Below are 56730 nucleotides of genomic sequence, written 5' to 3'. Positions count from 1 at the left end.
TTGTTACATTTAGATGACATTGCGATTTACGGTTTATCGTTTTTCACGCGCTATTATCCAGCTGTCATTAAGAAACGTTACAATCTAACGGATGAAGATTTAACGTTGAAAGGGTCCGATTTACTCATTAAAATCACGAAAAATCTCGGATTAAACGATCAATATGACCGAGCGAGCGAGCGTGTCGTTCTAGATATTCGTCAAGGAAAATTAGGAAGTTACACTCTCGATCGTTACGAAGAGGAAAGTGGTGAAGGCCATGACGAAGCCTGAATCGATTGCACGGATTAAAGAAACATTGCAGGCGATCACAAATAAAGAAGATCCGTATATACAAAGTCTTCGAGCCGATACTCGTCAAGGTGTGCAAAAATTAGTAGTCCAATTTGATAAAAAATGGGAGAAATTCGTACAACTTCAAGAAAAATATGAGGAAATGTTGGCATTTGAAAAATCGGCGTATCTTCAAGGTTACCAAGCGATTGCGGGGATTGATGAAGTCGGAAGAGGCCCGTTAGCTGGTCCAGTTGTATCAGCGGCAGTTATTTTACCAAAAGACTGTATCATCTTAGGTTTAAATGATTCAAAGCAACTCAGCGCCCAAAAGCGCGAAGCATTAGTGATTGAAATTAAACAAAAAGCTCTGGCAATCGGTATTGGAGTGGTAGAAGCGCCAGAAATTGATCAAATCAATATTTATCAAGCAAGTAAAAAAGCAATGGTTGAGGCAGTTGACGCGTTAGAAATGGCACCTGATTTTCTGTTAATCGATGCGATGCAATTACCAATCGCACTTCCACAGGAAAAGATTATTAAAGGTGATGCGCGCTCAGTCTCGATTGCGGCAGCGAGTATTATTGCGAAAGTCTACCGTGACGAATTGATGGCAACATATGATCAGTTATATCCGGGCTACGGTTTTGCGAATAATGCAGGTTATGGCACGAAAGAACATTTGCTAGGCCTTGAAAAACATGGCATTACTCCGATTCATCGCTTGAGTTTTTCGCCTGTTTCAGCGATGCTCTAAAAAAATGTACCTTCTTTTTGCGAATCTATTTTAAAAATAGAGCAGAAAGAAGGTTTTTTTGTGGACGAAGTGGAAGAATTATTATATAAGTTAATTTACTGTGAAGGATTAGGGATTGTTGGGAAGTGGCGTTTACTCCATTTTGCGATGAAATTTGAATATACCGATTTTAACATCGATGAAGTGATCAAAATTACCAATACGTCAGGAAATAAAGGCGCACTAAAGGAAAGTTGGCAAAGGCTAACGACTGAATGGTTACAAGAAAAACGCAATAGGCAAAAAAGTGTTTCATTTTTTTCAGAGCGCTATCCAGAAAGTCTAAAAAATATTGCTCAGCCTCCTTTAGCGCTCTTTTATGAAGGGAATATTGACTTTTTAGAATATCCTTCGATTGCGATGGTCGGTGCGCGCTTGGCGACGCCTTATGCGAGTCAGGTACTCTATCAATTAATTCCTAAACTCGTCTTAGAAAATCTTGTCATTGTCAGTGGCTTAGCAAAAGGCGTCGATCGTTTAAGTCATGAACTCGCCATTTTAGCTGGCGGCAAAACGATTGGAGTCATTGGTTGTGGACTCGATCGCTGTTATCCAAAAGAAGTCAGCGACCTATTCCAAGAAATGAAACAAAAACAGTTAGTGTTGAGCGAATATCCCTTAGGCACACCGATCAAAAAACATCATTTTCCGATGCGCAATCGTATTATTGCAGGGTTAACCCAAGGAACCTGTGTGATTGAAGCCAAAGAGCGGAGCGGCTCGTTAATTACCGCACAACTTGCCTTAGACAACGGCAAAGAAGTCTTTGCGATTCCGGGAGAAATCCTTAGCGGTCAATCAAGTGGTTGTCATCGACTTATTCAAGATGGGGCAAAATGTGTCTATCGAATGGAAGATATTTTAGAAGAATTACCTCAATATCGCTTGGATTTCTTAAAACCTTAAATTTCGCTTCTTGACAAAATATTCTCTTACAGATATGATAAGCTACGATTTGTTGTTATTGAACGAATGAGCTATTATATAGTAGGAATTTGTTTTGAAAGGAGCCAAAATGAACGATGGCCTATAAATATTTAGTGATTGTAGAATCACCTGCAAAAGCCAAAACGATTGAAAAGTACTTAGGAAAAAATTATAAAGTGGTGGCGAGTGTGGGGCATGTTCGCGATCTTCCGAAAAGTAAAATGGGTATTGATGTCGAAAATAATTACGAGCCCCATTATATTTCGATCCGAGGAAAAGGCGATGTGATTAAAAGTCTGCGCTCAGCTGCTAAAAAAGCTGAAAAAGTCTTCCTCGCAAGTGACCCGGATAGAGAAGGAGAAGCCATTGCTTGGCATCTGTCATTTTTACTCGGTTTAAACTTAGAAGATAAAAACCGCGTCGTCTTTAATGAAATTACAAAAGACGCCGTAAAAGCGGCCTTTAAAGAACCACGCTCAATTGATGTCGATTTAGTGGATGCGCAACAAGCACGTCGAATCCTTGACCGCTTAGTAGGGTATTCGATTAGTCCAATCTTATGGCGTAAAGTCAAAAAAGGTCTTAGTGCCGGACGGGTTCAATCGATTGCGCTAAAAATGATTATGGACCGCGAACAAGAAATTCGTGATTTTAAGCCAGAAGAATATTGGAGCTTAGATGGCAATTTCCAAAAAGAACGTAAAAAATTTAAAGCGAGTTTCTGGGGTGTGGATGGTAAGAAGAAGAAATTACCGAATGCAGCTAGCGTAAAAGAAGTCACAGATCGCATTTCAAGTAAAGACTTTGAGATTACGAAAGTTGAAAAGAAAGAAAGAATGCGGCAAGCAGCGGCACCTTTTACAACAAGTAGTTTGCAACAAGAAGCAGCGCGTAAATTGAATTTTAGAACACGGAAAACGATGATGGTTGCGCAACAATTGTACGAAGGTATTGCGTTAGGAAAACAAGGGACGGTCGGTCTGATTACCTATATGCGTACCGATTCCAAACGTTTATCCGATACGGCTAAAGTCGAAATTGCAGAGCTAGTGGAAACGACGTATGGCAGTGAATACATTTCGCGTAAAGTTAAAGCGCAGAAGAAGGCAGCCGGTTCTCAGGATGCCCATGAAGCGATTCGTCCAACAAGTGTTTTACGAACACCAGAAGAAATGGAGAAATTCCTAGACAAAGATCAATTAAAACTATATCGTTTAATTTGGTCACGTACCGTAGCGAGTCAAATGACGCCGGCCGTGTTTGATACGATGAAAGTCACGCTTGAACAAAATGGTGTTCGTTTCATCGCTAATGGATCTAAAATTAAGTTTAAAGGATTCATGCAAGTATATATTGAAAGTAACGATGATGGTAAAGAAGAAAAAGATAATATTTTACCGGATTTAGCTGTTGGAGAAACCGTTACGTCCGTTGATATTGAGCAAAAACAACACTTTACACAACCACCTGCTCGATTTAGTGAAGCGACGTTGATTAAAACGTTAGAAGAAAACGGGGTAGGAAGACCCTCTACTTATGCACCAACTCTTGAGACGATTCAAAGACGCTACTATGTAAAATTAGCGCAAAAACGTTTTGAACCGACAGAATTAGGAGAGATTGTCAATGCCATTATTGTTGATTTCTTTCCACAAATTATTGATATTCACTTTACGGCTGAAATGGAACGTGATTTAGATAAAATCGCAGAAGGGCAAGAAGAGTGGAAAAAGGTCGTCGATCATTTTTATCGTCCTTTTGAAAAAGAATTGGCGAAAGCTGAAGAAAATATCGAAAAAATTCAAATTAAGGATGAGCCAGCTGGTTTTGACTGTGATTTGTGTGGGCAACCAATGGTCATCAAATTAGGCCGTTATGGGAAGTTTTATGCGTGTAGTAATTTCCCTGAGTGTCGCAACACCAAAGCGATTGTAAAAGAAATTGGTGTTACGTGTCCGGCATGCCATGAAGGCCAAATTATTGAGCGAAAATCAAAGAAAAATCGTTTATTCTACGGTTGTAATCGATACCCAGAATGTGAATTTGTTTCGTGGGATAAACCAATCGGCCGAAATTGTCCGAAATGTGATCATTACCTCGTTGAGAAGAAGGTCAAAGGTGGGAAACAAATCATCTGTTCAAATGGGGATTATGAGGAAGCTGTACAAAAATAAAAAATAAGAGACAATGCCTGTTTTTTGGGAATGAACGTTATATCGGTTGATTCTCTTAAGACAGCCTGGCTTTTTCGATAAAGGAGAAATTTATGAAACATGTAAATGTAATTGGTGCAGGTCTTGCCGGAAGTGAAGCCGCTTGGCAAATTGCGCAAGCAGGGATTGAAGTCCATCTTTATGAAATGCGTCCAGTAAAAATGACAGACGCGCATCATACAGAAGATTTTGCGGAATTAGTGTGTTCAAACTCGTTACGTGGCAATAGTCTTGCCAATGCAGTCGGAGTATTAAAAGAAGAAATGCGTCGATTAAATTCAGTCGTCATTACTTCGGCCGATGAGACGGCTGTGCCTGCTGGCGGCGCGCTTGCTGTGGATCGTCATGCTTTTTCAGGAATGGTCACTAAAAAAGTGAAGGAACATCCATTAGTGACGGTCTTTTCAGAAGAAGTCACAACGATTCCTGAAGGCGTAACGATTGTGGCAACGGGCCCATTAACTTCAGAACCTTTAGCAGAAGCAATCAAAGAGTTTAATGGTTCCAATGGATTTTATTTTTATGATGCAGCAGCGCCAATTATCGACAAATCAACAATCGATATGGATAAGGTGTATCTGAAATCACGCTATGACAAAGGGGAAGCAGCTTATTTAAACTGCCCGATGAATAAAGAAGAATTTGAAGCGTTTCGTGATGCGCTGTTAGCAGCAGAGGTTGCGCCATTAAAAGAATTCGAGCAAGAAAAATTCTTTGAAGGTTGTATGCCGATTGAAGTGATGGCAGCTCGAGGACCCAAAACGATGCTCTTTGGACCCATGAAACCAGTTGGCTTAGAAGATCCTAAAACGGGTAAACGTCCGTATGCGGTGATTCAGTTACGTCAAGATAACGCGGTTGCAAGCTTGTATAATATCGTTGGATTTCAAACACATTTAAAATGGGGAGAGCAAAAACGTGTTTTCCAAATGATTCCTGGTTTAGAAAATGCGGAGATTGTTCGTTATGGGGTCATGCATCGCAATAGTTTTATGAACTCACCAGAATTATTAGAACAAACGTATCAATCAAAAAAACGTTCTGATTTGTTCTTTGCGGGTCAAATGACTGGCGTCGAAGGCTACGTTGAAAGCGCAGCGAGTGGTCTATTAGCAGGTCGCAATGCAGTGCGTTTAATCAAAGGGGAAGAATTAATTACGTTACCACGTGAAACGGCGATGGGAAGTTTAGCCTATTATATTACACATGCGTCTGGGAAAAATTTCCAACCGATGAATGTCAATTTCGGCTTATTCCCAGAAATGCCTGAACGGATTAAAGATAAAAAAACACGTTATGAAGCGATTGCGAACCGAGCGCTTGAAGCATTAGAAAAAGAAATAGAACACGGATTATAAAAATAACCAATACGATACGTCCTGGGTCTGAGAATCTTCTTGGTCCTCGGACGTATCTTTGTGTTTGAATTCGGCTAATACTTGTTTCTTTTTCAAGCCTGCGTTATGATTTGATTAGAACAATTGAAAGGGATGAATAAGTGATGGGAAGTCAAGTAACAACCGAAATTGAATCATTGTTTCAAGAATTGATGAACCAATCAGGATGGATTCAAGTCATTATTTGGTTACTGATTCTCATTAGTATACTCATTGTAGGCTACTTGTTGCTTAGTTTGCTATTTTTTCCTTTGATGTATCTGTTTAACCGCTTAACAGACAAAAATCAAAGCAATCCTCTTTCCAAAGAAGAGTTATTAATAGGAGAACTAACAGAGAAAATTACTGGCTTTTCGACAGGGGAAGTAATGGCCATTGATGGCATGAGTGCTCGTTCGCTTTATCCTGCTCAGTTGTATCGAGAAACGGAACAAGAAAGTGGCTTGTTATTACCAAAAGGAACAAAAGTATTAATTGTCGGTTTTAATGATCAAGGGATTGCTTTAGTGGTTGAAAAGAAGAGCATTTAGAAAGGAAGAAAAGGGTATGTCAATTGTTTTTGGTTTATTCGAGAGTATCATTTTTTGGGCAGTGCTTGCAGTCGTAATCGTTTTAATTTTTTTAATGGCGCGTTATCGTATTGGAAAGCCTGATGAAGCGTTAATCGTCACCGGTTCATTTTTAGGAAAAGAAGGAATCAAGATTTTAAAAAATAGTGGGACATTTGTGATTCCCATTGTCCAAAATGCGCATAAGTTAAGTTTATTGACGCATAAATTAGAAATTGGGACCCCAGAAGTCTATACCGAACAAGGTGTTCCAATACTAGCGAGTGCAACGGTTTTAGTCAAAGTAGGCAATAGCGTGGAGTCGATTAAAACAGCTGCGGAGCAATATTTAGGGAAATCGACTTCTGAACTTGAAGATGAAGCAAGAGAAGTACTAGAGGGACACTTACGTGCGATTTTAGGAACGATGACGGTCGAAGCAATCTATAAAAATCGTGATGACTTTGCTGAACAAGTTCAACAAGTGGCATCGACTGATTTAAGCAAAATGGGATTAGAAATTGTTTCATTTACGATTAAAGATGTGAGTGATCCAAATGGCTACTTAGATGCCTTAGGTCGTCCGCAAATTGCGGAAGTTAAAAAGAATGCAGAAATTGCTGAGTCAAACGCCTTAAGAGAAACCCGAATTAAACAAGCGGCTAATGAGCAGTTAGCCCAACAAGAAGAAATTCAACGAAGAACAGAAATCGCGGAAGCTAATAAAGAGATGGCGTTAAAACAAGCTCACTACAAACAGGAACAAGAAGTAGCGGTTGCGCAAGCAGAGCAAGTCGCAACGGGCGAACAAATGAAGGTCCAATTAATCGAACAAGAAAAAAATATTGAAATTCAAGCGAAACAAGCTGAATTAGCAGAGAAAGAATTGACTGCAACACTAAGAAAACGGGCAGAAGCAGATAAGTACGTAGTGGAACAACAAGCATTAGCGGATAAAGCACGTGAAATTGCCAAAGCCGAAGCCGATGCCGCAAAAGTTCGCTTAGCAACACAAGCGGAAGCCGAACGAATTGAAAAAATTGGGTTAGCCGAAGCCGAAAAAATTACTAAAATCGGACAAGCGGAAGCCGAGTCACGAGAAAAAATGGCATTAGCACTTCAAAAACTAAATGAAGCTGGTATTTTAATTGAATTCATTAAAGTGTTGCCTGCTATTGCGAAAGAAGTCAATGCTCCGATTAGTAACATTGAGAAAATGGTTAGTTTTGGCGGTGCAAGTGACATCCATCAAATGGGTGAAGCAGGACTAGCACGAACCTTTGATACGATTAAAGAAACGACTGGTTTAGATTTAGTCAATTTGATTAATGAATCGATGGCTGTTAGACAAGGGAATAAAGAAGTCGTCGCCGCAATTGATGGGACCCGACCAATTGAACCAATTGAACGTGTTCACGAAATATAAGACAGCGTAAGATTTACTAAAATAAGAGTAAAGTTAAAAAAGAAGGACAATTGTTCTTCTTTTTTTTGATGTCGCTATTGATGACTTTTGTTTGAAAATATTGTGGTAAATTTTAGTATGAAAAGCCGTTTTAACTAGTGGGCTTCTAGTAATCAAAAATTCTGCAAGAAAGTTCTAAAAAAATTTCAGCTGTTTATTGTCATGATCGTCTGCAGATCATTCAGTAAAGGTTATTAGTCAAGTTGCAATAGGTTCATCATAATCATTCTCTTCCAAAAAAGTCATTTTTGAAGATTTTATTCAATAAAAATTCTAAAAATCTTCTTTATTATCCCTTACGATAGAGTTGATTTAATAAAAATCGAACCGCTTTCAAACGCTAGGCTAAGCAATTTCGAGAAAATTAATCTAAAAAAATTATGTGATTTTAAATCGAAATTCGACACTAAATCGTAGGTCTGTTAATCAGATTGTCACACTATTGTTAATTTTGTGTACAATTCTGACAATGTATACTATAAACCTTCTAGGCACTGATATATCAATGTTTAGAAGGTCTCTTTTTTACTATAAAATCAAAAAGTAGCATAAAAGTAGCATAATACGAATAGCTTTAATTTCTCTCGCTTTCGTTCAGTTTCTCCAATAAGTTTTCTTCCATCTTCTGAGTCACGTGAGTATAGATTTTAAGAGTGGTGCTAGGGTTCGCATGTCCTACACGAGTCATGATTGATTTGATTGGCAAGCCCAGTTCTGACAACTTAGAAATATGAGTGTGGCGAAAAATATGAGTCGACAATGATTTGTTCAGTTTTCCTTTTGCTTTGAGACTTTCCGATACCACACCTAACATATGGTTAACGGTTGTCAGAGATAATGGCAAACCGTAAATGTCACAATAGATAAAACCTCGTTCGTCATAGTTGTCGCTGAGTGCTTGATTATAAGCATTTTCCTTTTGCCACTTATCAATAATTTCTATCGACCGATTGGACAAAGAAATGGTTCGATTGGAGGTTTCATTTTTAGGAGAACTCAGTTGAATATTTTTTGAATTGCCGCGATGCAAAATCGTTTCATCAATGCGTAGTTGATTTCCATCGATATCATCGTTTTTAAGCGCCGCTAACTCACCGTAACGTAAACCTGTCAATGTCATCAGTTCCATGCCCTCAGCGTACCTAAAACGCCTTTTAGGGATACCTTTCATGGTTCTTATCTCTTCTAATATCAAATCGATTTCATTTTGTTCTAGATATTTTTCTGTGTTACTCTCATTTTGCTGACTTTTTTTCTTTGGAAGACTGACTTCTTTCATGACATTTTTATCTACAGCTCCAATCCGTTCACCGTATTTAAAAATATTACTTAACAACGTCCTCAAAGTATTGGTATAGTTTCGAGAGTACCCTTGAGCATAGTAAAAGTCATCAAGCTTGCTTTGGATATATTGGGCACTCATATTACGTACCAGCGCATTCTTGTCGATTAACTTGATCACGACAAGGTAGGTCCTTTCCGCAACGTAGTATGTTTGTATTTTTACAGTATTTTTATATATAGGGAGCCATTTTTGGTAGAGCTCTTCAAACGTCATATCGATTTGCATTCTTCTTACTATTTTTTCGTCAACTTTTTTATCAAGCATCGATTGTGCTTGTTTCTTTGCCTGGTTGGACTTGCTATTGAGCGTAACCGATACATACTTGTATTTCTCAGTCAACGGATCAATGTATCGTTCATTGTATTTATATTTTCCATTTGGTAATTTTTCCATCCACATGTTGTTTCACTCCTATTATTTGTTATAATAGGACATAGCTAAATAAGGCTATGCCTATTTAGTTCGTATTAACACGCTCTCTGTCCGCCAAGATTGAGGAGCGTGTTTTTTTATTTATTTAATAATTCTATTACTTTTTGTTTTCTTAGTTTTAAATCTCTTAAAGAAGTAGCGACTGAAGGTTTACCTGTAAAAAAATCGATTCCTTGATTAATTATATCAAGCTCAGATTCATAATCCTTTTTCTTCCTATACGCAATCGCCAACCGTTTATATACAGCTGGGTATTGATTTCCTAGTTCTATTGATTGTTTAAAAAGATGAATGCTTTTATCAACTTTTCCTTCTTTGTACATTTTCATAGCATAATCAAACTTATGCAAAGAGTGTTCAGAAGCTTCAGGAATATCGACTTCTTGTAAAATTTTTAAAATGTCATCATATTCAATATTTGGATTTTGATTCAAATTAACACCGAATTCTTTGCTAGCAAATTCATCTAACGAAGTACCAAAAACTTCATTGTATTCTTTATCAATGGTTTTAGTTTCATTGGGCGCTTTTCTTCGAAAAAAATTTAATATTCCCATAGAAAACCCTCATTTCTGTTATAATAATAAGTCTAGAAAGGCTTTTGTTTGAATGCATCACTCAAACTTTCGACGGGGAGAGGGATGTGTTTTTCATTATTCTAAACCTCAATTAAATACGAGGAGTCTGTTTGGGTCAGTAGAGCTTTAATTCCTTGATACCAACCTAAAAACATTGGGACAGATGTCCAGGAGAAAAGAAGATACCATAAACCTTTGCTATACTGTTTGGCATAAAACCAGTGGATTCCAAAAACACCGAAGAAAATTGCTAGAAAAGAAAAAACAAACTTATTTACTTTTGTTTTAGAATAATAAATAGATTTATTGGTATTACTGTTATTGTTTGATTCTCCAGATATTTCAGAAAGAAACTCATCGTATTCCGTATTTGGCATTAACAATCCCACCTTCATTATTTTTTAGTAAATTAAGTGAAAGCATCACAAACCAAGTATTTGTGCTTTCTTGGCATTAAATTCTTCTTGAGTAATAATTCCCTGATCTAATAGATTTTTAAAAGCTAAAATTTGTTCAGCATCTGTAGGACCTGCAGTTTGCGTTGTAGCTGGGGATTGATGCATTCTTAATTGGGTTTTTTCGATGAATGTTTTGAGCGATTGTATTTGATCCCAGTACTTGTTGGCGAACATAACTGTATTCTCATCTTGTGTAGCAGCACTTAAACCACCTCGACTTTCATTACCGCCAAGAACAGAAAACTGAATATAACCATTTGTCATTCCCGGTTTTTTTAATTGAACTGCTGTGATGTTACGGATGGGAATAGTCTTATCACCTTTAATGCCTTGGTTCAAATAATTTAAAAGACCTTTACGCGTGATGGTGATAGTCTCAGGTGTCACGCTAATAACAGTGTGACCTGGACTTTTGATAATAATCTCGTTAGCCATTTTTTTAGCCCCATTTCTTTGTTATAATATATTTAATCGGTTTCAGAAATGAAACTATACTTTTAAGCTAAGCGATGCCGCAAACATTGCTTAGCTTATTTTTTTGTCTAAAATTAAGAGGTTATCCGTCATAAAAATAAACAACTTATCTTTGTATCGATGATTCATACCGTATTTCGCATGATAATGATTCAATGTGTCGCGCAGCAAGTCATGCGTTACTGCTAAATATTCAGCGCATTCATAAATAGAGGTACAACCATAATCGCGACACTCGATCAGATCGTCTAACGTGATAATCATTTCGATTGAATACCTACGTGCTTTTAACTCTTGTTTGCGATTATCAATTTCTTCGTAGTTAATAATATTACCAACGCTTGTTTTAAAGTGAGCATATTCTTCTGACAAAATCTCTCGCTTTTTATTTTGAGTGAGAGAAGAGTCAATGAAAATCATTCCATCAAAGTAGTTACCTTCAAAACCTAAGGGACTAAGAGGTAACTCTATCACTGGTAATTCCTGTGATATTTTATCTAATAGTAGTTCGTATTTATTCAAAAAAACACCTACTTATTTTTATTTAAGTAATCTTCTTTGGCTTTGCTTAAATATGCTTTTAAACCATCGATTTCTTCTTCGGTAAATTTTCGTGTGGGATCAACTAAATGTGCAGCTAGATCATCTTCAACATAATCATCTCGTTTAGGCAATTCAACAATTTTATTTTTTAATTGTTCTTCAAGTTGTTTTTGTGCAAAAGAATTTACCTTTATTTTTCTAGAATTATCCAGTTGAGCGAATAAGTTCATATGATCGTTGTCAATTGAACTATTCTGGTTAGATAAGTCGGTATTCATTAAATCAGAGATGGAAACTTTAAAAATTTCTGAAATATCATTAAGAACACCAATTCGAGGAGTATATTTACCTTTTTCCCACTCGCTAATAGTCGAAGAACTTTTTTTACCAAGTCTTTCAGCTAGTTCAATTTGTTCCATATTGTGTGATTCTCTTAAATATCTTAAATTTTGTGCAAACATGTTTTCACCTCCGACATTTGTTAAAAATATTATACCACCATTTCGGATAAAGTGAAATAGATTTCACGAAAGTTATTTCGGAAAAACTGAATTAAAACTTGACTTCGGAAATTCCGAAATGTATACTAAGGGTGAAATAGATAGGAGGGATGAAATTGAGTGGTAATAAATCAACACTATATGATTTGAGACGTTCAAAACGAATGACTCAAAAAGAGTTGGCTGAGCAGACTGGACTGACGGAACGGACTATCATCACTTATGAAATGGATATCAAAAAATTTAGAAAAGCAAAGTATGAAACGGTTGAAAATATAGCGAAAATCTTAGGTGTTAGTATAGACCAAATTTTTTTGTCTGACGTTTCGGAAATTCCGAAATAAGGAGAGGAGGTGGGATAGGTGAATATTTCTGAAGCAACAAAAAAGGCGATAAAGGATACCAAAGAAAAAGAAAAGGAGTGATTTAAATGGGACGTCCTGAAAGCAATGTTATCGAAGTCGGTCGAGTAGTGCCAGTAGAACAACTTTGGGCGAGTAAGTCCGAAGCTCGTGTAATGTTTGGTTACAAAAATCACGAGGCAGTATTCAATCGTTTGTGGTCAACTTTTAAGAACCACAAGGATTATAGAGAAGGTTATATATCACCAACCTACGGTGTGCCAATTGTTCAAATTAATAAATTTGAAGAGTTCTTGCGTTGGAAGAATGATAACAAATTTATAGGAGAGAAGGCATGAAGCGTAAAACGATAGGATTGTACTTAGTCTTGCTAATAGGCTTATCCACAATTAACTGGCGTGGTGCCATTGGGATTGTAGTTCTGATATTGCTGTACGATTGGTTATTTGAGCTTGAGGATGATCAGGAGCAAGAAGAGAATCAGCGGTACTATCATTATTTACAAGAGTGGGAAGCCGAAAAAAGACGGGATGAAAAATTTAAACAATTCATGGAAGAGGAGTGATGAGAAATGAGTACATTTTTATATGGAAGAACATACGTAGTAGAGCGTACAGCAACCAGTATTACTGCTTTTGAAATTATGAGTAGAGGCGAAGATTTTATACATGCTTATATTCGTAAATACACACCAGAATCAAACGATATTGAATCGCTCTCAGTTAGCCTTCATGTTTCTCGGGATGAAGGTGAATGGATACTTTATAAAAATCCTGTTCACGCATCTGATGCGGTTTATGAAGGGGAGTTGTACATCTTCACGAAAGAAGGATTAAAAGAATACGATGCCCAGTTAGAACAAACAAAGGATTGATTCCGTGCAACTATCACTTTTTGAATCTTATGGTGCTTTAGAATTTAACGGCACCATACTAAAAAAGGATTGGTCCTATGAATTTAAACCAGGTACCAAAGATATCGTTATTAATAACCATCAGTTGCTAACGAAAGAAGAGTTGTTGCTACTCGTTAGCAAGTCGATTAAATCAAGAAGAGCAGTTTACGGATATAACATTTACTACACAGATTCAGATGGCGTTAACAAAGATTTATTTATCAGATTCATAAACAAGAAAACAAAAGCAAAAGAATCGGTTTCGGAATTTATCGAAAAACATTTTGATAATTTGGCAGATAGGGAAGCTAGATGAAAGGAGGTTGACGATGATGAAATATAGAAAGAAATCAGTAGTCATTGAGGCGATGCAGTTTGATGCAGAAGAATGGATTTACAAAAGAAAAGAAGCTTACCCCATGGTTGAATCGGTACCAGCTATATCAGGGAGTACCCTTGGAGCATATTTCAGCTATCAACCGGTCATCCGTACATTAGAAGGTGATATGACTGTATCGCATGGTGATTATATTATCAAAGGTGTACAAGGTGAATTTTATCCATGCAAACCAATATTTTTTGAAGCGACTTATGAATTGGTGCCCGATCAGATATAAATTAAAGGAGTGATTTCATGAGCGTTATCCCTATTGTTTCAAAAATGAGCCACGAAATACAAATGGCCGATGATGTTTTATTTAACCTTCCTTATCCACTTCCTAAATCAAGCGGTAATCATAACCCTATAGAATCTCGAAATAATTGGAAGAAAAAACAAAAAAAGGCGTTAGTTAATTTTTTATCGAGTAAAAAATAAGGAGTGAACATCATGGAAAACAGTAACCGAAATGATGCACTAAAATTTTTCGAAAGCATGACGGTTGAAGAGCAAAAACAAGCGATTATTTACCTTCAGAAAGTAATTAATAAACCGCACGATTGCAATCGAAAAGAAGCACAGGAGGGGGAATCAAATGAAAAAAGTCCTACTTAACAAAGTTCTACTTCTGTTTCGTGACATGTCCCAAAAATTGAATGCGTGTCAACATGAATACGAAATCATTGCCCACATCGGCGGAGACGCCCAAGCTAATGCGCTAAAGTGCAAAGTGTGCGGTAAGCAAAAAGTTGAGTGCGATGGCATTCTTGGTTATATTCCGTTTGACGAAATCGTGAAGCGAGGTAGCAAGTAGTTGTCTGAAAGGCGGTGATTATATGATGCCAAAAAATTGGATACCAGGATACAAAGGGAAATACTTTGCTACTATTGAAGGTCAAATTTTTAGAGTTTACAAGAATGGAAGAACAAGAGAATTAAAAGGATATAAAAAAAGAAACGTCTGGTGCGTGAAATTAACGGATGAACAGTCCAATACGAAAGAATTGATGTTTCAGCGAGTGATCTGGGAGACTTTCAAAGGTCCAATCCCACCAGGTTATCTAGTAACGCGTAAGACGCCTCTTTTAAACAAGAATAATCTTCACAATTTAAGACTCAGAACAAAAGAACAAAGCGGAAAACGCACAGGTCCGAAATCGAGAAGTATGCCAGTCGTCTTAATGGATGATGATGGCGGAATTATTGATTCGTGGCCAAGCGCTCGCAAGGCTGCCAAAGATTTATTTGTTAGTTATCAAACGGTCATGGATGTCTGCAACGGAAAAGTAAAAAAGCCGGTAATCAGCGTTCGATGGCAAAAAGAAAATGACATGGGCTATCAAAGGTTGCCAGGAGAATTCGCAAACATCCAATACAAGTGAGGAGGGATTCGATGAATAACTTAATAAAAATCACAACAAATGATAACGATGAACAGTTAGTGAGCGGACGTGAGTTGCATGAGTTTTTAGAGGTGGGAACGAAATATGAAGATTGGTTTCCAAGAATGACTGAATACGGATTTGAAGAAAACAATGATTTTCATGCTCTCAAAATTGAGAACATGGCAAGAGGGCGAATTTACTTCAAAACAGATCACGCATTAAAACTAGACATGGCCAAAGAAATCTCGATGATCCAACGTACCGAAAAAGGGAAACAAGCGCGTCAATATTTTCTGCAAGTCGAGAAAGCGTGGAACAATCCAGAAATGGTTGTCCAACGAGCGTTACAAATTCAAACTCGGAAAGTAGAGCAGTTAAAAATTGAAAACGAAGCGATGAAGCCCAAAGCGATTTTCGCTGATGCCGTTTCAGCAAGTCATACCTCAATTTTAGTAGGAGAATTAGCGAAGTTACTCAAACAAAACGGTGTCAATATGGGCGCGAATAGACTTTTCGATTGGCTACGAGACAACGGATTCCTAATTCGAAGAAAAGGAACTGACTGGAATATGCCCACTCAATATTCGATGGACTTGGGATTGTTTGAAATTAAAGAAACAACAATAGCGAGAAGCGATGGAGGTATCAGTATCTCAAAGACGGCTAAAGTCACTGGAAAAGGGCAGCAATATTTTATTAATAAGTTTTTAGGATGAAAGGCAGTGAAGGAATGGATAAGGAATATCAAAGAGGATTTATTGTAACTGGTGACAAACCGTATATGACCGAAGAATGGCGATTTCAAAAAAATCAAAGTAACAATAAAAAAATTGTCTTTTATGGATACGATGCCAATCTTTGTCCGATGTCAGCTATGTCGACTTGGCCAGAAACAAAATGGAAGAAAAAAGTAATTAATATCGCTCTAAAACTTACGAAAGATTTTAAAGGCGAAGTATGGCTAGACGATGTTCGTATAAAAAACAAAAAAGACTGATCAGCCGGCAAGCAATCAGTCCATCGAGAAGTAAATGTAAGTTAATTATAACATATTTTTAAGGAGGAGAAACATGAAAAATAAAATCAACGTCCAATTATCCGAAATTGATAACGGCGGACTACAACAACGCTTTGAAAACGAACTAGCAAGAGTGATCGAAAATATCATTGATCCTAACACTGATCCAGACAAAAAACGCAAGATTCAAATCAACATCGAGGTTGTACCAAAAGGAAATCGCGATGATGTCGCACTTGCGATGGAAGTAAAATCAACGCTATTACCACGTAGAAAAGTTTATGCAGATGTATTAATCGATACAGATGGAGAGGGTGTATATGCGAATGAATTACGAAGCGGTGTGCGAGGTCAAACATACTTTGATCCGACTGATTCCACCTTAAAAACGGATGAGGGCGAACCAATAGAGAAAATCGAAGAAAAAGAATTAGAGAAAAGCGAACCAAGCGAAAAAGAATCAACGGTTAAAAATAAAATTCATAGTTTTAGGCAAAAAGCGTAATGGAGGAATAAATAATGTCAGAAAATATTAAAGCAGCAATTGAGTACGGTGTTGAGTTATCAAAAAAACAAGAAGTCATCCACGTAATTGATGGCAAGACTTACTACGACGAACGTCGAGCGGATTTACGTGAGTTAGAACCAACGAAATTAGCGAGTGCGCTGAGAGTCAGTACGTTAAGTGGTCTTGTTGGATATTTAGAGAGTCGTTTTGATACCAACAATCCGCAAGTGAATTATCAAGTATTAATTAATGTCGAATCAGCAACGCATGTGAAAGTATACTCTCCTTTAAATCAAGATAAAAAAAGAGAATCATTAATCGAATCATCTGCGGTGTTAGATAAGTTTCCGTTTGGCCAGTTCGTAGACTCAGAGAATTTCATCATTCAAATTCAGTCATTTTTCCAACGGACTCGTGAAGCGGAAAACATCATTAGACTAGCAAGTGGCATCAAAATCGAAGGTGGCGCTGATCTACGAGATAACGGAATCTCTCAAACAGTGACTGTGCGAGAAGGCGCTAACGTTGAAAGTGTCGAAGTGCCGAATCCAATTGATCTACAACCTTTCCGGACATTTTTAGAAGTGGATCAACCTACTAGCGCTTTTGTTTTTAGAATAGATAAAGCTGGGCGTTGTGCATTATTCGAAGCGGATGGCGGAATTTGGAAGAACGAAGCGATGGAAAACATCAAAGAATATTTAGAAGAAAAGTTATCAGAAGAAATCACGACAGGCTATGTGACAGTGATTGCTTAATTAATTAATTGAATAGATTAGAGGTGTGTGTTGCTCATGCGCCTTTAATTTTTTTGAAATTTTTAGGTAGAAAAGAACAATAAAAAAAAGCACATCTGCCAGGATGCGCTAAGTGGTTGGAGCAATACATTTATAAATTAATTATATCATACTCCAACACATTTTAGTAGTTTAACGTTGATTTAGCAACGTTTATCGGACTTGTAATCAGTATTAACTTAAGGACGTAATGTGAAGAATGTGGATGGTGGAAGAACATGACGATGATTAATAGAGCAAATAGATATTACTGCAATGATTATCAAGAAGTGGCCATAGTACCAATTATCGCTGAAGAAGCGAAGAGAGGGAAAAAGGGAGTAGCCAATAAAGATGAGTATCTAACTAGACCAGAACAACGACTTGTAAACGACAGAAATACCTATCGATGGATGAGGATCGCATTACAGGGGAATTTTGGCAAAGGAGACTACCATTTTGTACTCACATTTAAATCAGGGGAACTTCCACCTCCAGAAAAAGCAGAAGAAGCGAAGAAAGTCCTATCGAGTGTTTTTTTAAGAAAATGCAGAGAGAAGTACAAAGCAATCAATCAACCGTTTAAATATATCTGGGTGATGGAATACGAACTAACCGAAGAGGATGATTATCTCAAGAGAGTCCATTTCCACATCATCATCAATAGCGTTCCTGGCATTTCGAGGGATGACATTGAGGATTGCTGGGCAAAAGGCAAAGGAAAAAGTAAAAAGATACTCGGAGCGGTCCATACGAAAAGGCTAATCTCTTTTAACGGAGCAGGGCTTGAGGCGTTAGCAAAGTATTTGTCAAAAGGCATGCGATGGGTAAAAGGGAAGAAAGTTTGGAACAGCAGTAGGAACCTCGTGAAAATTAAAAAGAAAAAGCGTGATCGAATCTTTAGTAACAAACAAATGGAAAAGATGGCCTTGTCTAACGATCAGGGCGCAGAAATCATTGCTAAGAAATATCCGAACTATGACATTGTCGAAATAGAATTTAAGCACAATGAGTATAAAGGGTGGCACTTGTATCTCAAGATGTGGAAGAAGGAGCGAGCAGGATGAAATATTATTTAGTCGCGTGTTTTGATTCAAGCGATGCAATCAACACGATGCAACAAACATATCTCAAAATGAAAATTGATTTTGGAGAAAAGCCATTGTCATTCAACAAGAAACAAAAAAGCATTATTGGAGAGAGATTCAAAATATTCTTTTTAACGACGCAACAAATCGAAGTAGATGGTTATCAATTTGACGGGGTAATAAGAAATCGGCAATTCATCCGAAAAGCCAATAATACAGCAAGAAAAAACTACGCGATACATCTGGAAACAACAAAAGCGATAAACGGCGTCAATAATAGAGATGGCATTTTGAGAATGTATGTGGAAGGAGGAAGGTAATTGAAGTATCCATCGAATATGCAAAATAAAGCAAACAATAATCAAGGAAAGATTTTTGAAAAGCTGATTGAACTGGGGTGTCAAAAATACGCTCGAGCGAATAAAGCATTCATCGAAAAAATACCGGAAGATTTTCATCCTCAAAAAATCGATAAAACAAACGGTAAAGCAACAGGCTATTACAAAGCAAAAGCGCAACCAGATTTCCAAGGGACGTTACACGGTGGGAGGAGTATTTGTTTTGAAGCAAAATACACTAGTGCTGATCGCATAAAAAGTTCGGTCATCACGGAAAATCAAGCGGAATGCCTAACGATGCATGCTAGATTAGGGGCTTACGTGGGTGTTTGTTGCCAGATCAACAAGACCGTCGCATTCATTCCTTGGGATGTGTGGAAAAACATGAAGGGAATATACGGGAGGATGTACATCACCGAAGAAGAAGTGAAAGTTTATCAAATACCGTCACCGATGTACATCGATTTTCTTTACATGCATGAATTAGGAGTGTGTTAGCGATGAAGAAGAGAGGTCCAAGCGAATTTGATTTACAATACAAGACTTTTGAATTGTTTTGCCAGGTCCGCAAGTGGAATGTGTGGCGGTTTGCACCCAATAGGAAAAATCCAAAACAATATATTGGCTACGCCTTTGACGAAGAAGGAAATGAATTGATATTTTTGATCAGCGAGAACGGCAATTATTACAAGTTTGTAGATGTGAAGAAGTGGGAACCTTACGAGTATGCGATGAAAAAGGAGGAAATGAGCGATGTATGCGGTGAGACGGAATATTTATCAAGGTAGTGACGGTGTGCAAGTGGATTGCTTGTCTGAAGTCAAAGGATTTACAGAACTTAAAGAAGCTGAGAGAGTTGCTGAAAATTGTAATGGACGTGTTGTACGAGTAATTAAAGGCAAAAGACCACCAGGTAATCCGATAAAAGAGAATCAGCGATGGATGAGGAAGTGATCCTGTGAAATATAAAACGATTCAAGGGCGTGAAATCACCGGAGATGTAATTAATCGCTATACAAAAATCATGTCTGTTGCAGGCGATGATGGTCGTAATTATGTTTGCTGGTTAGTCGGCGATCCTGCTCCATTAAAGACGCATTCAATTATGCCGACAAGACCGGATACGTTTAAGGGCATTGAGCAAATAAAATGTAGGGTTATTAAACCGAATGGTGAGTGCCGTACTTTTGATTCCATAGGTGCGGCCGCGAATCATTATCGTACAGACAGAAGTACAGTCTCCAGGAATTGCGATAGCGAGAAGATGATGGTGAGAGGTCGCTTGAAAGGTTATAAATTTGAAAGATTAAGTTAGAGGGTGTGAGCGATGAGCGATAACGGATCAGCAATTAATTTAAACACCAGAGAAATATTTTGGTTAAACGTAAAAAGATACCTAGCGTTAAAAGACATGAGCAATCGTACGTTAGCAAAGCGAATCGATAGCAACGAATCAGTCGTTGTGAAATTGATGGAGAAGGAATCCAATATACCGATTGAAAGTATCGCGAAATATGCAAGGGCATTGGAGGTTCAACCGATTGATTTATTTGAAATATGGACGGATGAGGAATGGGAAGATGTAAGAATGTGGAGGGCTGAATAAATGGAAAAACTAAAATTTTTTAAGTTCCAAGGGACGTGTTACTATGCATTGATTAAAGCGGTTGATAGCACTCACGCTTTAGAATTGTATGATCAGTTGGTATCAAAGATAGATACAAAAGAAGATGAGGATAACTTAATAAGCGAAATGGCTGAATTAAAGTTATCGGAAGTATTGAAAGAAATGAAAAGTTATAGAGATAGCGGTGATACGCCATTATCAGATTCAACAGTATTAGATTGGATTTCCGATAATAGTATATTTTTGCTAGGCATTGATGGTTCATTGGTCTAAGGAATTGGAGGGATCAGCGTGAAAAGTTATAAAGTGTACTACGTAAATTATAAAGGCAAAGATTTGACTTGTTACATACATGCGAAGTCTGAAAAAGAAGCACGCGAAACAGCGAGCGTTATGCAGGGAATGTTTAAAATTATAAAGGTGGAGGAATCATAATGAATTACGAAGTACAGATAGACGGAGAAACGATTGTCTACGGACCGTTAATTAAAAGAAGTCGTTTTTCCGATGAGCAATGGAGCGCAATCAATCATGCAATGGCTAAGAGAAACTTTAGTGCATCAGAATATGAGAAGTATAAAAAAGATGAATTTGTTATTGGGTTGATGGCAGACAGAACTGACTTAGCGGAGCGTTACGAAGCGCTTTTAGAACTGTTGCCTCAATCGGCTTACAGTAAAGCAGGGACTCATCCCGAATGGGTAGCAGATGCTGTTGAACACAATATCTTGATTAAAGGGATTACTCAAGATGATGTAAAGATGCTTATTGAAGGATCAGATGATATGAGGGAATTGATTCGTTCCCTAGAAGAGTATTTTCACATCGAGGAGGAAGAAGGATGAAAGAAAACAATGAAGTACAAGAAGCGATTGAAACAATAGTGATGGCAATGGTTATTTACGTATTATCCATTTTAATGTGCGGCTTCACAGTAATGTATCTGTGGAATAATATATTGCCGGTAATCTTTGGCGTTCGAACAATTACATTAGCACAAGCGATAGCGATTGATTTGTTAATCAGCTTTATTGTTACGACGCAGACCAAGGATAGGAATCTTAATTTAAAAGATGTGTTTGTTAAAGTATTGTCGACATGTTTAAACGCGTTACTGGTAGGTTGGATTGTGATTCAATTTATTTAGGAGGAATCAAAATGAAATCAGAATTAGAATTGGAAACACCTCGGAAAGTAGAGTTACTAGAAGTTATTCATACAGAAGCAGTTCGTGGCAAAGGAACCAACGAAAACCCAGTACGAGTTGTTCACCAGTACTGGGATAAAGAAGGGAATTTATTGGCAGAAAAAGATGACTGCAAATAAAAAATGCCACCTCTTATACTAACGAGATGACAACTACAAAATTAATTATATCATAAGGGGTGGCGTTTGTGAGATTTAGATGGTTAAAAGATTATCAAGCACTGGACGAACAGATCCTTTACCTAAAGTGGAATCTAAACAAAAGCAAGTTAGAGTTGAGCCGATGGGTATCAGGAGATTTAGTCAAAGTCCGATTAGAAAAGAGTTCTCGTGCGTCATCCCTTGAAGAAAATATTGAAGCGATGAAACAAGAGATAACAATCCTTGAAAAGCAAAGAGAAGAAATGAAGGCACTTGTTAAATCATTTAAAGGCATTGATCAAGAGATTATCCGATTAAAGTATATCGATGGCTACAGCTTAGAATGTATCGCAGAAAAAACAGGATACAGTGAATCATATATAAGAAAGAAACATGCTGATATTCGTAATACATTATCATTCCTCGATCAGTATGAAGCCAATCAACCAGCGAATAATAGAAAGAGAAATGAAATTGAATACTACAACGAACACAGATCAAGAGAAAAACAAATATCATTATTCTAAAAAAACCAATGTTCAGTAAATGTGTGAACGTTTAGTGTATGGAGATATTGATGTATCCGTATTATAGTTATAGCGTAATAGTTTATCTGATTGGGAAGTAGTACATAGAGGACTGCTCACATAAAAATCTATGTATAAAGAGAGGAGTGCATCCTCTCATCGTTTAGACAGGACTTAGGTTCTGTCTTTTTGTTTTATTGAATGGGAGTGATTACATCGATTACATGACACCATCAATCCTCAAGAGATTAATCAAATGGATTGAAGATGATAAGCTCGTTCGTTTCTATCAGACAAAAGAATGGCGAAAAGTTAGACAGATTATTTTAAATCTGAATGGTGGTAAGTGTGCCAAGTGCCATAAGAAAGCACACATGGTCCATCATCTAAAGAAAGTCAAAGAGTTTCCATTACTTGCGTTACTAATAACAAACCTTGAACCACTTTGCAACAGTTGTCATAACGAAGAACATCCAGAGAAGTTAGCAGCAACAAGAAAAAGAAAATTTACAAATGAAGAGCGCTGGTAGTCCCCCGGTCGAAACCAAATGGCAATTCTTTTGAGGAAAACACGAAACGGGAAAGGTTGATGCCGGAAGAACAAACCTAGCGCGCGCATGATAGGGGGGGTTAAATGCCTAAAATATCAAGAAGTACGCGTAAAATCAAGCTTAAAGTTGGTTTGTTAAAACAGTTGGAACGTGATGGAAAGACGGAAGAGCATTGGTACGACTTAGTTTTAGACTATTTAACCTTTTGGGAAATCAAAGAAAAGTTAAAAACGGAGATCGAACGAAATGGCGCGATGATTACGGTCCATAACGGAAAACAAAAATTCCGAAAGAAAAATGATGCAGTGACAGAACTTCCGAGAATTCATAAACGGATGACTGAAATTTTGGATGTACTGGACATCAAGCCGATTGAATCCGAAGAAGATGACGATGGCTACTAATAAAAATTTCCCGAAGCATCCACAAAAAATCCATCACGCAATATCAGAGTGGATGTATCTTGTTGAATCTGGAGAAGTCGTTACTTGTAAAGAACAAAAAGATCTAATGCAATATGTTCGAAAGAAATTAGATCAAGAAGACGTCATTATCGATGTTGAAAAAATCGAGAAGGTAATCGAACGATCAGAAAAATACTTTTTCCCGTTGCATCCATTTCAGACGTTCTTTTTATCTTTTGTTGTTGGCGTCTATTATAAAGATAATACTCTTGTGTTCGATGAGTATTTATTTTTGTCTGGACGTGGTACAGGAAAGAATGGTTTGTTAAGTGCTTTAGCATTTAACTTAGTTGATATCAATGACGTAAAAAAATACAACGTTGACATTGTGGCCAACACCAAAGATCAAGCATTAACAAGTTTTGAGGATGTTTATGACGTTATAGATGAATCAAAAGTTTTGCAAAAACATTTCAAGCATACGAAATCAGTGATCACTCATAAAAAAACGAGATCACGCATTAAATACTATACGAGTAACGCCCGAACAAAAGATGGTCTGCGACCAGGAGCGGTTGTTTTCGATGAAATTCACGAATATGAAACAGAAGATTTAATTAACGTTTTTTCTTCAGCGCTCGGGAAAGTCGGATTTGCTAGAACGTTCTATCTGACAACAGACGGATTTGTTCGCGGTGGTGTTTTGGATAGTATGAAAGATTTAGTGAAACGTATTTTCTCTGGTGAAGTAAAATCATCGAAGTTGCTACCATTCATTTTTAAATTGGACAGCTTAGAAGAAGTCCATGATCAAAAGAATTGGGTCAAAGCGATTCCAAGATTGTTGTATGACAAGGTACTTCGCAACCAAGTTGAAAAAGAGTATGACAAAGCGTTAGAATCGCCATCGAAAATGATTGAGTTTTTAACGAAGCGTATGAATATTCCAACACAAGATGCCTTTGCTGCAGTTGCTGAGTGGGAAGACATCATGGCAACTGATCAAGAGATACCTGATCTAACAAATGTGCCATGTGTCGGAGCGATTGACTATGCCGATATTCGAGATTTTGTTTCATGCGGCATGTTATTCCGGATTGGAGAGAAACGCTACTTTATCCAACACACATTTATTTGTCATAAGTCATTAAGGATTACAAAATTTAAGTTTGATATTGAGACAGCAGTAAATGAAGGGTACGCCACAATCGTGAACGATGACATGGTGAAACCGGAGTATTTAGCACAGTGGTTCTTAGAACAACGTAAGAAGTACAAGATTACAGAAATCGCCGCCGATTCTTGGCGTTTCTCGGCTTTAAAAGATAAGTTCGATGAATACGGCATTGTGCTTAAAGAAGTGCGTAGTGGACCAATCACGCATGGAAAGATTGCTGGGCTAGTTGATAGTTTATTTTCTTTAAAAAATATTGTTTTTGGGAAAGATATAATGATGCGATGGTATACAAATAATGTTTATGTCAAATTCGACAGCAAGGGCAATAAAACCTATGAAAAAATAGAACCGAAAACACGAAAAACAGATGGATTTATGTGCTTCATTCATGCACTGGTCATTGAACCGCCATATAAGAAACCAAGAAATAGACCAAGTAGAAAATTAAGAAGCTATGTCGGAACCTGAAGGGAGTGATGAAATTTGGGAGTATTTTCAAGTATTAAAAATTTCTTTGTTAATTCAAGCGATGATTCACTGGATATTGAAGCAAGACCGCCTATTGAGAAATCATCGAATGAGCGGACGGTTGTGTTCAGAGAATCTGTGAATCATGTGCGTTACAAAAGTTATGCATTAAGCATTGCAATTAGTCGTATTGCGAATGCTGTTTCTTTATGTGGGTTTCAAACGTATATCCGAGGTAAACCAGAAAAAGGCGATTTGTGGTGGCGTTTAAATTATGAACCAAATCAAAACCAAAACCAAACCGATTTCTTTTATTCTTTAGTCCATAAAATGGTTTACAATTCTGACGGCGCATTAGTGATACAAGCGAAGTCAGGAGATTTAATTGTCGCTGAAAGCTTTACGATTGAAAAATATGCTTTTCTACCAAACGTTTATTCGAATATTATTTTACCTGGTGGCCTAAGCTATCAAACAAAATTAAAAGAATCAGACGTGATCCACTTGAAATACAACAATAGTAAAGTTAAAGCAATTGTTGACAGCGTTTATGAAGATTATGGGAAACTGTTAAATGATGCCATTAAAAATTATAAACGTGGGAATGCCATTAAATTAAAATTATTAATGGATGCTCAATTCGATCAATTTAAAGAGAAAGATGTCTTAGATGAAGAAGGGAACGTCATAGGCACTGAATACGATGAAATCTTAGATGATTTATTTCAAAAGCGTTTTGGTGCCATTTTATCAGATAAAGATTCGATTACTCCTTTGGAAGATGGCTTAACATTAAGCAACGTCGATGCTACTACTGGAAACACAAAGAGTGGTGCTTTTACATCACGTGATATCACAAGTATTTTTGATGATATTGTCAATCAAGTAGCGGATGCCTTTTTAATGCCACGCGGAATATTTCGTGGCGATGTTGCAGATAATGAAGGGATGCGTAAAAGCATGATTGATGACGCAGTACGTCCCTTCATCGAAAATATTCAAACCGAAATCAATCGGAAGAAATATGGTAAAGATGAATTTTACAAAGGTAATAAACTTAAAATATCAACTGATTTAATTTACACAAAGGATCCAATTGCTTTTGCTAATGCTGCAGAAGCCTATTTACGCATTGGCGTTTATTGTGTTAACGACATTCTGGAAAAACTAGGCGAGGAAATCATTGACGAAGAGTGGGCGTGGCGCCATTACGTAACGAAGAACTATGAAAATATTAATAATGCCGCTGAAGATATTGAAAAAGCAGTTTCCAATATGATGAGGGCACTAGGAAGGGGAGAACCAAGTGAAAAGAATTCAACTTAATTCAAAAAATTTAAAGCTAGGAACAATCGAATCAAAAATCCAATTTAATGCGAGTGTCGAAGGCGAAACTGATTTATATCTACATGGCGATGTTGGTGAAACATGGTGGGATGATAGTGGTATCACAGCAAAAAAAGTGATTGATGCATTGGATCAAATCGAAACAGAAACAGTGAACGTCCACATTAATACTTATGGTGGCGATGTTTTTGAAGGGATTTCAATTTTTAATATTTTGAGAGCTTCCGGAAAAAACATTGTGACAATTGTAGATGGGATTGCCGCTAGTGCCGGTTCTTTAATTTTCTTAGCTGGAGATACAAAAAAGATGCCGGGAAACACGCAATTAATGATTCATAATCCATGGACCTATGCACGAGGGAATGCCAATGATCTCGAAAAAGTCGTTGATATGTTACGCACGACAGAATCAGCAATGACTCAAACGTACATGGAAACATTTGTTGGAACAGAAGAAGAACTCAAAGAATTACTTGATTCAGAAAAATTCATGACGGCTGATGAAGCAAAAACGTTTGGCTTTGTTGATGAAATAATTACGAAAGAGCCTGAACCAGCAGCACAAGCAACAATTGCAGAAAGATTGATGAGTAAGTATGGCGGCATGATAAACGAACCAAACAAGAATCAAGAAAACAAAAAAAGAACAAACCCATTACAAAATTTTATGAATTTATTCGAGGAGGAAACAAATAATGTTTAATACAGACTTAGTAAAAAATCAATTGAGTGAGCAACGTGCAGCGTTTTTCGCAGCAATGAAGAGCAGTGATGAAAAAGCCCAGGAAACAGCGTTAAATGATTTCTTGGAAGGTATCCAAACCGTTGTCGTATCAGAAGCTGAAAAAGCATTTGAAGAAGAGGGAGAACGATTTAAAGATGAAAATGTGTTAGTTGCACGTGGAATTATGAAACCTCAAACGTCAGCAGAACGCAAATACTTTAATGCTGCTGTTACGAAGCAAAGTTTTGATAATTTAGATGAAGCATTCCCACAAACGATTGTGGAAGATATTTTCTCTCGTTTGACAGAAGAACATCCATTAATTTCATTAGTTGATGCCCAAACAACGGGAGCGATTTTCAAGTATATGTACGCTGATCCTACAAAACAATTGGCATTCTGGGGAACTTTACCGGACAACATTAAACAGTTGCTAGTGAATAGTATTAAAGTAATCAGCTTTGAAACAAGTAAATTATCCGGATTTTTACCAATCGTGAAAGGATTCTTTGTTTTAGGTCCAGCGTGGTTAGCGCAGTATGTTACAACTGTAATGTATGAAATTATGGCTGCGACATTAGAACTAGCGTTAATCCAAGGTACAGGTAAAAACCAACCAATTGGGATGAACAAAAAATTATCTGGAGCAGTAGATGGTGTTTATCCAAACAAAGATAAAATCGCCTTAACCGATTTAGAACCAGAATCATTAGCAGGTGTCCGTGCAGCCTTTGCCCGTGACAAATTAGACAATGGTCCAATGGTCGCGATTGTCCATCCAGTAACATATTGGTCTAAACTGTTTCCAAAACTAGCGTATAAGAGTGAACCAGAAGGGAAATGGGTCTTAACACAATTGCCGACCGGTGAAACTATTGTTAAGTCTTATGCACAAGAAGAAGCAGCTATTACAATCGGAAATCCGAAAAATTACTTGTTAGCAGTATCTAGTCAAACTGAATTGAAAAAATATGAAGAAACGTTAGCAATTGAAGACATGGATCTATTCATTGCTAAATTTACTGGCACAGGGTTAGCGAAACATAAAGATGCCTTTTATGTTTATAACATTAGCACAATGACAGGCGCAACCGTTCCAACGGCTAGTGGAGATGCTGATATCAAACGACCAACTCCAACAGGATTGTTAAATGAAACAGACACAACCGAAGAACCTTAAAAGAAGAGGAGTGGGAATATTGGACTATTTAGTAATCCGCCGATTTGCTGACAAAAATGCAGAGGGCCGTATCTATGAAGTAGGGGAATTGTACGAAGGGTCTAAAGCAGCGAAAAGAATTTCAGAATTGACTAATCCTGAAAAAAATAAATATGGTCGAGTTTATTTGCAAAAAAAACCAGTTGAAAAGACAGAGGAACCGAAAGAATAGGAGTGATTTAATGGATGAAGTAACATTATTTAAATCAATTAAAAAGCGCCTACGAGTCTCCTTTGATACGTTTGACGATGAAATCAAAGAGTTAATCGAAGAAGGCCAGTCTTATCTTGTTGATAAGGCTGGTTCTTTGCCGTTTATAGAAGAAACGAAAACGAATCTAGGAAACAATTCACGTGCTTTATTAAAGTACTATTGCCAATATAACTGGAATGATAACGGACATCTTTTTTACAACGATTTTAAACAAAAGATTTTAGAGTTACAAATTTCCGCTTTAAAAAGTCGTAATGGAGGTGGCAAATAGTGTCGGATCGTTACGAAAGTTTTAATGATGGATTACTTCAGTATGGTACAAAGAAAACAAAACTAAGCCCTACGAAAAAATCAATCGGTTATACGTTTACGGAATTAGGTACCTTATATTTTAATGAATTAAGCGCACGAGATCAAGATTATGACTTGGCTAAAACGAAAGGTAAAGAACTTGAATTAAAAATCAAAACATTTTACCCACCACAACTAACGCCTCGATCGCAAGATAAGTCTGACTTAATTATTATCATCGATGGTATTGAATACGAAATATTTAAAGTTGATTCAGATGCTGATAAAAAATATCTTTTTTGGTATTTATCAAAAGTGGGTCCTGCACAATCAAAAGTAGGTGATACCGATGATAATTAATCAAGAATCACTAATCGACTATTTGAATAAATCTAACGAAAAATTGATTGAAGAAATTAAGAAAGTCATTGAATTAGAAGTCTTTCAAGATACTGTCAGCGATGATTCGTTAAAAGAAGTAATCACAAAAACAGGTGGTTACAATTATTTTCGTTTTGAGACGGGTGGTATGCAGTTATCAAGCGATGAAGCAACAATCACACAAGACATTCTCGTCTCTTTTTATTCAGAAAATCGTGACGACTTAGACGTGCAATCTATCAAGTTGATTGCAGGTATTCATGGGAAACTATTCAAGTTCAAAAACTCGAAGAAATATTTGATTAAAAAGAACAAAGAAGACCAATACATCGATGAAATTCAATTGTTTTTTACAAGGAGAATGAAAAATGTCTGCTGATTGGAGAGAGAGTAGTTGGGTTGTTGAATTTGTTGAAATTGATCGATTACAAGAAAAAATGCTTAAGATTCCTCATCTATCTGAAGTAGTTATCAATGAAAAATTACAAAATAAAGTAGAACCAGAAACACCAAAAGAAATGAGAGAAATCTTTCCTATGTCCAAAAGGAATCCTCAAATGCCCATCACATTAGAAAGTGGGAAGAAAGCAGTTGTCGGTCATGCAAAAAGTAGTGAGTCATTAAAAGTGACGCATGAAAATCTAGGATTTACGGTTAGGCCAAAAACAAATTGGAGATACTTGGTTTTCCCCGATTTAGGAATTGGCGATGCAAATCCATTGCCACTTGAGTTTTTGCGACAAGGAATGGAGCGACGTGTACCAGTAATTGCACAAGATTTAGAAAGCGCCCTAGAGGTAGCAATCAATAAAGAATTAGGAGGAAATTAATTATGGTCTCAACTAAATTACAAGAAACATTTACACCCATGGAAATCGAAAAAGTTTCTTTACAGTTTAAAGGTAGCGAAACATTATCTTTTGGATGCGCTGCTGTCTTAGCATCTGAAACAGAAATGGCATTCAAACAAGTGAAATGTGGTATTCAAACGATCAAACGGAAAGGAAAACCGGTGCAATTAAATGTGACGTTATCCGGTCACGCGAAAACAGGAACGATCCGTAAGATTTTTGGTTTATCGAATGAAGGATTGAAGCCAGGGGTTTATTCTTACGATGGGGATAGCAGTTCAGGGGATTTTGTCCTGACAGCAGATGTTATTGATGACTTTGATGAAGTAACAAAAATCATTGCGTTTCCAAAGTGTACAAGTGAAACAGGACTACAATTCACTGTTGATAAAACGGCGGATGAATTCCAGGCAGTTGAGTACTCCTTTACCGCGATGTTTACAGACATTAATGGGAAATTGCGTGCATACGTTGAAGCGTTTACGGATGAAGTTGACGAAGGAACATTAGAAACGTGGCATACAGCATTTACACCAGAATTAGTATCAGCTACTGAATTACCATAAGGAGGGAAGTAAAGATGGCAGAGAAGCAAGAAAACAAACAACCAAAAATAGTCACACATATCACGCTTGGTGATAAACGTGTGCCCGTTAATCCCAAATTCAACGCGTATCTCCTTCATCAGTTACGCGTAAAAGAAGGGTATCGAACACGCCTTGTACTGAATGCGATGGTTCGCGATGAGGAAATCGATGAGATGGCATTAGTAGATGCCGTCTTTATTTCCTACCGTAATGCCAATGAAGATGGCATGGAGTACATGGATTTCTTAAAAAATTATGAACTAGATATTGAAGAAGCAGGTCCCTTGCTAGGCGCAATCCTAACAAAAAAAGGCCGCAATCAATTTGCACAAGAATTTATTAATAAAACGCCAAAAAAGCACAAACGAAATCATTCCCAAAAATCAAAATCGAAGAGCTAGAAGACTTATACGCCGTTTATGTATTACTCGTTGGAATCGATGAGAATGATTTTTGGCATTTGCCATTGCAAGACGTGAATACCATTGCGATGAATAAGTTAGCGATTGAAAACTGGAGAAGCGCTGAGCAAGAGAAAAAATAAGAGAGGAGGGAACATGATTGGCAAAAGGTGCAGAAGCTAAAGTAACCTTTAAAGCATTTAACCAAGATTATAAAAAGAAAATTGATGAGAATGTTGCTGCCGGAAAAGGTCTGAAGCAAGACTTAAAGTTGACGCAAGAACAAATGAAATTTACTGGAACAAGCGTTGAAAAACTAACCGTTACTTTGGATAGTTTGGAAGACCAGTATAAGTTGCAAAAAAGCACCACTCAAGAAACCAGGAATCAATTAGAACTTGTTAAGAAACAATTTGGTGAGAATTCCGTTGAAGCTGGGAAATTAGAAGCCGCTCTTAAAAAGAACGAGATTGCAGAGCAACAATTAGCCAACAAAATTACTCAAACGAGTTTTGCGTTAGAAAAGGCTGAATCAGCAAATGATGGGTACATTGCAAAATCGAAACAGTTGGAACAAGAACAAAATGACTTACAACTGTCAGCGGATAAATTAGCATCGGAGTATAAGTTACTACAAGAAACGACGCTAAAGACAGCCGATGAATCAGAAAAATTTGCAGCAGCTCAAAAGTATGTAGCGGAACAAGCCGAATTATCCGAACGTAAAATTGATAGCATGGAGCGCCAATTATCTGAAGTAAAAAAAGAATATGGCGAAAATTCCACTGAAGCAAAGAAAATGGAAATTCAAGTCAATGAAGCAAAAATTGCCTTTTCCAATTTAGAAGCAGAAGCCAACCAATTAACAGATGGGTTAGGTGAAGCAGGAGACTCCATGCAATCGCTTGGCGATAAACTCGATGCAAGCAATCTAATGGCAGCCGCTGATGCATTAAGTGGTATCGGTGAAAAGCTAAAAGAATTTGGCCGATCAGCACAAGAAGCATTTTTGGAAGTCGATGAAGGCGCCGATATTATCATTACAAAAACCGGTGCAACAGGAGAAGCAGCCGACAGAATGGCGGAATCCTATAAAAAGATTACGAATTCGATGCCTGTTGATTCATTTGCCGATGTAGGGTCTGCAATTGGTGAAATGAATACACAGTTTGGCTTTACAGATGATCAATTAGAAAAAACGAGTGAGTATTTATTAAAGTTTGCCAATATTAATGACACGGATGTTAGCGAATCGGCAATCAATGCAAGAAAAGTCATTGAAGCATTTGAATTGTCGTACGATGACTTTAATCAAGTGCTCGACACGACAACTAAAGTCGCTCAAAACTCTGGTGTATCAGTAGACAAATTATTCGAAGCAGCGGTCAAAGGTGCACCGCAAATAAAAGCGCTAGGTTTGGAATTCGATGAAGGTATTCAATTGCTTGGTCAAATGGAGCAGGCAGGTATTTCTTCCGCTGAAACATTAACAGGTTTAACAAAAGCGTCTGTAAATTATGCAAAAGAAAACAAGACTTTGTCTCAAGGACTAGGTGAATTACAAGACAAAATCTTAAACGCCTCTAGCGAAACAGAAGCACTAAATGCAGCTGCAGAAATATTCGGTACAAAAAACGGAGAAAAGATGGCTGATGCTATCCGAAGAGGCGCATTAAATTTAGAAGATTTATCAAGTATTGCTACTGAAAGCGCCGGTGTCGTGGAAGAAACATTTACAAATACTTTAGATCCGATTGATGCTCAAGCCCTTGCGATGCAAAATGTAAAAAATATCATGGCTGAACTCGGCAATGAATTAGCAATTGTTTTTGAACCAATCCTAATGGCATTAATACCAATCATGCAAAGTCTTTCTGCATGGTTTGGGAACTTACCAGAGCCGGTAAAATCTTTTATTGTTATTCTAGGGATACTCATTGTTGTCTTTACAACGATGATGCCAATCATGGCCGCGATGGTCGTCTCAGTCGGAATACTAGCTAGTCCTTGGCTGTTAGTCGTAATCGCTGTGATGGCCGTAATCGCGATTCTCATTTATCTTTACGCGAAATTCGAATGGTTTCGAGATGGAGTTAAACTTTTCTTTGTTTTTATAAAAGACATTTTTGTTGCCGGATTTAGTTTTATGGGTGGGTATGTTGAAAGTCAATTTGAATCAATCCTTAAAAACTTTACCAATTTTTATGAGGCTGGGAAAAGGATTCTGAATGGTTTAATGGATTTCTTTACAGGTGTATTTACTGGAAATTGGTCGAAAGCTTGGAAAGGGCTATCGAACATTGTCGGAGGAATATTAGATGGTCTATCTGCAGTAGTTAAGACACCATTAAACACTATGATAGGCATAGTCAATGGATTTATTGGTGGGATTAATAATATAAAAATACCAAGTTGGATTCCTAAAATTGGCGGGAAAAATGCAAGTATTCCTAAAATCCCACTATTAGCAAAAGGTGGTTCATTTTTTAATGGTTCTGCAATTGTAGGGGAAGCTGGACCGGAATTAATTAGTACGGTGGCCGGAAAAACAACCGTACAACCACTAAGCCAAAAAGAAAAATCAGGCGGTATTTTAAGCGCAATGTTGAAAATGTTTGAAGGTGGCGGAAATATACCACTACTAAGCGGATTGACTGAAGCAGCAACTAATAAAATTACCGCAATTAATAATAACCAAAATAGTAATAATCGTTTGGAATATCTACTAGAAATATTAATCGAAGTCGTTCAAGAAAAAAATATGATCGTTCAAGTTCCTGGTGGGAGCGGAAGCAGCTTAACAGGATTTGATCGATTTGATACACCAAACAAAGAAATGGCCGCGGCTGAAATGATTAGAAAGCTAGGGGTGAGGTAAAAGTATGATCGAACCATTTTTTATATTTAAGAAATTGCACTCCATCGAAGACATGGAGTGCTATACCGGATATTTACCAGAAATAGCGCCGGTTAAAATATACGAATCAAAAAAAGTACGTGGCAGAAGCGGTCGATTGAATATGACCTATGGCGATTACGATGCATACGAATATCCAATTGAAATACAATTAGCTAACTTTGACCGATTGCAAGAAGTGAAACGCTGGCTAACTGGTTCTGGTAAGCTAGTATTATCTACGGACATGAGTAAATACCGCGATGTAATCGTGACGAATTCAAGCAAACCAATCGAATTTGAGAATGAAGATGGATTCTTCTGGAAGTTCCAAGTCACATTTCAAAGCGAACCATTTCGTCGGTATGTTTCTGAAAATAAAATAGCATTAGAACCAAATAAAGAAAAAATAATCCACAACAGTGGGGATGAGATTGCTCGTCCTCTTATTCGTGTTGTTTCAAGAGGTGGCAATATTACCGTCGATTGCAACGATGAGACTTTTACATTATTAAATACGCCTACAGGATTAATCGAAATAGACTCTGAAAATGGACTAGTGATAGCAGAAGGTGCCAGGATCAAGAACAAAGGGAACAGACCATTACTTGCTACGGGCCATAATCGTATTAAAGTGTCTGGTAACATCAGTGAGGCTGACATCGTTAGAAGGTGTGTATTCCTATGAGTTTTTCGGAAGATTTGTATATCTATGATTTAGGCGAGACGGATTTTACCCATAACGGGTTCCCTATTGTCGATTTCTGGGAAGAACCCGAGATTAACCGACAAATAAATGGTCGTTATGCACTGACAGGGTTGTACATGAAAGAAGGCCAATTGTCTGAATTAATTGTGAAAGATGCAGTTATTAGAGCGCAAGTACCGGATCGCACTTGGCAACTTTTTAGAATAGCAACGATTAAAGACGATGGTGAATATATCCAATTTACAGCAAGATTTAAAGGTCTGGACGTCAATCGCAATTTTATTGACAATATGATTGCTAAAAATCAAACAGTCACATCAATCATGCGAATGATTGGCGAATCATTAGAGTTTAGCCAAAACTATCAATTTCTTTCGAACATGGGGAGTCAGCACCAATTTACGATTAAACAAAATCATCCAATTGATGCAATCATTGGTAGTAACAGTGGGAATCAAAATTTGATTAGTGTTGTTGGCGGTGAACTAGATATGTATGGCAACACCTTTTATTTAAAAGAACAATTGGGAAATGACAATGGATTTCGTATTGATTTTGGAATCAACTTAGAATCAATTGTAGAGATCATTTCAGAAGAAGAACCACCCAATACTCTTTATCTAATCGGAGCTACACCAGAAGGAGATTACGACGAAGAAAGAGAACCAATCACTTTGAAGTATCTTGAAGCGCCAGGCATGGTGATTACTGATGAAAATCGGGTCATAGCTACATATACAAATGAAAACTGCAAAACAGTTGCTGAATTAAAAGAATGGGCGGACACAGAATTATTCGGACGACAAAAAGTACACATGCAAAAATCAGCCCATGAAATTTCGTTAGTTGATTTAGCAAATACCTTAGAATACAAAGACTATTTAGCATACGTCGAATTACAATTAGGCGATTTAATACATGGCACCTTACAACGATCAAGGAAAAATGTAACAGAACGAGTGATCGAGTACACCTGGTATCCTCGTTTAAAAGAATACAAAAAACTTGGGACCGGAAGCAGTGTTGATTATTACACCGAAAAAGCCGAAAGCAAAATTAATACCCTGTTAAAAAAAATCGATCATAATACTGATTTTTTGAAAGAAAGTATTATTAACGCTACACAATTAATCACGGGTAATGATAAAGGGCATATCATGTTTTGGCCTAAGAACAGACCAAGAGAACTAAGAATAATGGATACAGATGACGCCAATACAGCAAAATATGTTTGGCGATTTAATTTAGGTGGACTAGGACACTCATCGAATGGTGTGGATGGTCCATTTCCTCTAGCCATAACCCAAGACGGCAAGATTGTCGCTGATTACATTTTAGCCGGAGTACTCCGAGCTATCGACATCATCGGTGTAAACATCTATGGATCAATGATATCTGGTGCTGAAATCATTGGATCAGTTTTAAAATCAATAGGGCCTTATGGAAATCAAGTTGTCATCGATGGTGGTGGTTATGCATTTGAAGATACACAAACCGGGCAAGTGATAGCAAAATTACACAACAATGGCAATGTGTTAGCACTTGAGAGAAAACGTAATAATAGTGGTTTTAATGATCTATTGTCATTTAGTGATGATTTAGCAGTGCTCATGCATCAAAACTTTTTTGAGATTAATGCTCCAATCACACGTATGCAAAAGTTGGAAGCCCAATCTGCAGTAATCGATGGTAGATTGGATGTCGACAGTATTTATATTAATGGTGTCCAATTAATCCCCGGCCAAGGTGGCGGTGGTGGTGGCGACTGGAACGGCACATACCCACCAGGCGTGACCTCAAGCGCTGATAAATTCGCTTGGCAAGCGTGGGCGATACTCATTGGCAAAGGTTACAGTAAGCAAGCAGCTGCCGGAATCCTTGGGAACATCCAAGGCGAAGTTGGCCCCGCGATGAATCCGGATATGTCACAAGTCGGTGGTCCTGCCTATGGTGCCGTACAGTGGGATGGGTCCGCTTATCCATTAGTTGGTAGTCCAACATGGAACGGTCGCGAATACGTCCAACGATTAATGAGTTCGGCAGGTATCACTAAAGACTACACAACAATGTCCGCACAGATGGACTTGCTTGATTGGTGTATGTACAACGGGCAGTGGATTGGTGCCGTATCACCAACAACCGTAGCTGGATTTAAATCGATTAGCGATGTTTCTCAAGCAGCACATGCATTTGAAAGAAACTTCGAACGCCCAGCCGTCGCTCATCCGGAAAGAGAAGGTTGGGCCGTTACCTGGTACAACAAGTTTAAAGATTTAGAAATCAGTACAGGCGGTGCATGGCGCGCACCAATTGACAATCCTATCACAGTGACATCGGAATTTGGTTGGCGCACAGATCCATTCGGCAGTGGCGAACAAGAATTCCATAACGCAATTGATTTAGTAGGCGGAACAGGTAGCACAACAAATATCTACGCATCAGGCGATGGCACCGTCGTTTTTGCTGGATATGAAAACAGCTACGGCAACTACGTAATTATCAAACATGCGAACGGTTTGTTCACAGGCTATGCGCATAATTCATCGTTATCCGTCGCAAATGGCGATGTTGTTACCCAAGGACAAAAAATCGCAAATATGGGAAGTACAGGATCATCAACAAACCCACACACCCATTTCCAATTTTTCAGGAACGGTCCATGGCCATCAAGCAGCAGCGATTTTATCAATCCACGGGAATATATTAATTTTTAAAAGGAGTGAGGGAATTTGGAATTAAATCAATTTCGGAATGTCGATGTCGTATTAGACAAAGCAAATGACAACATTATTCAAAAACAATTCGTTTCAGCAGGAGACAAAGACGGCAGATCGTTAACAGCACAACTCACGGATAATGGTGTCATCGGCGAAATCATTGGAGCAGCAATGAATTTATACTGGCACAACCAAGCAAGCGGACTAACAGATTTGTCCGCTTTTTCTGTTGTCGACAGAGCAACGAGCGTCTTTAAAATCGACTACCCACAAAACATGCTAACGCCAGGTAAAGTCACAGCATACATTCAAATCCTACACGGCGGAAAAGTAACACACACCAAACCGTTCGAGATCACCGTGCAAAATTTAGCCGGAACAACAAGAGGTGTGTTAGCAACTGCAGAGTATGGAGCGTTGGTTACGACGTTAGCGAAGGCGAATGAGTTTAGCGCACAGTTGGCACAAACCGAGAATCAAATCAACCAGTTAACAGACGTCAAGGCTGATAAAAGCGAAGTGAATAGCCTTGCTACTGCGAAAGCAGATAAAATATCTTTACAAAACACAGATAACACAGTCGCTCTTAAAGCTGATAAAACTTACGTGGATGATCAGATTAGCAATATCGGAAATGCATCACCAAAAGGGACATATGCAACATTGTCGGAATTACAAACAGCATTTCCTAGTGGAACAGTAGGCGTATATGTTGTCGCTGCAGATGGAAACTGGTATTACTGGGACGGTAGTGCTTGGACTGTTGGAGGCGTGTACCAAAGCACAGGCATTGCGGATAAAAGCATAACTAGTACCAAATTAGCAGATGATTGGGCGATAAAGTCTTATTTAACAACTGGACAAAATGTATTCTCTCTCACGGAGGAAGGTAACTACTTAGCGTACCAAGCTACAAACTGTCCTACGAATGATGTTTTGTATCATATTGAGGTTAGACGAGGTAAAACGACCCCGTCAAATCCGGCTTGGATTAAATTTGAAGCAACTGCGTTGAATGATAATCAATATAAATACGTTGCTCATGTTTATGGTAGTACAATTAGAAACTGGAAGCTTGCAGGAGGTATTGCACGTCCAAACTCAATCACAGTAGATATGTTAACTAACACATATAGATTTAGAGGGTTTAAATCTACTGTTTCAATTAATACATTTTTAGATGATGGTGTGTACATTGCAACTAATACATGTACTGATTTTCCTCCTTTCGACTACTGGGGTATTACAAAACACTCTTCGAGAGTTGAAGTTACTCGTGTAAATCCATCAGTTATTGAGCAGAGGTTAAAGACTACTAATCTATTACTTGCGCACCAAGAATTTTATCGCGTTACTACAAACGGAAGTTTTGCTGGTGTTCCGTGGATTCCACTTCACAGAACCAATCTGCCATTGTACAACAAAAATGTAGTTTTGCTTGGGGATTCCATGACGGAGTTTGGTTCACAACACGTTGAAATATGGAAACTGACAGGAGCAAATACAAGTAAACTTGGCTTTGGCGGTACGCGGATGGCGGTGCATAGCAATCCTTATTATGCTGAGTTTTCATTTTTCAAAATAGCCAAAGCTATTAAGGACAATGACCTTACTACACTTATTGAAACAGCAGATACAATGCACGATTTAGGAATTGACGAATATCAAGATATTGTAGCTAATCTAGTTGCTGTTGATTGGACTAAAGTTGACTATATTACAGTTATGTATATGTACAACGATTATGCAGGAGCTAATCCAATCGGCACACAAGGCAGTTACGATACATCTACATTTATTGGTGCTTTTAATCAAGGGATTAAGGATATTTTAGAGACATATCCACACATCAAGATATATGTATTCTCAGAACATTGGACAGATTCAACACTGTTTCCTGATGTGGACGTAAATACAAACTCACTAGGTTTATACTTTAGGGATTATGTAGTGGCGTTAAAAGAAGCCTGCGAAAAATTGCATATACCTTTTTTTGATATGTTCAACAATAGTGGAATCAACAAGTATACAAAAAGTGCTTATATTAGTATCGATGGTGTTCATCCAAACACTAAGGGCTATGAATTGATTGGGTTAAAAAAGTCGAATGCGTTAGTATCAAAATAAATGTTTGCAAAAAATGTGGAGAAACAATATTACTTAAAAGCGATGGGACAGGTCCTACTATCAATTATTATGGTAAATGTGATAGATTCGGTGTTAGGTACACGCGAAATAAAGAAGCAAAATCAGGGAAAGAAATTATTTCGAAGAACAACAAGATAATATTGGATTAACAGAGCTTCCGCATAAGGATGATAAAAAGTAGAACCAAACTGCGCGGTAGCATTTCGTAAAGTTTTAAGAAACTGTGCGGTAGATGAGAAAAGTTGCACAAAAGGATGGTCAATATTCTGACTGTCCTTTTTACATTGTTAAAAAACTAAGAAAAGGTGGTACAAATGGAGATGATCGATTGGCTACAGAATTTACTACAAAACAATAATACGAAGTTATACGTGTTTATCGTCGTTTATATTTTCGCAAACATGTTTGACTTTATTTTAGGATACGTGATTTCAATTTTTAACGGCACGTATTCATCCAAAAAAATGAAGATTGGGCTGGCAACGAAACTGGGAATGATCTTACTTTGTATTATCATTATCCCGGTTTTTTTAATGTTTGATGTTTTAGGATTAGCAACACTGTTTTTAGTCATCGGCGCGTTTATTGCAAACGAGTTGTGGAGTATTATCAACCATATTAAAAGTGGACAGGGCGACGGCAAGGATCATAGCGCGTTAGATATGTTATCAAATCTTATTAATAAAATTACAGGCAACAAAGAGGATTAGCAAACGCTAGTCCTTTTTCTTTACCCAAAAAATAAAAAAGAAAGTAGGAATTATTATGTTTGAACCAGGCGAGAAAGTGTCCATTATCGGTACATTTATACTCAGCGCAATTGCGGAAGAAGGATTTTTAGAATTCGATCCATTCGAACGCGGTCAAATTGAAATGAATAACGAACAAAATTCATCAGAATTAATTGAAGTGACCGCAAGTGGAAAAGAAAAAGAATTCGATGGATTTAACATCGGTGATTTTTTTGTATTGTCCGGAACGTTCGAGGTAGAGCGGTCTAATGATGTTTTTACAAAAATTAAAGTAGGGAACCAATTGATCTCGGTGCCTAATCACAAAATTATGGAGGTGGCTTAGATGGTTAAATTTTATCGTGGAGTAGCAGGTAAACGACCAGGAGCGGCTAAAGGTTGGGTTTTCCATAATGATGCAGGCTCTAAAAATGCAACGGCTGCTTTTTATCGGGGGTGGCTACCAAATCACCAAGCGGAATCTGGTTTCGCACATGATTATATTGGGACTGACGGTGTATATAATGCTGAAAGCTACGACTATATGGCATGGCATACAGCAAATGCTGAAGGAAATACTTGGTACTTAGGAGTGGAAAAATGCCAGTCGCAAGGTGATGAAAAAACATTCTTGCTAATCGAACAAAAAACGTATGATCATGTTGCAAAGTGGTACAAAGAAAAAGGGATTACTCCCAATAGAAACAACGTACGGTTGCATCACGAATTTGTTTCAACATCTTGTCCACATCGTTCGATGGCATTGCATGGTAAAGTAACAAATGCTGTTAAAGACTACATCATTGCGGAATTAATCAAACGTTTAGGAAAAGCAACAACTCCTTCTTTGCCAACAGTTAAACCAAATACCGCTAATATTAAAGTGGGTGACACTGTAAAAGTGGTTGACTCTCTTTATCGTGATTCATACGGTTCTGGCCGCTCCACTGCTAAACGTGGCCAAAGCGGAAAAGTTAAATCGATTTCTGGCCCAGGTGGAAAAAAATACCTCATCGAAAACTGGGGATGGGCGCACGCTAATGACATCCAATTAGTAACAAGCGCACCTGCACAAACGGATTGGAGTAAGCAGTATTACACGACTAACCCAGGTAAAGCGAAATTGTTAAAAGCTGATGGTCTATACGGAGCAAGTGACGTAGATTTTAAAGGCGGCAAAGTTGGTGGTGATTATCCAGTGGGTACTGTATTTGTCATCACAGACGTTAAAAAGCGTAGCGACGGACTACCTCGATTAGTCACGCAATCAGGTTATTTGTTATCCGCTAATCGCTCGATCGTGCAGCAAGTGACAACTACAACGACAACCGCACCAAAGAAAAAAACAAACCAAGAAATCGCTAAAGAAATCTATCTCGGCCAAGGCGGTTGGGGAAACGGCACAACTCGTACCACGAAATTAAAAGCAGCGGGATATGATCCTGTGGTTATCCAAAACTTAGTTAATAAAATGTATTAATTCAAAAGTCGGTCGTCCTTAGTTGGATTGACCGGCTTTTTTTGTTAGATTTTATTTTCAAAAATTCTCTAAATATTCTTATTTATTGAATATAATGTGAAGTATAGACTTTTGAGTGCTAAAATAATCCGTTCAAGAATCAATTCAAAGAAGTTTTTTTAGTTTTACAATATAATAGAAGAAACACGTTTTTAAAAAGTAGCACAAAAGTAGCATGAATGTGCTACAAAGTGTGATAGTGTGTGCATTTGAAATTATCAAAATGGCTTTAAAACAGGCGTTTAATAGGACATTGTCACACTATTGTTAATTTTGTATACAATTCTGACAATTCAATTGTATTTTTTGATTGGCTATGCTAATCTTTACAATATTAGGATGGAGGAATGTTATGGGAGAACGAAATTGGGTCTATGAATTTGTTCGCTATTTGACTGTGGAACGAGGATATTCCGACCAGACACAACTTGCCTATGAAAGAGACATCGCTGATTTTTTACAATTTTTAACCGATTCAGGGAATGCGAATTATCTTGAAGTTGACTATCGAGACGTCAGGATTTATTTAGGTTATTTGACGAATGATAAAAAATATAGTCGAAATACGATTAATCGTAAAACGGCAAGTCTCCGCTCTTTTTATCAGTATCTTTTAGGGCAGAGTGTGATTTCAGAAAATCCTTTTAGTTACGTTCATTTAAAAAAACAAAACCAACGCCTACCTCATTTCTTTTATGAAAATGAAATGAACCGTCTGTTTGAAAGCATTCAAGGGAATACTCCTCTTGATCAACGAAATCGCGTCTTGCTAGAAGTTCTTTATGGTTCTGGTTTGCGTGTGAGTGAATGTTGCGATTTAGAACTCGGAATGGTCGATTGGGAGCATGCGGTTTTTCGCGTGACAGGTAAAGGGAATAAGGAGCGCTACGTTCCGTTTAATACATCTACTTATCGCGCCTTAAAATTATATTGTGACGCTGGACGTGCTCATTTAATGGACAAATATCAGCAGATGCATCCGTATGTTTTTGTCAATCACCGTGGGGAGCAGTTAACACCCAAAGGGATTAGTTATATCTTAAATCAAATCATAAAAAAAGGGAGTTTGGATTTACAAATTCATCCCCATAAATTACGACACACGTTTGCGACACACTTATTAAATAATGGTGCAGATATGCGGACAGTGCAAGAATTACTAGGACATGAAAATTTGTCTACGACACAAATTTATACGCATGTTACAAAAGAGAGTCTACAAAAAAATTATCGTCAATTTCATCCAAGAGCTTAGTGAAATTGATCTATCTATAGGAGGAATACATCAATGAAATCAGATTTTCACTCAACCACGATTTGTGCGATTGAAAAAGACGGCAAATTTGCGATGGCCGGAGATGGTCAAGTAACAATGGGCGAACAAATCGTTATGAAAGGCACAGCCAAAAAAGTAAGACGAATTTATCATGATCAAGTAGTCGTCGGTTTTGCAGGGAGTGTGGCCGATGCCTTTACGTTAGAAGGAAAATTCGAGAATAAATTAAATGAATATAATGGTAATTTACAACGAGCAGCGGTCGAACTTGCGCAAGAATGGCGAACCGAGCGTGCGATGCAGAAGCTGGAAGCGATGTTGATTGTGATGAATGACAAAGAAATGTTACTCGTTTCCGGAACGGGCGAAGTGATTGCGCCAGACGATGGTATTTTGGCAATTGGTTCTGGTGGGAACTATGCGCTGGCTGCAGCACGAGCGATGAAACAATATGGCGGTTCTGAATTATCCGCTAAAGAAATTGCGAAGAACGCTCTTACTGTAGCAGCCGATATTTGTGTCTTTACGAATCATAATATTATTGTGGAGGAATGTTAAGCCATGGTTAATCAAGATATTTCACCAAAAGAAATTGTTAAAGAATTAGATCGCTATATTATTGGGCAAGAAGCCGCCAAAAAATCAGTCGCTGTAGCCTTACGTAATCGTTATCGTCGGTTACAATTAGAGGAAGAAATGCAACAAGAAGTGACGCCAAAGAATATTTTAATGATCGGACCTACTGGGGTTGGGAAAACGGAAATTGCCCGTCGTTTAGCGAAAATTGTACAAGCGCCATTCATTAAAGTTGAAGCTACAAAATTTACAGAAGTCGGTTATGTGGGACGCGATGTCGAGTCCATGGTCCGCGATTTAGTTGAAAATGCGATTCAAATTGTCCGAAAAGAGCAGTATGCACGTGTCCGTGTCCAAGCTGAGAAAAAAGCGAATCGCCGCTTAGCCAAATTGTTAGTGCCAGGAATCAAAAAAGAACAAAAGAAATCAGTCAATCCTTATGACCAAATGATGTCAATGTTTAACCAAATGCAACAACCTGAAGAGACAAAAGAGGAACTAACGGATGAAATTCGGAGCAATCGTCAATCGATTTATGAACAATTAGAACGTGGGGTTCTTGATCAACGGGAAGTAACCATTCAAATCGAAGAACCGAAGATTCAGACACCTTCAATGAATCAAGGGTTTGAACAAATGGGAATTGACTTGAACGAAACGTTAGGTGCTTTAAAACCGAAGAAGAAAATCGAACGGACGGTTACCGTAAAAGAAGCCCGAGAACTTCTTTTACAAGAAGAGTCCTCGAAACTAGTAAATGATGCGGATATTCACAGTGAAGCCTTACAGTTAGCAGCTTCAAGCGGTATTATTTTTATTGATGAGATTGATAAAATCACTTCAAAATCCCAACAATCGGGAGAAGTTTCAAGAGAAGGTGTTCAACGGGATATTTTACCAGTTGTGGAAGGATCACAAGTCAATACCAAGTATGGTGTGTTACAGACTGACCATATCTTATTTATTGCTTCTGGTGCATTCCATCTATCCAAACCGAGCGATTTAATTCCTGAATTACAAGGACGTTTTCCGATTCGTGTCGAGTTAGACGACTTAACAGCGGATGATTTTGTCAAAATATTAAAAGAACCTAATAATGCCTTAGTGAAGCAATACGTTGCGTTACTCGGTACGGAAGGGATTAAAGTCATCTTCACCATTGAAGCCATTGAACGCATTGCGCAAATTGCCTTCCAAGTCAATCGCGATACCGATAATATCGGTGCTAGACGTCTGCATACCATTCTAGAAAAATTGTTAGAAGATTTATTATTTGAAGCTTCAGATATTCAAATGGGGGAAATTACAATTACTGAAGCATATGTGAATGAGAAATTAGCGTCAATTGCAGAAAATGAAGATTTAAGTCGTTACATACTTTAAGCTACTGGGGGAGTAAGAATGAGTACATTATTAAATAAGACGCGTCAAATTAATGAGTTGTTACAACAAAAAAATACGTTTGATTCGGCAACTGATTTGCCCTATGATCAAATGGCCATGGTCTTAGGCGAAATTTTGAATAGTAACACGTATATCATTAGTCAAGCGGGTGCGTTGTTAGGGTTTACCGAAAAACACGATGTGAATAACGCGCGTGTTAAAAACATGTTTATTGAAAAACAGTTTCCAAAAAGTTATACGGATATGGTCGACCGCTTATCGATGACAGAAGCGAATATTCCAATTAGTAGTGATTTAACGGCTTTTCCCGTAGAATCACGTGAACTTTATCCAGATGGTGTGACAACAATTGTCCCCATTTATGGTGCAGGCGCTCGTATCGGTACGATTATTTTATCAAGAATTGATCGCTTCTTCGACGATGATGCATTAGTATTAGCAGAATATAGTGCGACGGTTGTCGGGATGCAAATTTTGTATCAACAATCACGGACCATTGAAGAAAATGTTCGGAGTGCAACGGCTGTTCAAATGGCGATTAGCACCTTATCGTACAGTGAATTAATTGCCGTACGTGCCATTTTTAAAGCATTACAAGGAGACGAAGGTCGTTTAACTGCCTCCAATATTGCGGATGAAATTGGGATTACGCGCTCCGTAATTGTGAATGCACTCAGAAAACTTGAATCAGCTGGTATTATTGAATCGCGATCTCTTGGTATGAAAGGGACTTATTTAAAAGTATTAAATCATCGCTTCAAGGAAGAGCTTCATAAAGCATAAAAGTTAGGGGGATGTGGGATGAAATTTACGATTGAAACAGCCTATTTACAAGCAACGCTCGACTCAAAAGGAGCAGAGTTACATAGCTTATACAGTAAAGAACATGAAATCGAATATTTATGGCAAGGGGATGCCACTTACTGGGGACGTCGCTCACCGGTTTTATTTCCTTTTGTTGGTGCTTTAAAGGATAATGAATACACCTATCATGGCCAGACGTATCCGATGAGTCAACACGGCTTTGCACGAGATATGGAATTTGAAGTGTATGAACAGTCATCAGACGCGATGACGTTTGTTTTAAAAAGCAATCAAGAAACACGCGAGGTGTATCCCTTTGATTTTGAACTCTATCTTTCCTATCAATTAGGGGGAGACGGCCTATCCGTCACTTATAAAGTAGTCAATCCGTCTGATGAGCAGATGTTCTTTTCAATTGGTGGTCATCCTGCATTTAACGTTCCCTTAGAAAAGGACTTAACGTTTGAAGATTACTATTTAAAATCGTCTCCAATGAAATCAAGAATTATGATTCCTTTAAAAGGTCGTTACATTGACGTGGAAAATCGAACGTTAGGACAAACGAATGCAACCATTGCCTTAACACGCGACTTGTTTTCAAATGATGCCTTGATTTATGAAACAAAAGGATTGAACTCTTTTTCGATCTGTAGTGAAAAGTCTCCTCATAGTGTCACGTTATCCTTTAACAATTTGCCGTTTGTGGGGATTTGGACGCCTTATGGTACCGATGCACCCTTTGTTTGTATCGAGCCTTGGGCAGGCATTGCGGATTCAACGGATGCTAGCGGGAAATTAGAAGAAAAATTTGGGATTCAAACCTTACAAGCACAAGAAACGTTCACAACCAAATATGCGATTACTGTGAAATAAGCCTGAAAAGCTGGATTTGCGGGAAATCGACGCCCTCTTTATAGTGTTGGTAAACATTACCAGCACTATTTTTATCTGTTTCGTGCGAGCTTTCATTCAGGTGACCATGTTAAATAGTAAAAAGGCCAAGCAGCTGCAATTGCTGTTTGGCCTTTAAGGTGTTAAGCTAGCGATAAAAAGAGCGTATCGGGTATTATTTTTTTTTGTGATTTAATCCAAAAGGAACTTTGTTTTCAGTTCCGTCTTTTATTCGCTTTATATTATCTTTGTGGCGATAGAAGATAAAGATTGTGACCGCAAGAGCAATCGCCGTTAATAGCCAGTTATGCTCTGGTAAAATAGCAGGAGCGACATACGGTAAGGCAATCGTTGAGAGGGTAAAAAAGATGGCTGTCAACATACTTGAAAGACTGACCATGCTTGTTAAGTAGAGCATGATTAAAAAAAAGACAGCCGAATAAAAAAAGAATAGGGGATTATAAGCTAATACCATTCCGGCGCTTGTCGCAACAGCCTTTCCGCCTTTAAAGCGTAGAAAGATTGGGAACGTGTGCCCAAGAATCGCCATACAACCAAACCATAATGGGTTCACATTCTCTAAATGGAAAATCGTAGGCAATAAGGTAGCTAGTGTTCCTTTTAAAATATCCATCAATAAGACGACGACACCGGCTTTGGTTCCTAACACACGGAACGTATTCGTTGTACCCGTATTGCCACTCCCAAATTGACGAATATCCTTTTTGAAGAAAAATTGGCCAATCCATACACCTGAAGCGATGGATCCCAGTAAATAAGCAGTAAGTAACAAAATAATCGTTTTCATAATAACTCGCTTTCTAAAAATATCTAGTCATATCTTAGCATGAAAAAGACGATACAACAATCGATTTCGTACAATCATCAACGATAATCGAAAGAAAAATATTTGGATTTTTTTGCGATAAGGATCGATTATGATGTATAATGACTCGAGTGATTTTGATAAACAAAGGAGCGTTTGCTTTGACAAAGAAAAAAACAATGGAATATAACGATGATTCGATTCAAGTATTAGAAGGGTTAGATGCTGTTCGAAAAAGACCAGGAATGTATATTGGTTCAACGGATGGACGGGGGTTACATCATCTCGTTTATGAGATTGTCGATAATGCAGTCGATGAGGCTCTTTCTGGATATGGCAATCAAATTGATGTTGTAATATATTCTGATAATAGTATTAGTATAGAAGATAGTGGTCGGGGGATGCCTGTTGGAATGCACAGTTCAGGTGTTTCGACCGTAGAAGTGATTTTTACTGTTTTACACGCCGGGGGAAAATTTGGACAAGGGGGCTATAAAACGTCAGGTGGACTTCATGGCGTTGGTGCCAGTGTTGTAAATGCCCTTTCGAGTTGGTTAGAAGTATCCATTTATCGGGATGGCATTGAATACCGTCAGCTCTTTAAAAACGGTGGCAAAGCGCAAGGAACCTTAAAGAAAATCGGGAAAACAAAGCGCAGCAATGGGACAAAGGTCCACTTTTTACCAGATGAAACGATTTTTTCAACGATTAAATTTTCGTATGAGACCTTGGCAGAGCGTCTGAGAGAGTCCGCGTTCTTATTGCGTGGCATTCAAATTAATTTAACCGATCAACGGACTGAGCCCGCTTTAGAAGAAAATTTCCACTACGAAGAAGGGATTCAAGCCTTTGTTGCTTATTTGAACGAAGAAAAAGATCATTTAACACCGATTGCCTATTTTTCAGGAGAAAAAGAAGGAATCGAAGTCGAGGTTGCGTTACAATATAATGATGGTTTTTCTGAGAACTTCTTGTCTTTTGTTAATAACGTTCGGACAAAAGACGGTGGGACGCACGAAGTCGGGATGAAGACTGCCTTAACCAAAGCGTTTAATGAATATGCTCGTAAGGTTAATTTATTAAAAGAAAAAGATAAGAATCTCGAAGGTAGTGATTTCCGAGAAGGACTGGCGACGGTTCTATCGATTCGAGTGCCGGAACATTTATTGCAATTTGAAGGACAAACCAAAGAAAAACTTGGCACCCCAATTGCGCGCTCCGTAGTGGAACAAATTATTAGTGAACAATTAGGCTATTATTTACAAGAAAACAGCGAAATTAGCCAAATGTTGATCCGTAAAGCACTAAAAGCGCGTGAAGCACGTGAAGCAGCGCGTCGTGCACGAGAAGAAAGTCGCAACGGCAAGAAACGCAAAAAAGGCGAATCGTTACTATCAGGGAAACTAACACCGGCTCAATCGCGCAATCCTAAGCGCAATGAACTCTACTTAGTCGAGGGGGACTCAGCGGGAGGTTCGGCGAAACAAGGGCGAGAGCGCAAGTTTCAAGCGATTTTACCGTTACGTGGAAAAGTCATTAATACGGAAAAAGCGAAAATGCAAGATATTTTAAAAAATGAAGAAATTAATACGATGATTTATACAATCGGTGCTGGTGTGGGTCCAGAATTTTCATTAGAAGATTGTAATTACGATAAAGTCATTATTATGACCGATGCGGATACCGATGGTGCCCATATCCAAGTGTTACTGTTAACGTTCTTTTACCGTTATATGAAACCATTGATTGAAGCGGGCAAAATCTATATCGCGCTACCACCTCTTTACAAAGTATCAAAGGGAACAGGGAAAAAAGAAGTGATTGAATATGCCTGGACGGAAGAGGAATTGCGTGAAAAAATCACGAAAATTGGACGCGGCTATATGATTCAACGATATAAAGGGTTAGGTGAAATGAATGCTAGCCAGTTATGGGAAACAACGATGGATCCGACGACGCGTACGCTGATTCGTGTTCGAATTGACGATGCTGCACAAGCAGAGCGACGCGTCACGACCTTAATGGGCGATAAAGTTGAACCACGTCGCCGCTGGATCGAGAACAATGTCCAATTCACTCTTGCGCAAGATAGCAGTATTTTAGATAAATCAACAATGAGTGACGATCAATTTAATCAAAAACAAGCGATGGATTCATTTGAGAAGTAGGAGGGATCACTGAATGACTGACCAACAACAGATACAAGAATTAACATTAGAAGAAGTGATGGGTGATCGCTTTGGGCGTTATTCAAAATATATTATTCAAGAAAGAGCATTACCTGACATTCGGGATGGGTTAAAACCCGTTCAACGTCGGATTTTATATTCGATGCATAAAGACGGTAATACTTACGAAAAAGCTTTTAGAAAATCAGCGAAGTCTGTCGGAAATATCATGGGGAATTATCATCCTCATGGCGATAGCAGTATTTATGATGCGATGGTTCGAATGAGCCAAGAGTGGAAATTACGTGAAGTTTTGATTGAAATGCATGGAAATAACGGAAGTATGGATGGGGATCCTCCGGCTGCGATGCGGTATACAGAAGCACGACTTTCTCAGTTAAGTGGTGAATTATTAAAAGATATTGAGAAAGAAACGGTCGATTTTGTCTGGAACTTTGATGATACCGAAAAAGAACCCGTTGTCTTACCTGCACAATATCCGAACTTATTAGTCAATGGTTCAACCGGAATCTCAGCAGGTTATGCGACTGAAATTCCAAGTCATAATTTAGAAGAAGTCATTGAAGGGACCATTTATTTAATCGATCATCCGAATGCGACAGTTGATAAATTAATGGAGTTTATTCCAGGTCCTGATTTTCCGACAGGTGGCATTTTACAAGGAAAAGAAGAAATTCGCCGTGCCTATCAAACGGGTAAAGGTCGTGTCATCTTACGGTCGAAAACAAAAATCGAAACGATCAAAGGCGGCCGACAACAAATCGTGATTAATGAAATTCCTTATGAAGTCAATAAAGCCAATCTTGTCAAAAAAATGGATGAAGTCCGTCTCAATAAAAAAATTGACGGTATTAGTGAAGTCCGTGATGAGAGTGATCGAAACGGATTACAGATTGTTGTTGAACTAAAAAAAGAAGCGAATGCAGAAGGAATTTTAAATTACTTATTTAAACATACTGATTTGCAAGTAAACTATAATTTTAATATGGTTGCGATTGATCATATGCATCCGAAACAAGTTGGTTTAAAACGAATTCTTGAAAGTTATATCGCGCATCGTCGTCAAGTGGTCTTACAACGAACACAATTTGATTTAGAAAAAGCTCAAAAGCGTCAACATATTGTTGAAGGGTTAATGAAGGCCTTATCGATTTTGGATGAAGTCATTGCGACGATTCGTGGAAGCAAAGATAAGAAAAATGCCAAGGAACAACTCGTTATCCAACATCAGTTTACAGAAGAACAATCAGAAGCGATTGTGATGTTACAGTTGTATCGCTTAACGAATACCGATATTACACAATTGCGCAGTGAGGCCAAAGAATTGGCAGAACAAGTCACACACTTGACGAAAGTTATTTCTGAAGAAGCGGAATTGTTGCGCGTCATCAAAAAAGAGTTGCGCGACATTAAGAAAAAATATGGTCATGCACGCTTAACGGAAATTGAAGATAAGATAGAAGAAATTATTATTGAAACAGAAGTGTTAGTCATACCAGAAGAAGTAATCGTAGCTGTGACAAAAGAAGGCTATCTCAAGCGCAGTAGTCTCCGTTCATATCAAGCTTCAAAACCGGAGGAAATCGGAATGAAAGATTCGGATCAACTTCTTTACTTGAAACAATTAAATACACTGGATCATCTTTTACTCGTGACAAATCAAGGGAACGTCATTTATCGTCCGGTTCACGAAATAACGGAATTGCGTTATAAGGAACTCGGAGAACACATGTCTCAAACAATCGCGAGTTATTTACCGGAAGAAGAAATCATGGCCGTCTTTGATTACAAAGAAATCGATCCTCATAAACAACTCGTCTTAGTTAGTCGTGAAGGATGGATTAAGCAAACGAAATTAAGTGAATTTGCACCTTGGCGTACGTATAAGAGCCGTTCACAAACAGCGATGACCTTCAAAACAACAACCGACGTCCTCGTTCATGTGCAATTAGTCGATCAAAATGAAACAGACTTGGATATCTTCCTGACAACTCATGCATGCTACGGGTTACGTTACGGACTAGCAGAAGTACCAGTTGTGGGACCAAAAGCGGCTGGTGTCAAAGCGATTAACTTAAAGGATCAAGATTTTATCGTTCAAGCATTAGTGGTCTATTCACAAGGCGATACGCCAATCATCATCGTGACGCAACGTGGTGCGATTAAGCGGATGTTAGCGCAAGAAATTGCACAGACGAGTCGTGGGAAACGCGGACAGATGGTATTAAGAGAATTAAAGAATAATCCTCATCGAATCATTTTTATGGATAATGGACAGGATGGAGAATTTTTACTGCAAAACGAAAAAGGCGAGCAAGTGACAATCAACGCCCAATCATTCCCAATTGCCGATCGGACATCCAATGGTAGCTTTGTCATGGATGAAAAAGTTGGGGGTAAAGTCTTCCAAGTTCGAAAAATCAAACAGGTAGAAATCGAAAATAGCTAAACTGTATTATTAAAAATAGAAAACAGCGCATTCTGTACCAATACAGAATGCGCTGTTTTTTAGATTGTTCATTGATTATTATATTCTTAAAATAAAGTTAGAAAAATTAATCACAAATTAAAAACATTGATAAATAAGGGTTTATGACGAATTAATCGAATTTTTCGTCATTTATGCTCAATATATTTTAGGTTAAGGCTTGCAAAAGAATGAGTATGTGTTATACTATTCACGTAGAGCTGTTACAACAAATGAGCAGAAAATAAGGAGGACGAATCAATGTCATCTATCGTAGAAAACAATGTAGAAAAATTTAACACCGCTTGGGAAGGTTTTAAGGGTGGTCGCTGGGAGTCAGAAGTTGATACACGTGGATTTATTCAAGCCAACTATACCGAATACCGTGGCGATGATAGCTTTTTAGAAGGAATTGCACCAAGTACAGATCAATTATGGACTAAGTTACAAGAATTATTTGAAGTACAACACGAAAAAAATGGTGTGTACGACATGGATACAAATAACCCTGCAACCTTAACTTCTCATGCACCAGGCTATTTAATTAAAGAAGTTGAAAAAATTGTTGGTTTACAAACAGATGTTCCATTGAAACAAGCCTTCCAACCTTTTGGCGGCATTAACATGGCCAATGGCGCGCTCGTTTCAAACGGCTATGAAGTCGATGAAGATATGAAAAAAATCTTTACTGAATACCGCAAAACACATAACCAAGGTGTATTTGATGCTTACACGCCAGAGATGCGTTTAGCACGTAAAAACAAAATTATTACTGGGTTACCAGATGCTTATGGACGCGGACGCATCATCGGTGATTACCGTCGTATTGCATTATATGGTATTGATTTCTTAATGGAACAAAAGAAAAAAGACCATGAAAACACTGGAAATAAAGTAATGACAGACGATGTAATTCGTTTACGTGAAGAAATTTCAGAACAATACCGTGCGTTAAATGACTTGAAGAAAATGGCTGCATCTTATGGCTTTGATATTTCACGTCCAGCTGAAAATGCACAAGAAGCCGTTCAATGGTTATACTTCGGTTACTTAGGCGCAATTAAAGCACAAAACGGAGCAGCGATGTCAATTGGGCGTATCTCTACTTTCTTAGATATCTACATTCAACGTGATTTAGATAAAGGAATCATTACTGAATTTGAAGCACAAGAATTAATCGATCACTTAATCATGAAATTACGTATGGTTAAATTTGCACGTACGCCAGAATACAACCAATTATTCTCTGGTTATCCAATTTGGGCAACGTTATCGATTGCGGGAATGGGCTTAGACGGACGTTCATTAGTAACGAAAAATGATTTCCGTATCTTACATACGTTAACAAACATGGGACCATCACCAGAACCAAACTTAACAGTTTTATACTCTTCACAATTACCAGAAGGATTCCGTACATTCTCAGCGAAAATCGCGAAAGAAAGTTCTTCAATCCAATTTGAAAATGATGACTTATTACGCGCAAACTGGGGATCAGATGACTGCGCGATTGCTTGTTGTGTTTCTGCAACGGTAACAGGTAAAGACATGCAATTCTTCGGCGCGCGTGCGAACCTTGCTAAAGCGGTCTTATACGCAATCAATGGTGGTGTCGATGAAAAAACAAAAATGCAAGTTGCGCCAAAATTCCGTCCAATGACAGGTGATACCCTTGAATATGGTGAATTTATGGAACACTTCAAAGAAATCATGGATTGGTTAGCAGAATTATATGTTAATACATTAAATGTTATCCACTATATGCATGATAAATATGCGTATGAAGCAGCACAATTAGCGTTAATGGACAGCGATTTAAAACGCACATTTGCAACAGGTATTGCAGGGATTTCTCATGCTGCCGATAGCGTAATGGCCATTAAACATGGTAATGTCAAAGTGATTCGTGACGAAGATGGCATGGCAATTGATTATGTTCCACAAAATGAATTCCCAACTTACGGAAATGACAATGCGGAAGCAGATGCAATGGCAAACTGGATTTTAGATTACTTTATGACACAAATTAAACGTCAACACACTTACCGTAACTCTCGTCCAACAACTTCACTATTAACCATTACTTCAAACGTGGTTTATGGTAAAGCAACTGGTAATACACCAGATGGACGTCGTGCAGGTAAACCATTAGCACCGGGGGCAAATCCAAGTTATCAAGATGGTAAATTCTTAGGAGAGAAAAATGGTTTATTAGCATCATTAAACTCAACTGCTCGCTTAGAATATACGCATGCACTTGATGGGATTTCAAATACACAAACGATTAATCCAAATGGTTTAGGTAAAGACGAAACAACACGTATTAACAACTTACGTAATGTGATGGACGGCTACTTCAACAATGGCGGTTACCACTTAAACGTCAACGTCTTCACAAACGAATTATTATTGGATGCTCAAAAACATCCTGAAAAATATCCAAACTTAACGATTCGTGTTTCTGGTTATGCGGTGAAATTCCGTGATTTAACGGCAGAACAACAAGCAGACGTTATTGCAAGAACTTCACACGATAAGTTATAATAGATTGTAATAAAGGGTGACAGCCTTAGCTGCTCACCCTTTTTTTAAAGAGAGAGAGGGATTCGTATGGCAACTCCAATCACAGGGAGTATTCATTCAACAGAAAGCTTTGGTACCGTCGATGGACCAGGCGTAAGATTTATCGTGTTTACGCAAGGTTGCCGGATGCGTTGTCAGTTTTGTCATAACCCAGATACGTGGAAAATTAATGATCCAAAAGCATCGGTTCGTACCGCGGATGATGTTCTAGAGGAAGCATTAAAATATCGTTCGTATTGGGGAAAAGATGGCGGGATTACTGTCAGTGGTGGCGAACCGCTATTACAACTTGAATTTTTAACGGATTTATTCAAAAAAGCCAAAGCGTTAGGTATTCATACAACGATTGATACATGCGGTAAACCATTTACAAAAGAAGAACCATTCTTTTCACAATTTAACGAATTGATGAATTATACCGATTTATTGTTATTTGATATTAAACATATTGATAACGAAGGACATAAGGAATTGACCACGCAAACGAATGAAAATATTCTGGAAATGGCGAATTATCTATCTGAAATCAATCAACCGGTTTGGATTCGACACGTTTTAGTGCCAACGAAAACGGATTACGATGACTTTTTAATTCGGTTAAATACTTTTATTAAAACATTAAAAAATGTCGATAAAGTAGAAGTCCTTCCTTACCATACAATGGGACGATATAAATGGGAGGAACTTGGATTGAAATATCCGTTAGAAGGAATTGAACCGCCAACCAATCCTCGAGTAGAAAATGCTAAAAAACTGCTCCATGTTGAAGATTATAATGGTTATTTAACGCGTTCATGATCAGGATATAAAGGGAACTTCAAAGAGTGACAAGAATTCTTGTTGCTCTTTTTTCTTATGAGATAAACATGGTAATTTTCATCGAAATTTGCTATTATGAATATTGAAATGGAAAGAATGGAGCGAAAATCATGTCAAAAATTTTAGTCTTTGGACATTTAAATCCAGATACAGATGCAATTGGCGCAGCCATTGCCTTTGGACACTTGCAACAAGCCTTAGGAAAAGAAGCAGAAGCCGTTGCTTTAGGAGAACCAAGTGAAGAAACACAATATGCACTTGATTACTTTCAATTAGCTGCACCACGAGTGATTACGCAGGCAAAAGAAGAAACAACTAACGTCATGTTAGTCGACCACAATGAGTTTCAACAAAGTGTATCTGACATTGCAGACCTTACAGTGTTAGCAGTCGTTGATCATCACCGTATCGCGAATTTTGAAACAGCGAATCCACTGTATTACCGTGCAGAACCAGTCGGATGTACAAGTACGATTATTGCGAAAATGTACAAAGAAGAAAATGTCGAAATTCCGCAAGCAATCGCTGGTATCATGTTATCCGCCATTATTTCAGATACATTACTCTTTAAATCACCAACATGCACGCCAGATGATGTGCGGATTGCAAATGAACTTGCAGCGATTGCTGAGGTAAATTTAGAAGAGTACGGACTTGAAATGTTAAAAGCTGGAACAAAATTAAGTGATAAATCCGTTGATTTCTTATTAGATTTAGATGCGAAAAGCTTTACCATGGGCGATAAAATCGTTCGAGTCGCGCAAGTGAATACCGTTGATTTATCAGAAATTTTTGATAGACAAGCAGAATTAGAAGTTAAAATGGCGCAATTATCGGAAGAAAATCATTACGATTTATTCTTATTAATTGCGACGGATATTTTAGCAAGTGATTCAGAGTTATTAGTGGTAGGTGAACCGGTTGCGAATGTTGAACAAGCGTTCCAAGTGACACTTGTCAATCACCGTGCTTTCTTACCTGGTGTGGTTTCACGGAAAAAACAAGTTGTTCCTCAATTAACAGAGAGCTTTAACCAATAATAAAAAGGCTTGTTACAAAAATGACGAATCGAATGTCGTCAATTGTAGCAAGTCTTTTTCGTCAGGAGATTTGATTATGAAAGTAATGGTGAAGACTGAAAATCAGTCACTGGAAGCAATTTTAAGTAGTTCTTTTTTTCAAGAGTTAGGCAATTTACTAAATAACGAAAGCAAGCCAACGTTAAGAGAGATTAAGCAACAAATCAGCACGCCAAAAATTGATCAGCAACTCGATATGTTAATTAAAGAAGCAATCGTTAAAAGACAAGATAAACGGTATTCCCTTTTATTGCCGACAATGCAAGCGTCAACGTCGATGAC

Annotated in this window: 72 protein-coding genes (2 of these 72 only partly in view); 65 read left to right on the top strand and 7 right to left on the bottom strand. The window is 37.9% G+C overall.

Annotated features, from left to right (window positions below; genetic code table 11):
- The 7 genes from ylqF to IGI68_RS12030 form a co-directional block, all read left to right on the top strand.
- Positions 1–273, top strand: the 3' portion of a protein-coding gene (gene ylqF, locus IGI68_RS12060; RefSeq protein ID WP_071875128.1) for a ribosome biogenesis GTPase YlqF. 594 nt of this gene lie to the left of the window's left edge; only the last 273 of its 867 coding nucleotides appear in the window; its start codon lies off the left edge, out of view; it ends in the stop codon at positions 271–273.
- Positions 260–1030 (top strand): ribonuclease HII, encoded by a 771-nt coding sequence (locus IGI68_RS12055; RefSeq protein ID WP_273229822.1) that lies wholly within the window; start codon positions 260–262, stop codon positions 1028–1030. Before ylqF ends, IGI68_RS12055 begins: the two co-directional genes overlap by 14 nt.
- Before the next feature lie 60 nt (positions 1031–1090).
- The gene (gene dprA, locus IGI68_RS12050) at positions 1091–1975 is read left to right on the top strand and encodes a DNA-processing protein DprA (protein ID WP_273229816.1); all 885 of its coding nucleotides are present in this window, start codon (positions 1091–1093) and stop codon (positions 1973–1975) included.
- Between the two features lie 116 nt (positions 1976–2091).
- Positions 2092–4170 (top strand): type I DNA topoisomerase, encoded by a 2079-nt coding sequence (gene topA / locus IGI68_RS12045; RefSeq protein ID WP_273229817.1) that lies wholly within the window; start codon positions 2092–2094, stop codon positions 4168–4170.
- A gap of 92 nt (positions 4171–4262) precedes the next feature.
- Positions 4263–5567 (top strand): FADH(2)-oxidizing methylenetetrahydrofolate--tRNA-(uracil(54)-C(5))-methyltransferase TrmFO, encoded by a 1305-nt coding sequence (trmFO, locus tag IGI68_RS12040; protein ID WP_071875132.1) that lies wholly within the window; start codon positions 4263–4265, stop codon positions 5565–5567.
- A 143-nt stretch (positions 5568–5710) separates the two neighbouring features.
- Positions 5711–6136, top strand: coding sequence for a hypothetical protein (locus tag IGI68_RS12035; RefSeq protein ID WP_342741501.1), 426 nt, complete (start codon positions 5711–5713; stop codon positions 6134–6136).
- Positions 6137–6152: 16 nt separating this feature from the next.
- Positions 6153–7580 (top strand): flotillin family protein, encoded by a 1428-nt coding sequence (locus IGI68_RS12030; RefSeq protein WP_438733118.1) that lies wholly within the window; start codon positions 6153–6155, stop codon positions 7578–7580.
- 613 nt (positions 7581–8193) lie between these two features.
- Here the strand turns inward: IGI68_RS12030 and IGI68_RS12025 are convergent.
- The 6 genes from IGI68_RS12025 to IGI68_RS12000 form a co-directional block, all read right to left on the bottom strand.
- Positions 8194–9363 (bottom strand): tyrosine-type recombinase/integrase, encoded by a 1170-nt coding sequence (locus IGI68_RS12025; protein ID WP_438733116.1) that lies wholly within the window; start codon positions 9361–9363, stop codon positions 8194–8196.
- A 110-nt stretch (positions 9364–9473) separates the two neighbouring features.
- A complete protein-coding gene (locus IGI68_RS12020; RefSeq protein WP_438733114.1) occupies positions 9474–9953 on the bottom strand; it encodes a tetratricopeptide repeat protein in 480 nt (159 codons plus the stop codon).
- A gap of 101 nt (positions 9954–10054) precedes the next feature.
- Positions 10055–10351: a TM2 domain-containing protein gene (locus IGI68_RS12015; RefSeq protein WP_438733112.1), complete on the bottom strand. Its 297-nt coding sequence runs from the start codon at positions 10349–10351 to the stop codon at positions 10055–10057.
- A gap of 45 nt (positions 10352–10396) precedes the next feature.
- A complete protein-coding gene (locus IGI68_RS12010) occupies positions 10397–10867 on the bottom strand; it encodes a DUF4429 domain-containing protein (RefSeq protein WP_438733110.1) in 471 nt (156 codons plus the stop codon).
- A 90-nt stretch (positions 10868–10957) separates the two neighbouring features.
- Entirely contained in the window at positions 10958–11428 is a 471-nt protein-coding gene (locus IGI68_RS12005; RefSeq protein ID WP_438733108.1) for an ImmA/IrrE family metallo-endopeptidase, read from the bottom strand.
- An 8-nt stretch (positions 11429–11436) separates the two neighbouring features.
- Positions 11437–11910, bottom strand: a complete 474-nt coding sequence (locus IGI68_RS12000) for a helix-turn-helix domain-containing protein (protein WP_438733106.1) — start codon at positions 11908–11910, stop codon at positions 11437–11439.
- A 155-nt stretch (positions 11911–12065) separates the two neighbouring features.
- Between IGI68_RS12000 and IGI68_RS11995 the strand changes: the two genes are divergently transcribed.
- The 52 genes from IGI68_RS11995 to IGI68_RS11740 all read left to right on the top strand — a co-directional run bounded on the left by IGI68_RS11995 (position 12066) and on the right by IGI68_RS11740 (position 46467).
- Positions 12066–12293, top strand: a complete 228-nt coding sequence (locus tag IGI68_RS11995; protein ID WP_438733104.1) for a helix-turn-helix transcriptional regulator — start codon at positions 12066–12068, stop codon at positions 12291–12293.
- 86 nt (positions 12294–12379) lie between these two features.
- The gene (locus IGI68_RS11990; protein ID WP_438733102.1) at positions 12380–12649 is read left to right on the top strand and encodes a hypothetical protein; all 270 of its coding nucleotides are present in this window, start codon (positions 12380–12382) and stop codon (positions 12647–12649) included.
- Positions 12646–12876 carry a hypothetical protein gene (locus IGI68_RS11985; RefSeq protein WP_373749716.1) on the top strand — a complete coding sequence of 77 codons (231 nt, stop codon included), beginning with the start codon at positions 12646–12648 and terminating at the stop codon, positions 12874–12876. The genes IGI68_RS11990 and IGI68_RS11985 overlap by 4 nt, the downstream gene beginning before the upstream one ends.
- Positions 12877–12882: 6 nt before the next feature.
- The gene (locus tag IGI68_RS11980) at positions 12883–13185 is read left to right on the top strand and encodes a hypothetical protein (protein WP_438733099.1); all 303 of its coding nucleotides are present in this window, start codon (positions 12883–12885) and stop codon (positions 13183–13185) included.
- A 4-nt stretch (positions 13186–13189) separates the two neighbouring features.
- A complete protein-coding gene (locus IGI68_RS11975; protein WP_438733097.1) occupies positions 13190–13522 on the top strand; it encodes a hypothetical protein in 333 nt (110 codons plus the stop codon).
- Between the two features lie 13 nt (positions 13523–13535).
- Complete coding sequence (locus tag IGI68_RS11970) at positions 13536–13823, top strand: hypothetical protein (protein ID WP_438733095.1); 288 nt, start codon at positions 13536–13538, stop codon at positions 13821–13823.
- Between the two features lie 17 nt (positions 13824–13840).
- Positions 13841–14023, top strand: a complete 183-nt coding sequence (locus tag IGI68_RS11965; protein WP_438733094.1) for a hypothetical protein — start codon at positions 13841–13843, stop codon at positions 14021–14023.
- A gap of 12 nt (positions 14024–14035) precedes the next feature.
- On the top strand, positions 14036–14200 hold the full coding sequence (locus IGI68_RS11960; protein WP_438733092.1) for a hypothetical protein: 165 nt from the start codon (positions 14036–14038) through the stop codon (positions 14198–14200).
- Positions 14181–14399, top strand: coding sequence for a hypothetical protein (locus IGI68_RS11955; protein WP_438733090.1), 219 nt, complete (start codon positions 14181–14183; stop codon positions 14397–14399). The genes IGI68_RS11960 and IGI68_RS11955 overlap by 20 nt, the downstream gene beginning before the upstream one ends.
- A 25-nt stretch (positions 14400–14424) precedes the next feature.
- Positions 14425–14967, top strand: a complete 543-nt coding sequence (locus IGI68_RS11950) for a hypothetical protein (protein WP_438733088.1) — start codon at positions 14425–14427, stop codon at positions 14965–14967.
- A gap of 11 nt (positions 14968–14978) precedes the next feature.
- Entirely contained in the window at positions 14979–15686 is a 708-nt protein-coding gene (locus tag IGI68_RS11945; RefSeq protein ID WP_438733086.1) for a phage antirepressor KilAC domain-containing protein, read from the top strand.
- Positions 15683–15967, top strand: a complete 285-nt coding sequence (locus IGI68_RS11940) for a hypothetical protein (protein WP_438733084.1) — start codon at positions 15683–15685, stop codon at positions 15965–15967. The genes IGI68_RS11945 and IGI68_RS11940 overlap by 4 nt, the downstream gene beginning before the upstream one ends.
- A gap of 73 nt (positions 15968–16040) precedes the next feature.
- The gene (locus tag IGI68_RS11935; protein WP_438733082.1) at positions 16041–16493 is read left to right on the top strand and encodes a hypothetical protein; all 453 of its coding nucleotides are present in this window, start codon (positions 16041–16043) and stop codon (positions 16491–16493) included.
- 14 nt (positions 16494–16507) lie between these two features.
- A complete protein-coding gene (locus IGI68_RS11930; RefSeq protein WP_438733080.1) occupies positions 16508–17254 on the top strand; it encodes a hypothetical protein in 747 nt (248 codons plus the stop codon).
- 257 nt (positions 17255–17511) lie between these two features.
- Positions 17512–18339 (top strand): rolling circle replication-associated protein, encoded by an 828-nt coding sequence (locus IGI68_RS11925; protein WP_373749770.1) that lies wholly within the window; start codon positions 17512–17514, stop codon positions 18337–18339.
- Positions 18336–18680, top strand: coding sequence for a hypothetical protein (locus tag IGI68_RS11920; protein ID WP_438733078.1), 345 nt, complete (start codon positions 18336–18338; stop codon positions 18678–18680). Before IGI68_RS11925 ends, IGI68_RS11920 begins: the two co-directional genes overlap by 4 nt.
- Entirely contained in the window at positions 18681–19196 is a 516-nt protein-coding gene (locus tag IGI68_RS11915) for a Holliday junction resolvase RecU (RefSeq protein ID WP_438733076.1), read from the top strand.
- Positions 19197–19198: 2 nt separating this feature from the next.
- The gene (locus IGI68_RS11910) at positions 19199–19486 is read left to right on the top strand and encodes a hypothetical protein (RefSeq protein ID WP_438733074.1); all 288 of its coding nucleotides are present in this window, start codon (positions 19199–19201) and stop codon (positions 19484–19486) included.
- Positions 19452–19652 carry a hypothetical protein gene (locus IGI68_RS11905; RefSeq protein WP_438733072.1) on the top strand — a complete coding sequence of 67 codons (201 nt, stop codon included), beginning with the start codon at positions 19452–19454 and terminating at the stop codon, positions 19650–19652. Before IGI68_RS11910 ends, IGI68_RS11905 begins: the two co-directional genes overlap by 35 nt.
- A 4-nt stretch (positions 19653–19656) precedes the next feature.
- Entirely contained in the window at positions 19657–20013 is a 357-nt protein-coding gene (locus tag IGI68_RS11900; protein WP_438733070.1) for a hypothetical protein, read from the top strand.
- Positions 20014–20025: 12 nt separating this feature from the next.
- Positions 20026–20304 carry a helix-turn-helix domain-containing protein gene (locus IGI68_RS11895; RefSeq protein WP_438733068.1) on the top strand — a complete coding sequence of 93 codons (279 nt, stop codon included), beginning with the start codon at positions 20026–20028 and terminating at the stop codon, positions 20302–20304.
- On the top strand, positions 20305–20598 hold the full coding sequence (locus IGI68_RS11890; protein ID WP_438733066.1) for a hypothetical protein: 294 nt from the start codon (positions 20305–20307) through the stop codon (positions 20596–20598). It abuts the gene before it with no gap.
- A gap of 18 nt (positions 20599–20616) precedes the next feature.
- Positions 20617–20760, top strand: coding sequence for a hypothetical protein (locus tag IGI68_RS11885; protein WP_438733064.1), 144 nt, complete (start codon positions 20617–20619; stop codon positions 20758–20760).
- Positions 20760–21170 carry a hypothetical protein gene (locus tag IGI68_RS11880; RefSeq protein ID WP_438733062.1) on the top strand — a complete coding sequence of 137 codons (411 nt, stop codon included), beginning with the start codon at positions 20760–20762 and terminating at the stop codon, positions 21168–21170. Before IGI68_RS11885 ends, IGI68_RS11880 begins: the two co-directional genes overlap by 1 nt.
- Positions 21167–21472, top strand: a complete 306-nt coding sequence (locus tag IGI68_RS11875) for a hypothetical protein (protein ID WP_438733061.1) — start codon at positions 21167–21169, stop codon at positions 21470–21472. Before IGI68_RS11880 ends, IGI68_RS11875 begins: the two co-directional genes overlap by 4 nt.
- 11 nt (positions 21473–21483) lie before the next feature.
- Positions 21484–21651, top strand: a complete 168-nt coding sequence (locus IGI68_RS11870; RefSeq protein ID WP_438733059.1) for a hypothetical protein — start codon at positions 21484–21486, stop codon at positions 21649–21651.
- Positions 21652–21719: 68 nt separating this feature from the next.
- Complete coding sequence (locus tag IGI68_RS11865; protein ID WP_438733057.1) at positions 21720–22199, top strand: hypothetical protein; 480 nt, start codon at positions 21720–21722, stop codon at positions 22197–22199.
- A gap of 224 nt (positions 22200–22423) precedes the next feature.
- On the top strand, positions 22424–22729 hold the full coding sequence (locus IGI68_RS11860) for an HNH endonuclease (RefSeq protein ID WP_438733055.1): 306 nt from the start codon (positions 22424–22426) through the stop codon (positions 22727–22729).
- A 104-nt stretch (positions 22730–22833) separates the two neighbouring features.
- Complete coding sequence (locus IGI68_RS11855) at positions 22834–23154, top strand: P27 family phage terminase small subunit (RefSeq protein ID WP_438733053.1); 321 nt, start codon at positions 22834–22836, stop codon at positions 23152–23154.
- Entirely contained in the window at positions 23144–24799 is a 1656-nt protein-coding gene (locus tag IGI68_RS11850) for a terminase TerL endonuclease subunit (RefSeq protein ID WP_438733051.1), read from the top strand. Before IGI68_RS11855 ends, IGI68_RS11850 begins: the two co-directional genes overlap by 11 nt.
- Before the next feature lie 15 nt (positions 24800–24814).
- Complete coding sequence (locus tag IGI68_RS11845) at positions 24815–26125, top strand: phage portal protein (RefSeq protein ID WP_438733049.1); 1311 nt, start codon at positions 24815–24817, stop codon at positions 26123–26125.
- Positions 26106–26849: a head maturation protease, ClpP-related gene (locus IGI68_RS11840; RefSeq protein ID WP_438733047.1), complete on the top strand. Its 744-nt coding sequence runs from the start codon at positions 26106–26108 to the stop codon at positions 26847–26849. The genes IGI68_RS11845 and IGI68_RS11840 overlap by 20 nt, the downstream gene beginning before the upstream one ends.
- Positions 26842–28050, top strand: a complete 1209-nt coding sequence (locus IGI68_RS11835) for a phage major capsid protein (RefSeq protein WP_438733045.1) — start codon at positions 26842–26844, stop codon at positions 28048–28050. The genes IGI68_RS11840 and IGI68_RS11835 overlap by 8 nt, the downstream gene beginning before the upstream one ends.
- Before the next feature lie 19 nt (positions 28051–28069).
- The gene (locus tag IGI68_RS11830; protein WP_438733043.1) at positions 28070–28261 is read left to right on the top strand and encodes a hypothetical protein; all 192 of its coding nucleotides are present in this window, start codon (positions 28070–28072) and stop codon (positions 28259–28261) included.
- A 10-nt stretch (positions 28262–28271) separates the two neighbouring features.
- Positions 28272–28574 (top strand): hypothetical protein, encoded by a 303-nt coding sequence (locus IGI68_RS11825; protein ID WP_438733041.1) that lies wholly within the window; start codon positions 28272–28274, stop codon positions 28572–28574.
- Positions 28574–28954 carry a phage head closure protein gene (locus IGI68_RS11820; RefSeq protein ID WP_438733039.1) on the top strand — a complete coding sequence of 127 codons (381 nt, stop codon included), beginning with the start codon at positions 28574–28576 and terminating at the stop codon, positions 28952–28954. Before IGI68_RS11825 ends, IGI68_RS11820 begins: the two co-directional genes overlap by 1 nt.
- The gene (locus IGI68_RS11815) at positions 28944–29354 is read left to right on the top strand and encodes a hypothetical protein (protein WP_438733037.1); all 411 of its coding nucleotides are present in this window, start codon (positions 28944–28946) and stop codon (positions 29352–29354) included. Before IGI68_RS11820 ends, IGI68_RS11815 begins: the two co-directional genes overlap by 11 nt.
- The gene (locus IGI68_RS11810; RefSeq protein ID WP_438733035.1) at positions 29344–29805 is read left to right on the top strand and encodes a hypothetical protein; all 462 of its coding nucleotides are present in this window, start codon (positions 29344–29346) and stop codon (positions 29803–29805) included. Before IGI68_RS11815 ends, IGI68_RS11810 begins: the two co-directional genes overlap by 11 nt.
- 2 nt (positions 29806–29807) lie before the next feature.
- Complete coding sequence (locus tag IGI68_RS11805; protein ID WP_438733033.1) at positions 29808–30392, top strand: phage tail protein; 585 nt, start codon at positions 29808–29810, stop codon at positions 30390–30392.
- A 14-nt stretch (positions 30393–30406) separates the two neighbouring features.
- Positions 30407–30814, top strand: coding sequence for a hypothetical protein (locus IGI68_RS11800; protein WP_438733031.1), 408 nt, complete (start codon positions 30407–30409; stop codon positions 30812–30814).
- Positions 30815–30974: 160 nt separating this feature from the next.
- Positions 30975–33692, top strand: a complete 2718-nt coding sequence (locus IGI68_RS11795) for a phage tail tape measure protein (protein ID WP_438733029.1) — start codon at positions 30975–30977, stop codon at positions 33690–33692.
- Between the two features lie 4 nt (positions 33693–33696).
- A complete protein-coding gene (locus IGI68_RS11790) occupies positions 33697–34398 on the top strand; it encodes a phage tail protein (RefSeq protein ID WP_438733027.1) in 702 nt (233 codons plus the stop codon).
- Positions 34395–37133, top strand: a complete 2739-nt coding sequence (locus tag IGI68_RS11785) for a phage tail tip lysozyme (protein WP_438733025.1) — start codon at positions 34395–34397, stop codon at positions 37131–37133. The genes IGI68_RS11790 and IGI68_RS11785 overlap by 4 nt, the downstream gene beginning before the upstream one ends.
- Before the next feature lie 15 nt (positions 37134–37148).
- Complete coding sequence (locus IGI68_RS11780; protein WP_438733023.1) at positions 37149–39263, top strand: SGNH/GDSL hydrolase family protein; 2115 nt, start codon at positions 37149–37151, stop codon at positions 39261–39263.
- Positions 39264–39598: 335 nt separating this feature from the next.
- Positions 39599–39994, top strand: a complete 396-nt coding sequence (locus IGI68_RS11775) for a phage holin family protein (RefSeq protein WP_438733021.1) — start codon at positions 39599–39601, stop codon at positions 39992–39994.
- A 55-nt stretch (positions 39995–40049) separates the two neighbouring features.
- A complete protein-coding gene (locus IGI68_RS11770; RefSeq protein WP_438733019.1) occupies positions 40050–40361 on the top strand; it encodes a hypothetical protein in 312 nt (103 codons plus the stop codon).
- Positions 40362–41495: a DUF5776 domain-containing protein gene (locus IGI68_RS11765; RefSeq protein WP_438733017.1), complete on the top strand. Its 1134-nt coding sequence runs from the start codon at positions 40362–40364 to the stop codon at positions 41493–41495.
- A 391-nt stretch (positions 41496–41886) separates the two neighbouring features.
- Positions 41887–42789 (top strand): tyrosine recombinase XerC, encoded by a 903-nt coding sequence (gene xerC / locus IGI68_RS11760; protein ID WP_438733015.1) that lies wholly within the window; start codon positions 41887–41889, stop codon positions 42787–42789.
- Positions 42790–42822: 33 nt separating this feature from the next.
- Positions 42823–43368: an ATP-dependent protease subunit HslV gene (hslV, locus tag IGI68_RS11755; RefSeq protein ID WP_071875134.1), complete on the top strand. Its 546-nt coding sequence runs from the start codon at positions 42823–42825 to the stop codon at positions 43366–43368.
- A 3-nt stretch (positions 43369–43371) separates the two neighbouring features.
- Positions 43372–44769 (top strand): ATP-dependent protease ATPase subunit HslU, encoded by a 1398-nt coding sequence (hslU, locus tag IGI68_RS11750; RefSeq protein ID WP_071875135.1) that lies wholly within the window; start codon positions 43372–43374, stop codon positions 44767–44769.
- A gap of 18 nt (positions 44770–44787) precedes the next feature.
- Positions 44788–45573 (top strand): GTP-sensing pleiotropic transcriptional regulator CodY, encoded by a 786-nt coding sequence (gene codY / locus IGI68_RS11745; RefSeq protein WP_438733012.1) that lies wholly within the window; start codon positions 44788–44790, stop codon positions 45571–45573.
- Positions 45574–45591: 18 nt separating this feature from the next.
- Entirely contained in the window at positions 45592–46467 is an 876-nt protein-coding gene (locus IGI68_RS11740; RefSeq protein WP_273229659.1) for an aldose 1-epimerase family protein, read from the top strand.
- Between the two features lie 193 nt (positions 46468–46660).
- Here IGI68_RS11740 and plsY read toward each other — a convergent pair whose 3' ends face one another.
- Positions 46661–47293: a glycerol-3-phosphate 1-O-acyltransferase PlsY gene (gene plsY / locus IGI68_RS11735; RefSeq protein ID WP_273229661.1), complete on the bottom strand. Its 633-nt coding sequence runs from the start codon at positions 47291–47293 to the stop codon at positions 46661–46663.
- A 197-nt stretch (positions 47294–47490) separates the two neighbouring features.
- Here plsY and parE point away from each other — a divergent pair, with 197 nt between their 5' ends.
- The 6 genes from parE to IGI68_RS11705 all read left to right on the top strand — a co-directional run.
- A complete protein-coding gene (parE, locus tag IGI68_RS11730) occupies positions 47491–49479 on the top strand; it encodes a DNA topoisomerase IV subunit B (protein ID WP_438733305.1) in 1989 nt (662 codons plus the stop codon).
- Between the two features lie 13 nt (positions 49480–49492).
- The gene (gene parC / locus IGI68_RS11725) at positions 49493–51949 is read left to right on the top strand and encodes a DNA topoisomerase IV subunit A (RefSeq protein WP_438733009.1); all 2457 of its coding nucleotides are present in this window, start codon (positions 49493–49495) and stop codon (positions 51947–51949) included.
- 279 nt (positions 51950–52228) lie between these two features.
- Positions 52229–54511: a formate C-acetyltransferase gene (gene pflB, locus IGI68_RS11720; RefSeq protein WP_438733007.1), complete on the top strand. Its 2283-nt coding sequence runs from the start codon at positions 52229–52231 to the stop codon at positions 54509–54511.
- Between the two features lie 66 nt (positions 54512–54577).
- Positions 54578–55348 carry a pyruvate formate-lyase-activating protein gene (gene pflA / locus IGI68_RS11715; RefSeq protein ID WP_438733005.1) on the top strand — a complete coding sequence of 257 codons (771 nt, stop codon included), beginning with the start codon at positions 54578–54580 and terminating at the stop codon, positions 55346–55348.
- A gap of 131 nt (positions 55349–55479) precedes the next feature.
- Positions 55480–56409 (top strand): manganese-dependent inorganic pyrophosphatase, encoded by a 930-nt coding sequence (locus IGI68_RS11710; protein ID WP_273229669.1) that lies wholly within the window; start codon positions 55480–55482, stop codon positions 56407–56409.
- A 76-nt stretch (positions 56410–56485) separates the two neighbouring features.
- On the top strand, positions 56486–56730 hold the 5' end (the start) of the coding sequence (locus IGI68_RS11705; protein ID WP_438733003.1) for a DUF1803 domain-containing protein. It continues 586 nt past the right edge of the window; the window shows 245 of its 831 coding nt (coding positions 1–245); the start codon lies at positions 56486–56488; its stop codon lies off the right edge, out of view.

This window comes from Enterococcus sp. DIV1314a, from assembly GCF_051713805.1.
Taxonomy (GTDB): domain Bacteria; phylum Bacillota; class Bacilli; order Lactobacillales; family Enterococcaceae; genus Enterococcus_I; species Enterococcus_I aquimarinus.
The sequence above is the reverse complement of the archived record's forward strand: the minus strand, read 5'-3'. Positions and strand labels throughout refer to the sequence as shown.

Coding starts and splice junctions, on each gene's coding strand:
- IGI68_RS12055 (WP_273229822.1), top strand. CDS start 260: ATGACGAAGCCTGAATCGATTGCACGGATTAAAGAAACATTGCAGGCG.
- topA (WP_273229817.1), top strand. CDS start 2,092: ATGGCCTATAAATATTTAGTGATTGTAGAATCACCTGCAAAAGCCAAA.
- trmFO (WP_071875132.1), top strand. CDS start 4,263: ATGAAACATGTAAATGTAATTGGTGCAGGTCTTGCCGGAAGTGAAGCC.
- IGI68_RS12035 (WP_342741501.1), top strand. CDS start 5,711: ATGGGAAGTCAAGTAACAACCGAAATTGAATCATTGTTTCAAGAATTG.
- IGI68_RS12030 (WP_438733118.1), top strand. CDS start 6,153: ATGTCAATTGTTTTTGGTTTATTCGAGAGTATCATTTTTTGGGCAGTG.
- IGI68_RS12025 (WP_438733116.1), bottom strand. CDS start 9,363: ATGTGGATGGAAAAATTACCAAATGGAAAATATAAATACAATGAACGA.
- IGI68_RS12020 (WP_438733114.1), bottom strand. CDS start 9,953: ATGGGAATATTAAATTTTTTTCGAAGAAAAGCGCCCAATGAAACTAAA.
- IGI68_RS12015 (WP_438733112.1), bottom strand. CDS start 10,351: ATGCCAAATACGGAATACGATGAGTTTCTTTCTGAAATATCTGGAGAA.
- IGI68_RS12010 (WP_438733110.1), bottom strand. CDS start 10,867: ATGGCTAACGAGATTATTATCAAAAGTCCAGGTCACACTGTTATTAGC.
- IGI68_RS12000 (WP_438733106.1), bottom strand. CDS start 11,910: ATGTTTGCACAAAATTTAAGATATTTAAGAGAATCACACAATATGGAA.
- IGI68_RS11990 (WP_438733102.1), top strand. CDS start 12,380: ATGGGACGTCCTGAAAGCAATGTTATCGAAGTCGGTCGAGTAGTGCCA.
- IGI68_RS11985 (WP_373749716.1), top strand. CDS start 12,646: ATGAAGCGTAAAACGATAGGATTGTACTTAGTCTTGCTAATAGGCTTA.
- IGI68_RS11980 (WP_438733099.1), top strand. CDS start 12,883: ATGAGTACATTTTTATATGGAAGAACATACGTAGTAGAGCGTACAGCA.
- IGI68_RS11970 (WP_438733095.1), top strand. CDS start 13,536: ATGATGAAATATAGAAAGAAATCAGTAGTCATTGAGGCGATGCAGTTT.
- IGI68_RS11965 (WP_438733094.1), top strand. CDS start 13,841: ATGAGCGTTATCCCTATTGTTTCAAAAATGAGCCACGAAATACAAATG.
- IGI68_RS11960 (WP_438733092.1), top strand. CDS start 14,036: ATGGAAAACAGTAACCGAAATGATGCACTAAAATTTTTCGAAAGCATG.
- IGI68_RS11955 (WP_438733090.1), top strand. CDS start 14,181: ATGAAAAAAGTCCTACTTAACAAAGTTCTACTTCTGTTTCGTGACATG.
- IGI68_RS11950 (WP_438733088.1), top strand. CDS start 14,425: ATGCCAAAAAATTGGATACCAGGATACAAAGGGAAATACTTTGCTACT.
- IGI68_RS11945 (WP_438733086.1), top strand. CDS start 14,979: ATGAATAACTTAATAAAAATCACAACAAATGATAACGATGAACAGTTA.
- IGI68_RS11940 (WP_438733084.1), top strand. CDS start 15,683: ATGAAAGGCAGTGAAGGAATGGATAAGGAATATCAAAGAGGATTTATT.
- IGI68_RS11935 (WP_438733082.1), top strand. CDS start 16,041: ATGAAAAATAAAATCAACGTCCAATTATCCGAAATTGATAACGGCGGA.
- IGI68_RS11930 (WP_438733080.1), top strand. CDS start 16,508: ATGTCAGAAAATATTAAAGCAGCAATTGAGTACGGTGTTGAGTTATCA.
- IGI68_RS11925 (WP_373749770.1), top strand. CDS start 17,512: ATGACGATGATTAATAGAGCAAATAGATATTACTGCAATGATTATCAA.
- IGI68_RS11920 (WP_438733078.1), top strand. CDS start 18,336: ATGAAATATTATTTAGTCGCGTGTTTTGATTCAAGCGATGCAATCAAC.
- IGI68_RS11910 (WP_438733074.1), top strand. CDS start 19,199: ATGAAGAAGAGAGGTCCAAGCGAATTTGATTTACAATACAAGACTTTT.
- IGI68_RS11905 (WP_438733072.1), top strand. CDS start 19,452: ATGTATGCGGTGAGACGGAATATTTATCAAGGTAGTGACGGTGTGCAA.
- IGI68_RS11895 (WP_438733068.1), top strand. CDS start 20,026: ATGAGCGATAACGGATCAGCAATTAATTTAAACACCAGAGAAATATTT.
- IGI68_RS11890 (WP_438733066.1), top strand. CDS start 20,305: ATGGAAAAACTAAAATTTTTTAAGTTCCAAGGGACGTGTTACTATGCA.
- IGI68_RS11880 (WP_438733062.1), top strand. CDS start 20,760: ATGAATTACGAAGTACAGATAGACGGAGAAACGATTGTCTACGGACCG.
- IGI68_RS11875 (WP_438733061.1), top strand. CDS start 21,167: ATGAAAGAAAACAATGAAGTACAAGAAGCGATTGAAACAATAGTGATG.
- IGI68_RS11870 (WP_438733059.1), top strand. CDS start 21,484: ATGAAATCAGAATTAGAATTGGAAACACCTCGGAAAGTAGAGTTACTA.
- IGI68_RS11860 (WP_438733055.1), top strand. CDS start 22,424: ATGACACCATCAATCCTCAAGAGATTAATCAAATGGATTGAAGATGAT.
- IGI68_RS11855 (WP_438733053.1), top strand. CDS start 22,834: ATGCCTAAAATATCAAGAAGTACGCGTAAAATCAAGCTTAAAGTTGGT.
- IGI68_RS11850 (WP_438733051.1), top strand. CDS start 23,144: ATGGCTACTAATAAAAATTTCCCGAAGCATCCACAAAAAATCCATCAC.
- IGI68_RS11835 (WP_438733045.1), top strand. CDS start 26,842: ATGTTTAATACAGACTTAGTAAAAAATCAATTGAGTGAGCAACGTGCA.
- IGI68_RS11825 (WP_438733041.1), top strand. CDS start 28,272: ATGGATGAAGTAACATTATTTAAATCAATTAAAAAGCGCCTACGAGTC.
- IGI68_RS11815 (WP_438733037.1), top strand. CDS start 28,944: ATGATAATTAATCAAGAATCACTAATCGACTATTTGAATAAATCTAAC.
- IGI68_RS11810 (WP_438733035.1), top strand. CDS start 29,344: ATGTCTGCTGATTGGAGAGAGAGTAGTTGGGTTGTTGAATTTGTTGAA.
- IGI68_RS11805 (WP_438733033.1), top strand. CDS start 29,808: ATGGTCTCAACTAAATTACAAGAAACATTTACACCCATGGAAATCGAA.
- IGI68_RS11800 (WP_438733031.1), top strand. CDS start 30,407: ATGGCAGAGAAGCAAGAAAACAAACAACCAAAAATAGTCACACATATC.
- IGI68_RS11790 (WP_438733027.1), top strand. CDS start 33,697: ATGATCGAACCATTTTTTATATTTAAGAAATTGCACTCCATCGAAGAC.
- IGI68_RS11785 (WP_438733025.1), top strand. CDS start 34,395: ATGAGTTTTTCGGAAGATTTGTATATCTATGATTTAGGCGAGACGGAT.
- IGI68_RS11775 (WP_438733021.1), top strand. CDS start 39,599: ATGGAGATGATCGATTGGCTACAGAATTTACTACAAAACAATAATACG.
- IGI68_RS11770 (WP_438733019.1), top strand. CDS start 40,050: ATGTTTGAACCAGGCGAGAAAGTGTCCATTATCGGTACATTTATACTC.
- IGI68_RS11765 (WP_438733017.1), top strand. CDS start 40,362: ATGGTTAAATTTTATCGTGGAGTAGCAGGTAAACGACCAGGAGCGGCT.
- xerC (WP_438733015.1), top strand. CDS start 41,887: ATGGGAGAACGAAATTGGGTCTATGAATTTGTTCGCTATTTGACTGTG.
- hslV (WP_071875134.1), top strand. CDS start 42,823: ATGAAATCAGATTTTCACTCAACCACGATTTGTGCGATTGAAAAAGAC.
- hslU (WP_071875135.1), top strand. CDS start 43,372: ATGGTTAATCAAGATATTTCACCAAAAGAAATTGTTAAAGAATTAGAT.
- codY (WP_438733012.1), top strand. CDS start 44,788: ATGAGTACATTATTAAATAAGACGCGTCAAATTAATGAGTTGTTACAA.
- IGI68_RS11740 (WP_273229659.1), top strand. CDS start 45,592: ATGAAATTTACGATTGAAACAGCCTATTTACAAGCAACGCTCGACTCA.
- plsY (WP_273229661.1), bottom strand. CDS start 47,293: ATGAAAACGATTATTTTGTTACTTACTGCTTATTTACTGGGATCCATC.
- parE (WP_438733305.1), top strand. CDS start 47,491: ATGGAATATAACGATGATTCGATTCAAGTATTAGAAGGGTTAGATGCT.
- parC (WP_438733009.1), top strand. CDS start 49,493: ATGACTGACCAACAACAGATACAAGAATTAACATTAGAAGAAGTGATG.
- pflB (WP_438733007.1), top strand. CDS start 52,229: ATGTCATCTATCGTAGAAAACAATGTAGAAAAATTTAACACCGCTTGG.
- pflA (WP_438733005.1), top strand. CDS start 54,578: ATGGCAACTCCAATCACAGGGAGTATTCATTCAACAGAAAGCTTTGGT.
- IGI68_RS11710 (WP_273229669.1), top strand. CDS start 55,480: ATGTCAAAAATTTTAGTCTTTGGACATTTAAATCCAGATACAGATGCA.